This is a genomic window from Streptomyces flavofungini (assembly GCF_030388665.1).
Classification (GTDB): Bacteria; Actinomycetota; Actinomycetes; order Streptomycetales; family Streptomycetaceae; genus Streptomyces; species Streptomyces flavofungini_A.
Window position 1 is genome coordinate 2,577,672 of sequence record NZ_CP128846.1, and the last position, 57,671, is coordinate 2,635,342.

Here is a 57,671-nt window from a genome sequence, read left to right on the forward strand (position 1 = left end):
TGGCCGATCTCGATCGCCCGGTCGAGCTTCAGACCGGCGCCGCAGGCGGGGCAGGGGTCCCCGGCCTCGACCACGACGACGTCGAGGTAGTCGTCGACCTCGAAGTCGCGGCCGCAGACGACGTTGCGGGCGTGGGTGTCGGCCTTGTTGGCGCCGGTGATCCAGGAGGTGCCGGGCGCGACGCGCGGGTCGGCGATGTAGCGGACCTTCTCCAGGCCCTGGGGGCCGACGTAGCCACGGACGAGGTCGTCGCGGCCCACGAAGTCCTCGGCGGTGACCAGCTCGACCTCGGCGGGCGCGAGGTGCTCGCCGAGCTTGCCGAGGTCGACCTCGCGGTCACCGGGCACGCCGACGGCGACGATCTCACCGTCGACCTTGACGAGGAGGTTCTTGAGGGTGGCGGAGGCCGGGACGCCCAGGTGCTCGGCGAGGGTCTCGATGGTGGGGGTGTCGGGGGTGTCCAGCTCCTCCACGGCCGGGTGGCCGTCGACGGACACCGGCTTCAGGGGGAAGGTCACGGCCTCCGTGTTGGCGGCGTAGTCGCACTCGGGGCAGTCCACGAACGTGTCCTCACCGGCGGGCGCGGGCGCCAGGAACTCCTCGGACGCCGAGCCGCCCATGGCGCCGGACACGGCGGACACGATGCGGTAGTCCAGGCCGAGGCGCTCGAAGATGCGCTGGTAGGCGGCGCGGTGCAGGGCGTACGCCTCGGCGAGGCCCTCGTCGGAGGTGTCGAAGGAGTACGAGTCCTTCATCTGGAACTCGCGGCCGCGCAGCACGCCCGCGCGCGGACGGGCCTCGTCGCGGTACTTCGTCTGGATCTGGTAGAGGATCACCGGCAGGTCCTTGTAGGACGAGCACTGGTCCTTGACGACCTGGGTGAAGATCTCCTCGTGGGTGGGGCCGAGGAGGTAGTCGGAGCCCTTGCGGTCCTTGAGCCGGAACAGCAGGTCGCCGTACTCCTCGTAGCGCCCGCTGGCCTCGTAGGGCTCCTTGGGCAGCAGGGCGGGGAGCAGGACCTCCTGGCCGCCGATGGCGTCCATCTCCTCGCGGACGACGCGGGCGACGTTCTCGTAGACCTTCTTGCCGAGCGGCAGCCAGGTCCAGATGCCCGCGGCGGTCCGGCGGACGTAGCCGGCGCGGACCAGCAGCTTGTGGTTGAGGGTCTCCGCGTCCGCCGGGTCGTCGCGCAGTGTCTTGACCATCAAACGGGACATGCGCTGGACCTGGGCCATGGTGATCTCCTGCTACGAAAGGGTGATGGGCGCAGGTTAGCCGGGGGACGCGGGCACGTGGAAATCCGATTCAGGCGACGGGGCGCCGCAGGGGCAGCGGGGCGCCCATGACCACGTAGGGCTTGGGCGCGCTCGGGAACAGGACGTTGGTGGCCAGGTCGGTGTAGCCGAGGGAGCGGTACAGGGCGCGGGCGGGGCTCTCGGTGTCGATGGCGGAGAGGATGGAGCGGGGTTCGGCGGCGGTGTCGGTGATGCTGGTGATGAGGGCGCGGCCGAGGCCTCGGTTCTGGTAGCCGGGGCGTACGTGCAGCTCGGTGATCACGAAGGAGTCGTCGAGCCAGCCCTCGAGGCCCCAGCCGCGCAGATAGGGCTCGACGACGGTGGACCACCAGTGCGCGCGGTCGTTGGGCATGCCGTAGACGAAGCCGACGAGGCGTCCGTCGCGGGTGGTCGCGCCGAGCGCCCGCGCGCCGGGGTAGGTCAGGTGCCGCAGGACGATCTGGCGGCGCACCGTGATCTCGTCGTCGCTGAGTCCGAAGGCGACGGCTTGGACGCGCAGCGCGTCGTCCACGCGCGCGGCCAGGTCGACGGGCCCGATCACGACGTCGTCAGTCATGCGCGAACCCTACTTCGCGGCAGGTCGCCGACGGGCGGCGCCATGGCCTCGCCTCGGCCGGAAACGGCCCCCGTCAGGGGCGCGGGGAGCCGCGCGACCAGCCCGAGAAGGGTCGCGGACGCGTCTGCGTGGTCCCTCGGCAGACGCGTCGGCGGCATGTCGCGCGCCGAGCGCGCGACTCCCCGCGCCCCTGACGGGGCTCTCAGAACAGGACGCTCATGAAAGCACCGACCTCGCGAAAACCGACCCGGCGATACGTGGCACGCGCCGCCGTGTTGAAGTCGTTGACGTAGAGGCTGACGACCGGCGCGACGTCCGCGAGGGCGTACTTCAGGACGGCCGCCATGCCGGGGGCGGCGAGCCCCTGCCCCCGGTACTCGGGGGCGACCCAGACGCCCTGCACCTGGCAGGCGCGGTCCGTCGCGGCGCCGATCTCGGCCTTGAAGACCACGCGTCCTTCGGCGTCGATGCGGGCGAAGGAGCGTCCCGAGCCGACGAGTTCGGCGACCCGGGCCTGGTAGAGCAGGCCGCCGTCGCCGGCCAGCGGGGAGATCCCGACCTCCTCGGTGAACATCGCCACGCACGCCGGCATGATCGTCTCCATCTCGTCCTTGCGGACGCGGCGGACGTAAGGATCGGGTGCGATGTCGTCGGGCATCCGGTCGGTGATCATCAGGGGCTGCTGGGAGCGGACCTCCCGGGCGGGGCCCCAGGACGGTTCGAGCAGGCGCCACAGGAGGGCCGTGGGCTCGGCGGGGCCGACGATGGAGGAGCAGCGGCGTCCGGCCCTGCGGGCGCGGTCGGCGAAGCCGCGGACGGCGCGCGGGGTCGCGCAGATCGGGACGAGGTTGGCGCCCGCGTAGCACAGGGACTCCAGCATGCCGTCCTCGTACCAGCCCCACATCTCGCCGCCGAGGCGCCACGGGTCGAGGCCCGCGACGCGCACCCGGGCCGTGACGAAGGCGTTCGCGACCGGCTCGCGGTCGAGCACGGCGAGCGCGGCGTCCAGGTCGCTCGGATCGAGGACCCTGGTGGTGGTCTGGGTCAACACGTGCGGGGGCCTCACCATACGGTCTGCTGATCTCCGCACTGTACCTGGCGAGGTTCCGCGACGCCGCCCGGTCGCCGAGCGGCGGCCGGGCTGCGACCTGCGCGGTCAGCGGCTGTGCACGTGGCCGTGGCCGACCCGGATCTCGTCGATCTTGAGCTGGCGGTGGAAGTTGGGGGCGGTGGCGGCGGCCCAGGTGGTGCTGACGTCGAGCTTGAGCAGGCGGGTCCTGACGCCGTCGCCGAGGTCGATGAAGCGGATGCCCCGGGCGCTCTCCAGGACGCCCGCCTTGATCTGTCGCCACCGTCTGCCGTCGTCGCTGACGGACACGGTGTAGTCCTTGATGCGGGCGGAGTCCTCCGGCCTGCCGAAGGTCGAGCGGTTGTGGGTGGGTGACCACTCGCGCTGGTTGATGCCGAGGAACGCGGCCTTCTTGCGCTTGCCGAGGTCGAGGGTGACGGAGACGGGCAGCGTGCCCTTGTTGTCCGAGTACGTACTGAAGTCGCCGTCGGTCAGGGCGGGGTCGTCAGCCTTGACGGAGCCGGTCGGGTAGTAGCCCTCGCGGCCGCGTTCGGTCTCGACCTTGAAGACGGTGTCGTAGGCGTCCCAGTCCCTGATCGACCGGATGGTGAGGCTGCCGTCGCTCTGGGCGAAGGGCAGCTTCGCGCCGGTGCGCAGGTCGGTGACGCGTGTGACGCGGTGGCCGTTGTCACGCAGGCGGATCCGGTCGCCGGTGCTGGGGCGGGTGGTGACGTGGACGTACTGCGTGGTGGGCCGGGCTCGGCTGACGGTGACGTAGCCGTACGCGCCGTCGTTCCAGGCGCCGGGCTGCATGCCGCCGTAACGGTAGCCGCCGCCGTCGACGCCGCGGAGGGACTCCCGGATGGGCGGCAGGTAGTCCTTCATGAAGTCGGTGAACTTCTGCTGCTGGGGCGGGAACCTGCCGTCGACCATGGCCTGGAGGTCCATGAGGGACTTGATGGACGTGCCCGAATTGGCCACGTAGCAGCCGACGTTGAGGCCGGTGTCGACGGGGCGGTCCTGGCCGTCGTACCACCAGGCGCCGGTGCTCGGCACCTTGTAGCAGGACTCGGTCAGGCGCGGCATGGGCGTCCAGATCGCCGAGGGCTGGTCGTAGGCCGGGGTCATGCCGGTCTTCTGCTCGTGGGACACCATGTCCATGGCCGGAGTGTCCTCGTTGTTGTTGCTCAGCGTCATGTCGGGGCGCTTCGCGCGGATCTGCTCGTAGAGCTCGTGCTGCTCCCAGTACTCGTTGTCGTTGTCGATCCAGAAGCCGGACAGCTCGGGGTAGTCGGCCATGACCTCGAAGAAGTTGTCGTAGCTGAACTCGCCGAAGCCGGGCCTCGTGGTGAGGTCGACGTCGCGGCCCTTGTGGGCGGAGTACGCGGCCGAGTCGAGGGTCTCGATGCCCTGCTCGTCGTGCCACTTGGGGTCGTCGGTCATGTAGAGGATCGTCTTGACGCCCTTGGCCTCGCCCGCCTTGATCAGCTCGCCGAGGAAGTCGCGCCGGGTGGCGCAGGTGCCGGGGATCTTCGAGGGCCAGGGGCGGGCGTAGCCGAGGCGGGAGTGGAAGGTGGCGAGGACGATGTAGCTCGCGTCGAGCTTCTTGGCCTCGTCGACCCAGTAGTCGGGCGTCCAGCCGCCGTCGGTGACGGCCTTCTCCCAGGCCCGGCAGTCGTAGTGCTTGGGGCTGGTGAACATGCCCCAGTGCAGGAAGAGCCCGGCGGTGGCGTTCCTGAGCGTGGACTGGCGCGGCGGGTCGGGCACGGCCGGCTGCGACCGTGCGGCCGAGGTGCCCGACCCGGCGAGGAGGAGTCCGCCGAGGAGGGCGAGGACGGCGGCCCACAGGGGCAGGGATCCGGTGCGGTGCTTCGTGGCGGGTGTCATGGGTGGTGGACCTCGGTTCCGTTGACGAAGACCTTGCGGAGCGTGAGCTGGGGGGCGCCTTCGATGACGTTGGGCAGTTCGATGTCCGTGAAGTCGCAGTGGGCGATGTGCACGGGTCCGAAGGGGTGGGCGTCGAGCCCTTCGAGGTTGAGGGCGTGCCGGGCGCCGTCGTGCCGCACGTTCTCGACGCGTACGTTGCGGATGACGGCCCGGTGGGGGCCGCTCTGTCCGGCGTAGCGGGCGGTGAGGTAGACGCAGTCCCGGTCGATCCGACGCCCCGTGAAGTTCCGTACGTACACGCCGTCGATGGCGCCACCGCGCTTGGTGTTGGTCTTGAGGAAGACGGGGTGGCGGGGGTTGAAGCGGCCGGGGAAGTCGACGGGGTTGATCCGGCAGTTCTCCGCGAAGATGTCGTAGGCGCCGCCGGACATCTCGCTGCCGACGGCGATGCCGCCCCAGCGCCCCGAGAACACGCAGTCGCGCACGACGATGTTCCGGCTGGGCACTCCGACGCGGTGTCCGTCCTCGTCCCGCCCCGACTTCACGGCGATCGAGTCGTCCTCCGTGTGGAACCGGCAACCGGTGATGAGTACGTCCGTACAGCACTCGGGGTCGACACCGTCGCTGTTGTTGATGCGGCCGATGACGTCGACGTCCTTGATGAGGACGTTGGTGCACAGGACCGGGTGCAGGGTCCACATGGCGGGTTCGAGGACGGTGACGTCCTGGATGAGGACATTGCGGCAGCGGTAGAACTGGACCATGTTCGGCCGCAGTTGGTGTCCCGGCCCGAAGATCCGCTGCTCGACGGGGACCCCCTCCTCCCCCATGCGCCGCAGCTCGGCCTGGTCGGCGGGCTGCCCGCCCCCGGGGTCGCGCCAGCTCTTCCAGGGCCCGTCCATGCCCTGCCCGTCGAGGGTGCCGTGGCCGGTGACGGCGATGTCGTGCTGGCCGTGGGCGTAGACGAACGACGAGTAGTTCCAGCACTCGGTGCCCTCCCAGCGCGTGTACACCATCGGGAGGTAGTCGGCCGGGTCCGTGGAGAACAGGACGGTGCCGTCGACGCGCAGGTTCACCCGGCTGCGGAGTCGGATCGCGCCGGTCAGGAAGCGGCCGCCCTCGGGTACGACGACGTGGCCGCCGCCGGCCTCGTGGCAGGCGGTGACGGCGCGCCGGAACGCGGCGGTGTTCTTCGTGAGGCCGTCCCCCACCGCCCCGAAATCCCGTATGTCGAAGCGCCGTCGGGGGAAGCGAGGCGGCTTGATCCGGGCGAGGATCGCGGGGACGCGGGACCAGGGGTCGGCGGTGGTGTCACGCACGGCGTGCGCAGCGTGCGCGGGCAGCAGGGGGGTCGCCGCCGCGAGGGCGCCTGCGGTCAGAGCCGTACGACGGGTGGGACCGGTGGGACGTGCACGCACGGGGCATCACGCTCCAGGGACGGGGAGGTCGAGTGCGACGACTTTGCGGGGCGGAGCGGGTCGGGGGGGGCGGAGCGGCTGAGTGGGGCGGTTGCTGGGCGGGGCGGCCTTGCTGGGTCAGGGGCACGCGCCCCGCGACCCGTTGTCATCGGATGAATCACTGCCACGCCGAGCATGACGAGGGCATCAATGACGCGAGATAGCGCTTTCTGACCTCAAGCTCCCGAACAAGGTCCTGCGATACATCGGAGCTGTCAAGATGGTGCGCTGGTGGAACCGCGAACGTGCAGCTCGACGGGGAGGGCTTCGGAGGCGGCTTCGCCCTGGTCACAGCCGGTCCCGCCGCCCGCCTCGCCGTCCACGTCGCCGTCGTCGCCGTCCGTGTCTCCGCTCATCAGCCGGACGAGCGCGAGGGCGGCCGCCCGGCCGAGCCCGCTTCGGGGTACCGCTACCGTCGTGAGCGGCGGCGAGGAGAACCGGGCCAGGTCGATCTCGTCGAAGCCGGTGAGGGAGATGTCGTCGGGGACGCGTACGCCCAGTTCGGCGAGGCGGGACAGCAGGCCGAGGGCGACGAAGTCGTTGTACGCGACCAGGGCGGTGCCCTCGGCCGCCAGTGCCCGCTCGGCGACCGCGTAGCCGTCGTCCGTGGTGGAGCCGCAGGCCAGCACGGTCGCGCGCAGGCCGAAGGCCTCGGCCCCGGCCAGGGCGCGCAGCCGCTCCCGGTTGGCCCAGGAGCCCTCGGGTCCGGCGAGGTAGACGACGCGGCGGTGGCCGAGCTGGGCGAGGTGTCCGCAGACGGCGAGCACGCCCTGGTGGAAGTCGACGCCGACGGTGTGCAGGGCGAGTCCGGGGACGCGACGGTTGGCGACGAGGAGCGGGGCGCCGCGGCCCGCGAGGGCGGCGAGGTCCGTGCGGGGCATGCGGGGTGCGCACAGGAGGAGGCCGTCGGCGTACCTGAGCAGGTCCTCCGCGAGGTCGCGTTCGACGGCCGGGGCCTCGTCGGAGTCCATCACGAGGACGCGGGCGCCGCTGGCGCGCACCGTCGCGGTGAAAGCCTTCACCAGGTCGCTGAAGTGCGGGTTCGCCAGGTCCGGTACGAGGACGCCGAGGGTGCCGGAGTGGCCGCGGGCCAGGCCTTGGGCGGTGGCGCTCGGGCGGTAGCCGAGGTCGGCGATGGCCCGGCGGACGCGGTGGGCGAGGGCGGGGTCGACGGTGGTGACGTCGTTGAGCACGCGGGAGACGGTGGTCACGGAGGCGTCGGCCTCCCGCGCCACGTCCCCGATGGTGACGCGCCCGCGCCGCCTCCCCGCCATCGGCCGCCTCCCCGCCCCCGGGGAACCGCTTCCCCGGCCTCGGGAAGGTCTTTCCCCGCGGCGGCCCGCGTACTCGGGCGTACTCGGCCCTGCACAGCAACGCGCCCCGCTGCTGCGCGGCGGTTCCCTCCCACCCGCGCAGGGGGGAGGGAACCGGGGAAACCGGACAAGGCCCGGGGGCCGGGACTAGCTGATCGTGACCGACGGTTCGCCCGACGTCACGCCGTCCTTCTCCATCTGCTCGGCGATCTTCATCGCCTCTTCGATCAGGGTCTCCACGATCTTCGACTCCGGCACCGTCTTGATGACCTCACCCTTGACGAAGATCTGGCCCTTGCCGTTACCGGACGCGACACCCAGATCGGCCTCACGCGCCTCACCCGGCCCGTTCACCACACACCCCATGACAGCGACGCGCAGCGGCACCTCCATGCCGTCCAGACCCGCCGTCACCTCGTCCGCCAGCTTGTACACATCCACCTGCGCACGCCCGCACGAGGGGCAGGAGACGATCTCCAGGCGGCGCTGGCGCAGGTTCAAGGACTCCAGGATCTGGATGCCGACCTTGACCTCCTCCGCCGGCGGGGCCGAGAGGGAGACGCGGATCGTGTCGCCGATGCCCTCGGAGAGCAGCGCGCCGAAGGCGACCGCCGACTTGATCGTGCCCTGGAACGCGGGACCCGCCTCCGTCACACCCAGGTGCAACGGATAGTCACACTGCGCGGCCAACTGCCGGTAGGCGTTGACCATGACCACCGGGTCGTTGTGCTTCACCGAGATCTTGATGTCCCGGAAGCCGTGCTCCTCGAACAGCGACGCCTCCCACAGCGCCGACTCCACCAACGCCTCCGGCGTCGCCTTGCCGTACTTCTTCAGGAGACGGGCGTCCAGCGACCCGGCGTTGACCCCGATCCGGATCGGCGTCCCCGCGTCGTTCGCCGCCCGCGCGATCTCCTTGACCTTGTCGTCGAACTGCTTGATGTTGCCCGGGTTCACCCGCACCGCCGCACACCCGGCATCGATCGCCGCGAACACGTACTTCGGCTGGAAGTGAATGTCCGCGATCACCGGAATCTGCGACTTCCGCGCGATCGTCGCCAGCGCGTCCGCGTCGTCCTGCGTCGGACACGCCACCCGCACGATCTGACACCCCGACGCCGTCAGCTCCGCGATCTGCTGCAACGTCGCCCCGATGTCCGACGTACGCGTCGTCGTCATCGACTGCACCGACACCGGCGCGTCCCCGCCGACGGCCACCGTACCGACCTGGATCTTGCGGCTGACCCGGCGGTCGGCAAGCTTGGTCGGTACGGACGGGATTCCGAGAGAAACGGCAGTCATCTGGCGTGCATCCCCAAGGTGTGGATCAAGGTCCCGAGTTCGGCGGGCACCGGGCTTCGCGGCTCCGCCACGCATGGGCGGATTCGCTACTACATCGCTCATTCGCGGGTTCGAGGTTACGGCACCCCGCAGGGCTCAGGCACATCCCGCCCCGATGTCCACCCATGAGCGGGCGGCATCGCACACACTGCGGCGGCCGACCACACATGGTGCCCGACCGCCGCAAACATCGCGTGTCTAGGAAATTCTCACCGGGTTAACCACATCCGCGACGAGCACCAGAATGGTGAAGCAGATGAAGATGCCGGCGACGACGTAGGCGACGGGCATCAGCTTCGCCACGTCGAAGGGGCCGGGGTCCGGCCGCCGGAACACCTTCGCCACGTTGCGGCGCAGCGACTCCCACAGTGCGCCCGCGATGTGCCCGCCGTCCAGCGGCAACAGCGGCAACATGTTGAACAGGAACAGGGAGAGGTTGAAGCCCGCGAGCAGGAACAGCATCATCGCGATCTGGTTCTCCGGCGGGATGTCCAGGGTGAACACCTCACCGCCGACGCGGGCCGCGCCGACCACGCCCATGGGCGAGTCCTGCTTGCGGTCGCCGTCGCCGAAGGCCGCGTCCCACAGGTCGGGGATCTTCGAGGGCAGCGCCACGATGGACTCGACGCCGTTCTCCATCATGTTGCCCATGCGGTCCACGGACTGGCCGAAGGACTGCTGGACGATGCCGGAGGCGGGCGTGAAGCCGAGGAACCCGGCGTACACGTACTTGCCCTCGACGTAGCCGCCGTCGCCGTCGGTCTTGCTGACCTGGTTCTTGATCAGGTTGGCGTGCAGGTCGAGGCGCTTGCCGTCGCGCTCGACGGTGAGCGTCGCGGGGCCGACGGTGTCGCGGATCTTCGACTGGAGCGCGGACCAGTCGCCCACGTCCTTGCCCTGGAAGGCGACGATCTTGTCGCCCGCCTTGAGGCCGGCGGCCTTGGCGGGGGCGGGCTTGTCGCCCTTCTCGCAGGTGTTGCGGTTCTGGCTGGCCTCGATGACGCAGTCGGAGACCTTGCCGACCGACGTCGTCTGCGTACTGATGCCGAAGGTCATCATCACGCCGAGGAAGATCACGACGGCCAGGACCAGGTTCATGAAAGGACCGGCGAACATCACGATCACGCGCTTCCAGGGCTTGCGCGTGTAGAACAGACGGCTCTCGTCGCCCGGCTTGAGCTCCTCGAACGCCGCGGAGCGGGCGTCCTCGATCATGCCGCGCCAGGGCGAGGTGGAACGTGCCTCTATCTTCCCGTCCGGACCCGGCGGGAACATGCCGATCATGCGGATGTAGCCGCCGAGCGGGATGGCCTTGATGCCGTACTCGGTGTCGCCCTTCTTGCGCGAGAACAGCGTCGGGCCGAAGCCGACCATGTACTGGGGCACCCGGATGCCGAACATCTTCGCGGTCGACAGGTGGCCCAGCTCGTGCCAGGCGATCGAGAACAGCAGCCCGATCACGAAGACGACTATGCCGAGGATCATCATCAAGGTCGTCATGCACGAGCCTCCGCGGTCGTCTGGTGCCCCGCCTTCGCCGGCGAGGGGGTCGTGGCCGTCAGTTCACGGGCCCGGGCGCGCGCCCAGGTCTCCGCTTCGAGGACGTCCGCCACGGTAAGCGAGGTTCCCGCGCGCGGTGTGCCGTGTTCGGCGACGACCCGGGTCACGGTCTCCATGATGCCGGTGAAGGGCAGCGCGCCCGCCAGGAAGGCGTCCACGCACTCCTCGTTGGCGGCATTGAACACCGCCGGGGCCGTGCCCGCGAGCTCCCCGACGTGCCGGGCGAGCCCGACCGAGGGGAACGCCTCGGTGTCGAGCGGGAAGAACTCCCAGGTCGAGGCCTTCGACCAGTCGAACGCGGGGGCCGCGTCCGGGACCCGCTCGGGCCAGCCGAGCCCGATGGCGATGGGGCCGCGCATGTCGGGCGGGGTGGCCTGGGCGATGGTGGAGCCGTCGGCGTACTCGACCATGGAGTGCACGTACGACTGGGGGTGCACGACGACCTCGATGCGGTCGAAGGGGATGTCGTACAGGAGATGGGCCTCGATGACCTCCAGGCCCTTGTTGACGAGCGTGGCGGAGTTCACCGTGATGACCGGGCCCATGGCCCAGGTCGGGTGCGCGAGCGCGTCCGCGGGCGTGACGTTCGCGAGGTCGGCCTTCGTACGGCCGCGGAAGGGGCCGCCGGACGCCGTCACGACGAGCTTGCGGACGTCGGCGCGGGTGCCCGCGGCGAGCGCCTGGAAGAGCGCGGCGTGCTCGGAGTCGACCGGGATGATCTGGCCCGGCTTGGCGAGCGCCTTGACCAGCGGGCCGCCGACGATCAGCGACTCCTTGTTGGCGAGCGCGAGCGTGTGGCCCGCCTCCAGGGCGGCGAGGGTGGGGGCGAGGCCGATGGAGCCGGTGATGCCGTTGAGGACCGTGTGGCAGTGGGCCGCGTCGGTGGCGGCGAGCTGCGTGGCCGCGTCCGGGCCCGCGACGATCTCGGGCAGCGGCTCCCCTGCGCCGTACTGCGCGCGCAGGGCCTCGCGCAGGGCCGGTACGACGTCCTCGCGGGCGACCGCGACGGTCCGCACCCGCAGCCGCCTGGCCTGCTCGGCGAGGAGCGCGACGCGGCCGCCCGCGGCGGACAGGGCCGTGACGCGGAAGCGGTCGGGGTTGCGCAGCACCAGGTCGATGGCCTGGGTGCCGATCGAACCCGTGGAGCCGAGGATGACGATGTCCCTCGGTCCTTCGGTCCCTACGGGGTCGAAGACGAGGTGCGGGTCGGCGAGGGGGGCAGGGCTTTCGCTCATGCCCCCCATTGTGGCCGCACCCGGCCCGGGATCCGACAGCACCTCTCGGCTCGCGCCGGGGCGGACGGGCCCGTGCGTCAGCGGATGGGACGGTGGACGTTCTCCCGCGTGCTCGCGCCCGGCGTCGCGTCCGCGATCCAGGGACCGTCACCGCTGGGGTCGATGACGCCCTGCTCCAACCAGGTGTACGTGCCCGAGAGCACCCCCTTGACCACCCGCCGGTCGAGGTCGTCGGTGTTGGTCCACAGACGTCCGAAGAGCTCGTCGACGCGGATGCGGGACTGCCGGCAGAAGGTGTCGGCGAGCTGGTAGGCCTCGCGGCCGTACCCCTCGGTGGTGCGCAGGAGCTCGGCACGCACACAGGCCGCGCTCATCGCGAACAGCTCCGCGCCGATGTCGACGATCCGCCCGAGGAAGGCCTGCTTGGTCTCCATCCGCCCCTGCCAGCGGGACATGGCGTAGAACGTGGAGCGGGCCAGCTTGCGGGCCGAGCGCTCGACGTAGCGCAGATGGGCCGCGAGGTCCGGGTGCCCCACCGGATGGAATTCGGCGTACGTACGCGGGAGTTGGCCCGGACCGGCGACGAGCTTGGGCAGCCAGCGAGCGTAGAAGGCGCCCGCGGCGGCGCCCGCGCGGGCCTTGTCGGAGAGGGTCTTGTCCGGGTCAATCAGATCCCCGGCGACCTTCAGATGGGCGTCGACGGCCTCGCGGGCGATCAGCAGGTGCATGATCTCCGTGGAGCCCTCGAAGATGCGGTTGATGCGCAGGTCGCGCAGGATCTGCTCGGCGGGCACGGCCCGTTCGCCGCGCGCGGCGAGGGACTCGGCGGTCTCGAAGCCGCGGCCGCCGCGGATCTGCACCAGCTCGTCGGCCATCAGACAGGCCATCTCGGAGCCGTACAGCTTGGCGAGGGCGGCCTCGATGCGGATGTCGTTGCGGTCCTCGTCGGCCATCTGCGAGGACAGGTCGAGGACGGCCTCCAGGGCGAAGGTGGTCGCGGCGATGAAGGAGATCTTCGAGCCGACGGCCTCGTGGTACGCGACGGGCTTGCCCCACTGCTCGCGCGCGGCCGACCACTCGCGGGCGATCTTCAGGCACCACTTGCCCGCGCCGACGCACATCGCGGGCAGCGAGAGGCGGCCGGTGTTGAGGGTGGTGAGGGCGATCTTCAGGCCCGCGCCCTCGGGGCCGATGCGGTTGGCGGCGGGGACGCGCACCTGGTGGAAGCGGGTGACGCCGTTCTCCAGGCCGCGCAGGCCCATGAAGGCGTTGCGGTTCTCGACGGTGACGCCTTCGGACGCGGCCTCGACGACGAAGGCCGTGATCCCGCCCTTGTGCCCCTCGGACTCGGGCACCCGCGCCATCACCACGAGGAGATCGGCGACCACGCCGTTGGTGGTCCACAGCTTCACGCCGTCCAGGACGTAGGTGTCCCCGTCGGGGACGGCGGAGGTGGCGAGGCGGGCCGGGTCGGAGCCCACGTCCGGCTCGGTGAGCAGGAACGCGGAGATGTCCGTGCGGGCGCAGCGCGGCAGGAACGCGTCCCGCTGCTCCTGGGTGCCGAACAGCTTCAGGGGCTGCGGTACGCCGATCGACTGATGGGCGGAGAGCAGCGCGCCGATCGCGGGGTTGGCGGAGCCGACGAGCGCGAGCGCCTTGTTGTAGTAGACCTGCGTGAGGCCGAGCCCGCCGTACTTGGTGTCGATCTTCATGCCGAGCGCGCCGAGTTCCTTGAGGCCGTTGACGACCTCGTCGGGGATCTGCGCCTCGCGCTCGATGCGGGCCGAGTCGATCTTCGTCTCACAGAAGTCGCGCAGCTTGGCCAGGAACTCCTCGCCGCGCTTGGTCGCCTCGTCGGTGGGCAGCGGGTGCGGGTGGATCAGGTCGAGCCGGAAGCGGCCGAGGAACAGCTCCTTGGCGAAGCTCGGCTTGCGCCAGTCCTGCTCGCGGGCGGCCTCGGCGACCTGCCTGGCCTCCCGTTCGGAAACCTTGGGCTCTGTGGAGTGTGGTGCGGACAAGAGGCTCACCTCGCCGCGAGTCGGGGTCGGGACCGATCTTGGGCCGGACAGAACCGGATCATGGTTACTCACCAGTGCTACTCGATCGTTCGTACCCGATTCCCGGCATTCCCACCAGTCCTCGCGCAGCGAACGCGCAAGAACGGCCGGAGCCCCCGCACAGCGGGCTCCGGCCGTTCTTCGGGTGGGGCGGGTGGGACGGTGGCTACAGCTCGATGCCCGTCAGGACCATCACGCGCTCGTACGTGTAGTCGTCCATGGCGAAGCGGACGCCCTCACGGCCGACACCGGACTGCTTCACGCCGCCGTAGGGCATCTGGTCGGCGCGGTAGGAGGGGGCGTCGCCGATGACGACGCCGCCGACCTCCAGGGCGCGGTGGGCGCGGAAGGCGGCCTGCAGGTCGTGGGTGAACACGCCCGCCTGGAGGCCGTACTTGGAGTCGTTGACGGCGTCGTACGCGGCCTGCTCGCCGTCGACCTTCGTCACCGTCATGACGGGGCCGAAGACCTCCTCGCAGGCGATCGTGACGTCGGCGGGCACCTCGGCGAGGACGGTCGGCGCGTACGTGGCGCCGTCGCGCTTGCCGCCGGTCAGGAGCTTGGCTCCGGCGCCCACGGCCTCGTCGACCCAGGACTCCACCCGCTTGGCCGCGTCCTCGTTGACGAGCGGGCCGACGTCGGTCCTCGGGTCGGACGGGTCGCCGGTGACCTGGGCCTCGACCGCCTCGACGATCTTCGGGAGCAGCCGGTCGTACACGGACGCGTCCGCGATCACCCGCTGCACGGAGATGCAGGACTGGCCGCCCTGGTAGTTGGAGAAGGTCGCGACGCGCGCGGCGACCCAGTCGAGGTCGGCCTCGGAAGAGAAGTCGCCGAGGACGACCGCGGCGCCGTTGCCGCCGAGCTCCAGGGTGCAGTGCTTGCGCGGCACCGAGTCCATGATCGCGTAACCGACCTTCTCGGAGCCGGTGAAGGAGACCACGGGCAGGCGCTCGTCCTGCACGAGCGCGGGCATCTTGTCGTTGGCGACCGGAAGCACCGACCAGGAGCCCGCGGGCAGCTCGGTCTCGGCGAGCAGCTCGCCGATCAGGAGGCCCGACAGCGGGGTCGCCGGGGCGGGCTTCAGGATGATCGGCGTGCCGACGGCGATCGCCGGGGCGACCTTGTGGGCGCACAGGTTCAGCGGGAAGTTGAACGGCGCGATGCCGAGCACGACGCCCTTGGCGAAGCGGCGCGTGAAGGCGAGACGGCCCTGGCCGCCGGCGTCCGTGTCCAGGCGCTGGGCCTCGCCGCCGTTGAAGCGGCGGGCCTCCTCGGCGGCGAAGCGGAACACGGAGACGGCGCGGCCGACCTCGCCGCGCGCCCACTTGATCGGCTTGCCGTTCTCGGCGGAGATCAGCTGCGCGATCTCCTCGGTGCGCTCGACGAGGCGGCGGCTCACGTGGTCCAGGGCGGCGGCGCGGACGTGCGCCGGGGTCGCGGCGAACTCGTCGCGCACGGCGTAGGCGGCCGCGACGGCCTCCTCCACCTGCGCGTCGGTGGGCACGGCCGCCTTGCCGACGAGGCGCCCGTCCCAGGGCGAGGTGACGTCGAGCGTGGTCTCACCGGTGGTCTGGCGACCGGCGAGCCAGAAGGCGTGGATGGAAGTCATGAGAATCCCGGCCCTTCCGCGGAGGTTCGTTCGTCTTCGGGGGTACGGGTCCCACGGTAGGGGCGCGGCTTTCCTGCGGGGCTTGTCCGACTCGGCGTAGTGGGGCGGCTCGGCGCACCGGAATGTCAGGGGCGAGGTCGTCTCGCTCCCCCCGCATCGGCGCCGGCCTGTCCCACCCGCCCGGGACACCCACCCAAGTCACAGCCCGTCCGGCGGTTGAGGACGAGGCGCGGAGCGCCGACGAGCGGGGTCCAGGGGGCGCGGCCCCCGGGTTCGGAGAAGGGGTGGGACCGGGGCGCCCCGCGAGGGAGCGGCCTATTCGCCGGCCGCCGAAGTCGCCTTCAGCGACAGCCACAGCTCCATCCGGACGTCCGGGTCGTCGAGGGAGCGTCCGAGGATCTCCTCGACGCGCCGCATCCGGTACCGGAGGGTGTGCCGATGCACCCCGAGGTCAGCGGCAGCGGCATCCCACTGCCCGTGCCGGGACAACCACGCCCGCAGCGAGGCGACAAGATCCCCCCGCCCGGTGGCGTCGTGCTCCCGCAGGGCCCGCAGCAACCCGTCCGCGAACGCCCGCACCGCGTCATCCGCGAGCAACGGCAGCACCGACCCGGCGGCCAGCTCCTCGTGCTCGACGAGGCTCCGCCCGCGCCGCCGGGCGACGGACAGCGCCTGCTCGGCCTGCTTGTAGGCGGGCGCGGCGGCGATGGGCCCGGCGGGCGCCGAGAGCCCCATGAGCGGCCCGGGCTCCTCCGCGGGCTCCCGTCCCTCGGCCCGCCCGGCGTCGAGGAGCGCCGCGTACTCGACGGTGGCGAGATGCGCGGCCCCGCCGTCGGCGACGAGGAGCACGAGCCGCTCCCCGTACGGCACGACGAGCAGCGCCTCCCCGAAGCGCGCCGCGGCCGACTCGACGGCGTCGACCAGCTCGGCCGACCAGGCCCCCTCGGCCGCCCCCGCCGCCTCGCCCGCCGCCTCCGCCGCGGGCCCGGCCACCTCGGCGACGACCAGCCGGAACGGCGCGTCGAGGAGACCGCCGTAGAGATCGCCGGCGACCGCGCGGGCGTGGTCCGGCTCCCCGGCGAGCAGCATCCGCAGCACGGCGGAGCCGATCCTGGCCTCCGCGGCCTGGAGGGCGCGGGAGCGTTCGGTGGTGAGGGTGAGGAGGGCGATCGCGGAGTGCACGGCGTACCGCTCGGCGGTGCCGAGGGTGGAGGCCGTGCCGACGGCGAGCGCCGCCCGCGGCCGCCGCCCGGTGCCGAGGGTGTGCAGTTCGACCCGGTCGTCGGCTCCGGCCACGACGAGGCTCGCGGGCGCGGGCCGCTCCCGCAGCCGCTCGACGTCGGGGATGAGCCGGGTGGCGCGCCGGGCGGCCCACTCGGGCGCGGTGGCGACGACGGCGCCCGACGCGTCGTACAGCGCGGCCCAGCCGTCGACCTGTCCGGCGAGCGCGCCGAGCAGCCCCTGCGCGCCGTCGCCGAGTGCCTGCTTGGTCAGCTCGCGCTGGGCGGCGAAGCCGGCGGTGACGGCGCGGTACTGGTCGGCGGCGATGGCGGCCGACACGGCCTTGCTGATGGCGAGGAAGGGGGTGCGGCGCGGCACCTCGATGAGCGGCAGCTCCTCCGCCCGTGCGGCCTCCACGAGCGCGTCGGGGATGTCGGGGTAGTTCACGCCGACGGCGAAGCCGAGGCCGACGACGCCGGCGCCGACGAGCCGCTTCACGTAGCGCCGCATCGTGTCGGGGTCCTCCGCGTCCAGCTTCAGCGCGGTGATCAGGAGCAGCTCGCCGCCCTCCATGTACGGCACGGGGTCGGCGAGCTCGCTGACGTGGGCCCAGCGCACGGGGGTGTCCAGGCGGTCCTCGCCCGCGCGCACGGTGAGCTTGAGCGCGGAGTGGTGGACGAGCGAGGCGAGCGTGGGCGGCATGGGACCTTCAGGTCGTACGGCGGCGGAGTCCGGTCGGCGGGACCGCGGGTGGGTGCGGTGCGGGTGCGGTGCGGGTATGCGGCGGTGCGCTACGAGTGTGACGCGGGTGTGTGCGGGCGGCTGCCGGTGAGCCGTACGCCGGTCCGGTACGTGCCGGGCCGCCGAGGGCTCACCAGTTGATCTTTTGGCCGTCACGTATGACGGCTGCTGTCGATTCTGCCTCACCGTATGGTCGCCCTGGGCGGCTTGCGGGGTATAGACGGCGCCCTTTACCGCGCGCCGTGGGCACACCCGCACCACCGCGCGCCCCCGCCTCGCGCCGAGGCGGGCGGGCCTGCCGGTCGACCGGAGTGACGCCCCGACCCCACTCACCTCACCCCACCCCACCTCACCTCACCAGCGCAGCCGCGCGCCCCTCACCCCCGCAGATCCACCAGCAACGGCGGCGCGTGCTCCCCCCGGACATCCGTCAGCGAAAGGACCGCGTGCCCCGGCGGCACCGCGTGCGCCAGCTCGGAGGCCGACCAGCGCTCCCGCTCGACCTGCCGGACGGTGACCGCGCGTGCGGTGGGTGCCTGGCCGGTGATGACGCGGCGCAGGACGTGGACGGCCTTGCCCGCGGGGGTCTCGGCGATGATCTGGCGGTCGGTGACGTCCCGCGCCTCCGTCCACTCCTTGCCCCAGACCTCCGCGAAGTCCTGCCCGTCCCAGGGGGTGAGCCCGGACAGGGCCATGCGGCAGCCGACGGCGCCGAGCAGGGGCGTGCGCAGCGGCCGCGGGGCGTCGTCCAGCGTACGGAGCGTCATGACGACCCCCGCGTTCGCGGACCGCAGCCGCTGGATGCGGCGCACCGCCTCCGGCGTGACCGTGCCGGTGGCGTCGTCGAGGACGAGGCAGGCGAACAGGGAGCGGTCGTCGCGTACGGCGGCGGACGCGGTGAACTGCGCGAGCACGAGCCGCGCCAGGATCCGCGAGGCGTCCGCGTGGCCGCGCTCGGGCAGGTCGATGCGGACCCGCACCGGGTGGTCGAGGGCGCGCAGCGAGAAGGGCGTGGTCTGCCCCGAGGTGTCGAAGAACGCGGCGAACGCGGGCCGGTCGAGCAGCGCGATGCGGTCGGCGAGGATCGCGCCGGGGTCGCCGGGGTGCCCCAGCTGCCGCTCGCGGGCGTCGAGTTCGCGCAGCATGACCTCCTGCCCGGCGTCCTGGAGGGACTTGCGGAGGGCGCCGAGGGGGCCGGGCACGCCGTCGAGCAGGGCCCGCAGCTCCGGTACGGCGGGAAAGCGGCCGTGGACCGCGTGGAACGGGCCGAGGAGCTGGGCGAGGACGGTGGTGGAGCGGCGGCTGTCGGCCCCGGGGTGCGGGTCGACGAGGTCGCCGACCAGCGCCTCGGCGAGCACGGCCGCGGCCTCGTCGGGGTCGGTCGTACCGCCGTAGAGGTCGAGGTCGTACACGGAGTCCGGGTGGCCGATCCGCACCACCACGTCGTAGTCGTCGCCGGGCCCGAGGCCCGCGCCCGCCGCGCCCACGACGACGACGGCGGCCCGCCCGGCGAGGGCCTGCAGGCACAGCGCCTCGGCGATCGGCCACACGACGGTGCCGGTCTTGCCGGACCCGGCGGGCCCGACGGCGAGCAGGGAGGTGCCGATCAGGTCGGGGCCGAGCGCGAGGCCGGTGCCCCGGTAGGCGTACGGGTTGCGGGGGTCGTCCACCGTCGTGCCGATGCGGACCTGCGCCGTGGCGAGGTCGTGGCGGGCGGCCCGGGCGGGCAGGTCGCGGTCGCCGGAGGGGTGCGGGCAGGCGGCGGCGCCGTCGCGGACGACGGCGGCGGTGAAGGTCTCGAGCGGGCTGTTGCCGGAGCGCACGGAGCGCCAGGCGCGGGCGATGCGGGCGACGTCGATGTCCCGCATCCGGCCCGCGCGGGCCTCGGCGGCGAGCCGGTCGGCGGCGGCTCCGGCACCGCCCGCGCGGAGCTTCGGCCACTCGGCGGGGTCCTCCCCGGGCGGGGGCGGCGGGGCGGGGGGCGCGGGGCGCTTGAGGCGGGGCGCGACGAAGCGCCGCCAGACCTCGCCCCAGCGGCCGACGCGGCCGACGGCGATCATGATGCCGAGGGCGATGACGGTGTAGTACGCGTTCCAGACGATGGCGTTGCCGACGCTGTCGCCGGTGTAGATCCAGGCGTCGGGCAGGAACAGCTCGAGCGGGACGACCCACCAGCCGCCCAGGTAGCCGTTCCAGAGCAGCGACCAGACGAGCCAGCCCACCAGGAACGCGATCACCGCGCCGCTGAGGAGCTGCCGGGTCGGGACGACCTCCGGCTCCTGCTCCGGCCGGGGCCGGTGCCCGAACCGCCAGACCCCGGGGACCGCCGCGGGCCGGGGCGTGCGCAGCCAGACGAGGAACTCCTCGCCCTCGGTGAGGGCCGCCGCGCCGGGTGCGCGGGTGGGCCGGGGCGGAAGGGCGGGCGCGCCGCCTCCGCTGTCGGCGGGCGCGGGACCGGACCCGGCGTGCCCGCCGCCCGGCCGGGTGTGCCCAGCACCGTTCGCGCCGTGCGCGCCGTTCGCGCCGTGCGCACCACCGCTGCCGCCGTGCGCACCGCCGTTCGCGGCTCGCCCGCCCCTCTCCCCCGCGCGCGGCGCCACCCCGCGCCCGGCGGGCCCGGGGTCGCCAGGGGCGCGCCCGGGCTCGGCCGCGGGACGCCCTGCCTCGCTCATGGCGCGCTCGACATCGCTCCCGCCGCCTTGCGGCGACACGGGTCGCGGCGCCGGACGCGGCACCGGCGTGGCGTGCGTACCGCGAGCGTCGTGCGTGCCGTCGGAAGTCATGGCCCTTGCCCCCTGACCTGCCCTGTCCAGTGGTTCACGGTGGTTCGCGGCTCAATCTAGTGCCCACGCACCGCAGTTAGGCGGCGTGCGCGCCGAACGCGCCATCGGGTCCGTGTGTCCGCGGGAGACACGCGAGGGACATACGGGAGAGACGCGAGGGACATATCGGTGCCACCGGCCGCGACACGCCCCTGTTCACCGGTATGTCCACCACGGACAACCGCCACGCCCAACATCTCCCCCGTGGAGCATGCCCGACGCCCTTGCGCGCCCCTAACCTGCGGAGAAAAGCCAGAAGCGTCCGAAAGACGAGCGTCGCCAGAAGGCGCGCGTCGCACGCGTCCGTACGAGCCACCCCCAGGAGCCCTCATGACCGACCTTCCCCAGGAGCGCCGCGTCGTCACCGCCATCCCCGGGCCGAAGTCCCAGGAGCTGCAGGCCCGCCGTACCGCCGCGGTCGCGGGCGGCGTGGGCTCCGTGCTGCCCGTCTTCGCGGCGCGCGCCGGCGGCGGCATCATCGAGGACGTCGACGGCAACCGTCTGATCGACTTCGGTTCCGGCATCGCCGTGACGAGCGTCGGCGCCTCCGCCGAGGCCGTGGTGCGCCGCGCCTCGGCCCAGCTGCAGGACTTCACCCACACCTGTTTCATGGTCACGCCGTACGAGGGCTACGTGGCCGTGGCCGAGGCCCTGGCCGAGCTGACGCCGGGTGACCACGCCAAGAAGTCGGCCCTCTTCAACAGCGGCGCCGAGGCCGTGGAGAACGCCGTCAAGATCGCCCGCGCGTACACCAAGCGCCAGGCCGTCGTCGTCTTCGACCACGGCTACCACGGCCGCACCAACCTCACGATGGCCCTGACGGCGAAGAACATGCCGTACAAGAACGGCTTCGGCCCGTTCGCGCCCGAGGTCTACCGCGTCCCGGTGGCGTACGGCTACCGCTGGCCGACCGGCGCCGAGAACGCCGGGCCCGAGGCCGCCGCCCAGGCCATCGACCAGATCTCCAAGCAGGTCGGCGCGGAGAACGTCGCCGCGATCATCATCGAGCCGGTGCTCGGCGAGGGCGGCTTCATCGAGCCGGCGACCGGCTTCCTGCCCGCGATCAGCAAGTTCGCCACGGACAACGGCATCGTGTTCGTCGCGGACGAGATCCAGTCGGGCTTCTGCCGCACCGGCCAGTGGTTCGCGTGCGAGCACGAGGGCGTCGTCCCGGACCTGATCACGACGGCCAAGGGCATCGCGGGCGGTCTGCCGCTCGCCGCCGTCACCGGCCGCGCCGAGATCATGGACGCCGCGCACGCGGGCGGCCTCGGCGGTACCTACGGCGGCAACCCGGTGGCCTGCGCCGCCGCGCTCGGCGCCATCGAGACGATGAAGGAGCTCGACCTCAACGCCAAGGCGAAGAAGATCGAGTCCGCCATGAAGGCCCGCCTGACGGCGATGGCGGAGAAGTACGACATCGTCGGCGACATCCGCGGCCGCGGCGCCATGATCGCGATCGAGCTGGTCAAGGACCGCGCGACCAAGGAGCCGAACCCCGAGGCGGCCGGCGCGCTCGCCAAGGCCTGCCACGCCCAGGGCCTGCTCGTCCTGACCTGCGGCACCTACGGCAACGTGCTGCGCTTCCTGCCGCCGCTGGTGATCGGCGACGAGCTCCTGAACGAGGGCATGGACATCATCGAGGCCGCGTTCGCCGAGATCTGATCCGTTTCGGCCGGGTACGTCGGTGACGTACCCGGCACCGGATCCCGTGCCGGAGCCCGCTCCGGTGGCGCGGAACCACCCCTGACATGTGCCGACCTCACGCCGTGTGGAGGCTGTGACCAGGGGTGACGGTCAGGGCCTGTGAAGAACGTGTGGGAGCCCCATGTCGGGATACCGTTCCGCCTGTCGGCCCCCCTTCCTCCTGACGTACGGTTTCCGCAGATGAGAGAAACACCCCGCCCACGGGAGACCGCGGGCGACACCGGGTCGGAGCCTCCCCAGCCCCGTCCTGGGCGTGCCTTCGCGCGCACACCTGGAGCCTCTGGCTCCGGAACTCCTCACCGATCGGATGGCCGCCCGCCCCAAACCCCCCGGGGCGTGCGGCAGCCCGGTCAGCTCGGCCGCCTCGGAACCGTCCCGTGGCCCCTCCGCCAGGAGGGCACGTGGACAGCCGGGTCGGCGGGGTCCCAGTGAAGGGCCAGTGCATACCCCCCCTTGCGCTGGCCCTTCAGTGATTGCGAACAGGCCTGTTCCGCGCGGCACGCGAAGGCCCGTTCTTCACCCGGCCCCCTCACCAACCTTCACGGCTTCCACGACCTCCACCACTCGACCGCCACCCTGCTGCTGGAGCAAAGCGTCGATCTCGTCGTCATCAAGGAACTCCTCGGCCACGCCCACATCGGCGTCACCGCCGACGTCTACGCCCACGTCCGACTCCGCCTCCAACGCCAGGCCATCGACACCCTCGGCACCGCCCTCAGCCCCACCGGCGACGACCCCGACAACCCACCCACCGCAGCCGTCGTCCGCTGACGTTGCCGTCACCGTTGCCGTCAAACGACTCAAGTGCCCCCACCGATGTGAATCAGTGGGAGCACTTGTTGTCGACTTCAGCGAACTACCGAAACGCCTCTTGCTCGTGCTGGCGAATACAAATCAGATTCACCACGAATCACCCATCGAGAGATTTTGACGAGTCATCAACATCCTGACTCCAAGACCTCTCCAGACTCGCCTTCGCCACTCTCGCTGCAGCCCGAAGCTCTCGCCATTCGACCGCTTCTTCGAGCGCAACCTCAGTCCAAATGGGCTCGGACCCCGCACTTACAGAATCCGCGCGTCCATCGACCGACTGAAGCATGAGATATTCCTCATGACTCAGCGAACGATCGCCCACTCTGGCGCGAGCCACATGCAGCACGTCGTCGAACTGAAGCAAGATCTCATCTGCTCCCACACCTGACGCCTGCAAATACGCAGCTTGACGATCGGGTTCTGCGCTGAGCAGGTCCAACACGGCGAGAGTCCATCGCCGAAAGTCGGCCAGCTTTCGCTCCCCGGTCATCGAATGATCCCTCCCAGATCTCCTTCAGGGCCCACGACTCTCCAGTAGGCACCATCGCCATGATGGCCACCACCAGGATTCCACCTGAGCATCCGACCGGTCGGATCTCCTCGACCAGTGTATTCGCGAATCACCCATCCACCTCCAGCATTCTTGCCGCGCCCCAAACCTTCTTCACGCCATCCCGACTTACCCGCAAAGAACGGCTTGACCTGATCGGGTGTTACGCCACCCCTGAGGGCCGACGGCGTATCGAAGATGTCATTCGCTGAGCGAATACCCGGAAGTTGACCAGCCTCCTCCGCGAGCTGCCTACGAAGTTTCTCTCTATTCGCAGCACTCGTAGAGCAATCACTGTTGTGAACGAGAACCGGAGTGTCCCCCGCCAACACATAGTACGTGTGCAAGCCCTCGACGGTGAGGTTGTACGTACGCTGATGGTCCAGGTACTGGCGGGCGGCGGTCACGGTGACGGTGCGACCGTCGTCCGTGCGCAGGGTCGCGCCGGGCTTGAGGTCTCCGGCCTCGATCCAGTCCTCCTGGTCGACCGACCAGAAGGGGTGTTCGTAGGTGGCGGTCAGCTTTTCGGGGCCGTCGGGGGTGTTGATGGTGAGTTCGGTGAACTGCTTGTCATCGTCGGTGACGATGGTCGCGGTGACTTCGCGTTCGCTGGTCTCCCCGGTTTCCGGGTCGGTGGCCAGGACCTTGTCGCCTAGTTCGACGTCCTCGATATTCTTGGTCGAACCGTCAGCCATGAGGATGCCGGTACCGGCCAGGAAGCACTTGCAGTTAGAGGGCACGCCTCTCCCTGCCTTACCGGCGGCTTCCTCCCCCTTCTCTGTTTTCTTGAGCCCCTTGAATACGCCCTTCAGCGGCTTGAGGATTTTGCCCCACGGGAGTAGATCCGCGCCTGTTTCGGCGCACTCCACAGTGACTCCGGGGTGGGTGCCACAGGTCTTCCACGAGTTGACGTCGGGAAGCAGCATTTTCGGCACATCTTTTGTGCCACCACTGGAGAAGAAGTTCCTCAGACCAGGGAAAATTCCACCATTCATGCGGCCGAATGGGTTCCCGGGAAGACTCAGTCCGATCTGGGTTACCCGGCCGCCACCACCACCACCGGTGTACAGCGCATGCCTGGTGGATCCGCCACCGCCGCTGTAGCCGCCGCCGATACTCCGGCCACCGCCACCGCCACCGCCACCGCCAAAGCTGGGGCTGGCGTTGCTGTCCCTGTAGTAGGAGGTGACTCGGTTGTACAGCTTTATGGCGTTATGGACCACTCCGACGAGGCCGAGGGCGTCGGAGATCGAGAACTTGCCCGATGGGTCGGAATACACCAGCGGGCTGTTGTTGCCGTAGGCGTACCCGTGCATCTGCTGTGGGTCCGTCAGGTCCATGATCGGGTCGACGGAGGTGAAGCGGCCGGTGGCGGGGTCGTATTCGCGGGCGCCGAGGTGGATCAGGCCGGTGGAGGCCGTGTCGTCGGTGCCGCCGACGAACGTCTTCGTGCCGGGCCAGGTCTTGGGCTTCTCGCCGCGTGGGCCGCCGAAGGGCAGGGTGCGGCGCTGGTTCAGCTTCAGGTCGGCTGCCGCGATGGAGAGCTGGCCGGTGCCCTGATGGTCGGCGGTGGTGAAGGTGACCGTGCCGTCGTCCGCGATGACGGCCTCGTGGCCGCCGCCCAAGGGGGTGTAGCGGGTGGCCTTGGCCTTGGAGGCGCCCTTGGCGAGGGTGACTTCGGTGTGGCCGAGGTAGAGGGTGGTCTCCGTCGGAGTGCGGGCGATCAGGCGGTTGCCGTCGGTGTCGTAGAGGTACTCCGTGGTCTTGGTCTTCGCCTTGCCGTTCCCGCTGGTGTCCGGTTCGGTGACCTTGGCCAGGTGGCCCTCGGCGTCCCAGGTCAGCTTCTGGGTGTCGCCGCGCAGGGTGCGGGTGGTGGTGTTGCCGGTCGGGTCGTAGCCGTAGGAGTCCTTGGTGGCACTTCCGCCGGGCTGCTGGGTGGTGACCGAGGTCAGGGTGTGCGGCTGCGGGGTGCCCGGCTTGGGGTAGGCGTAGGTGCGCTTGGTGTCCTTGGCCTGGGTGCCGGTCGCCCCGGTGGTGTCGTGGAGGGTTTCGGTGAGACGGTTGCCCGCCTTGTCGTAGGTGTAGGAGTGCCAGTACGGGGCCGGGCCGCCGATCTTGTCACCGGCCGGGGCGGTGCCGCAGGTCTTGTCGCCCTGGGTCCACGCCTCGGTGAGGCGGCGCAGGTAGTCGTAGTCGAAGCACTGGGTGTCGGTGCCGGTGCGCGAGACGTCCGAGACGGACAGGACGTTGCCCGCGTCGTCGTAGCCGTAGGTCTTGTGCTCGTCGACGCCCGGCTGGTCCTCGCGGTCGACGCGGGAGGTGGCCAGGCGCTGGGTGCCCCACTCGTAGGTGTTGGTGGCCCAGACCTTCTTGCCATCGCCGCCCAAGGTGTACTGGAGCGGCTTGCCGGTGAGCGAGTAGCTGGTCTCCGTCTTGAAGCCGAGAGCCAGGGTGGAGAGGGGCCGCAGGGTCTCCTTGTCGTACGAGATGGAGTAGCCGTCGCCCCCGAGCGACCCGGCCGCGGAGTAGCTCACGCCTCCGACAAGGCCTGCGGTGGTGTAGCGGGTGCCGGTCTTGTAGGTGCCCGCCAGGGCACCCTCCTTCTCGGGGATCTCCACCTGGGTCTTCATCGGACGGTAGAGGCGGTCGACCATCGTCACCTTGGACGTGTACGCCGCCCCGTCCACGTAGCGCGTGGACTCGGTCAGCTGGCCCTTGGCCCCGGCCAGGGTGTCGTAGACCCACTTGGCGCGCAGTTCGCCGGTGGGGCCACCCTCGCGCAGCTCGGTCTTGCGGCCGAGGTTGTCGTAGACGTGGGCCAGGACGGTGTCGCGGGCGTCCTTGGTCGCGGTGACCTGGCCGCGGTCGTCGTACGTGGTGGTCGTCCTGCCCTTGTCCGGGTCGTCGGCGCTTGTCTGGCGGCCCATCTGGTCGTAGCCGTACGACCAGGAGTTGCCCGCCGGGTCGGTGACCTTGGCCAGCTCGCCGCGCGGTGTGTACGCGTACGTCGTCGTGTCGTAGGGAGCGGCAGCCGCGCGCTTGTGGTGCTGGCGCAGTTCCGTGGTGCGGTCGCGGGCGTCGGTGAGGGTGGTGGTGGCGGTGGCGCCTTCGGGCGGGATGACGGTGGTGCGGTCGCCGCCGTAGATGGTCTTGGTGGTGGCCAGGACCTTGCCGCCGTCGCCGTTGCCCGCGATCTGCTGCGCCTGGACCGGGCGACCCAGGCCGTCGTAGGTGGTGCGGGTCTGGGACTCGACGCTCAGCGCGTTGTCGGGCTTGAACAGGTCGCGGTTCGGTTTGCCCTCGGTGTAGTAGGGGGCGAACGTCTTGGTGGCCAGGCCGCGTTCGTCGTAGAAGGTGTCGGAGAGGATGCGGCCGCCGTCCGGGCCGACCGCCTGACTCTGGCGCTCGCGCAGGAACCCGTCGTAGAGGGCGTACGAGGGGATCTGGCCGCCGTTGTTGTTCAGGGTCTGGGTGCGGACCGCGACCGGCTTGCCCTCGTCCACGAAGTACGTGAACTCGTAGCTGGGGGTGTTGCTGGTGCGGCGGTCGGGCAGCCACACCTTGGCCGAGCGGCCGAGCGCGTCGTAGGTCAGCTCGGTGCGCTTGCCGTTGGTGTCCACCGTGGCCGCCGGCTGGCCGCGCAGCGGCTCCAGTTCGGTGACCGACGTCTGCGCCGAGTCGGGGTCGGCTGCCTTCGCCGGGGGCGTCGTCTCCGTCATCTTGGCCGGGAAGCCGGTGGCGGGGGTGTATGCCGTGGTGGTGGTACGGCCGTCCTTGCGCACGCTGACCACGGGGGCGCCGCTGCCGGTGACCGTGACGTCAGCCGTCAGGTCCGTGGCCGTCAGCTGACGGCCGTAGCCGTCGAAGGTGGCGCCGGACTCCAGGTAGGTGGCCTTGGAGCCGTCGTGCTTCTTCAGCGTGGCGGTCGCCGTGGCGTCACCCTTGGTGGGGGCATCGCCGTAGCCGCCGCCGTCGTAGGCCGTGCGCACATCGGAGACCACGTCCTTGGCGCGGTCCGGCTTGTCGGCGCACGCGCCGGTCACCGTCTCCACGCGTGACGGCAGCATCAGGATGTTCTTGTCGGTGTTGGTGGCGTAGGTGGTGCGGGTGCACTGGTTGTCGGAGGCCGTGGTGCTGTCGCCCCGGTCGTCGACCTGCACGGGGCGTCCCGCGACGGTGTCGTACGTCGTCGAGGCGGAGGTGGTGCGCCAGTCCTTGCCCGCGCCGTCGTCCAGCGAGGTCCAGGTCTTGGTGTGGGAGGCGCCGGTGAGGTTGGCGGTCACCGTGCCCCAGTCACGTACCTTCTTCGCCGTCTGGTGGTGCCAGGGACGGTTGACGGTCTTGGACAGCACCTTGCCGCCCGGACCGGAGTAGGCGACCGTCTTGTACTCCAGACCGGCCGCGGACTCGTGATCGGTGATCGGGTCACCCTCGCCGTCGCCGAGCGCGACGTCGACGGACTTGGTGCCGCCGGAGAGCTCCTTGCGGTCGCCGTCCATGCCGCGCAGGAAGTAGGAGTCGTTCTGCGACTTCAGCGCGTCGCCGCCGCCCTGGCCGCCCGTCTTCACGCGGACGTGGCCGTAGCCACGCCACTGCGACCAGGTCTTGAACTTCTTCTTCGTCAGACCGTCGTCATCGTCGTAGTGCCAGGCCGCGCCGCCCAGGTAGTCGTACGTCGTGACGGCGTCGGGTGCGCCGCCGGTGCGGTCGGTAGTGGTCGTGGAGGTGACCACGTACTTGTTGAACCACTGCTTGTCGGGGTCATCCCCCGAGTCGCCGCCGATGTACTGGGGGAAGCAGCGCGTGGTGTTGGACTGCGGGGTGGGCAGCGCGTCCCACTTGCATGCCGGGGCCGAGTAGTTGACGTCGACCTGGCCGCCGGACTCGTCGGCGATCGTGGACAGGCGGGACTTGATGAACGGGGCGTAGCCGTCGCCGATCTTGTCCAGCCGGTTTTCGAGCTGGGTGTAGGAGAAGGTGGTCCGCGGCAGCGTCACCGCGGGCTCGGCGGTGTGGCCGGTGCGCTCGACGGAGCTGAGGAGGAGCTGGTAGTCGACGTCCGCCTTGCCCCAGCGGTGGCGCAGCCGCCAGGAGTCGACCTTGCTGTAGGTGTCGCCCTTGAGGACCTGGGTGGTCACACCCGTCAGGCGCTTACGGGTGAAGAAGGACGGGGACAGGCGGCCCTTGTCGCACTTGGTGCCCGCCTTGCAGTTCAGGTCCCACGGCGTGTCGTACCAGTAGAAGGCGTCCTTCTCGATGTCCTTGCAGTCGGTCTTGCTGCCGGCGAAGCATCGCTCGCCGGTGGTGAAGTCGACCTTGGCCAGCGGCTTGCCGCCGTACATGGAGGAGGACTTCAGGCCGTACTCGATGCGCTTGAGGGAGCCGCCGCGCGTGTAGGGGGTGTCGTCCTCGGCCTTGAGGTTGCGGCCGTAGGAGTTCTTCTCCTGGTCGTAGTAGTACGCCATCGCGTTGCCGCGTGGGTCCACGACGTAGTCGAGGTTCCAGCGCCAGGCCTGCTGGCACCAGGAGCTGGCGAAGGAGTCCTTGTGGCAGGGCTCCCCGCTGTTGTTGCCGAAGACCGGCACCGTCCACGTCGAGCCGGTGGTGGCCTTGCCGCTCTTCCAGCCCGGCAGGCGGTTGTAGCCGAAGTAGTAGCGCACACCGTCGGGGTTGGTCAGGCGCCAGTACTCGCCGTCGTTGTCGCCGTTGCCCCGCTTGCTGGAGGTCAGCCTCTTGATCCGGCTGCCGTCGTCCTGCTGGAACTTGAACTCGCCGTCACCGGCCGGGACGAGTTCGCCGCCCTTGCCGTTGAAGGTGATGAACGCGTTGTCGTAGCCCCAGCACTGGTCGCCCGGCTTGTTGCCGTCCTTGCCCTTCTCGCCGTCGTCGGCGCACGCCTTGTAGCGGCGCTCGATGTAGCCGGGCCACAGGTCGAATCCGTCACCGGCCCAGGAGGACTGGTTGTTCGTGGTGCCGGTGCGGCCGTCGATGGAGCCCGAGGAGTAGGACAGGCCCACCTTCGGCTGCAGTTCGCCCGGCACTTCCGGGACCGGCATGTCGTACGACCAGGAGAAGTCACCGGTGCGCAGGTCCGTGTCCCACTTCGCGGACGGGGACAGCGAGGTCGCCTTGTAGTCGCCGTTCTCGCTCTTCTCCTCCGCGACGGCCGCGAGCACGGTCGGGGCGGCGGAGCGCAGGGTGACCGCGTTCGCGGTCAGGGTCTGCTTCTCGGTGTCGTTGACGGTGCGGAGGGGCTTCGGCGTGCGGCACGCCGCCTTGGCGGGGCTGTCCAGCGCGCAGTCCGGCAGCTGGACCAGGGTGAGGCGGGAGGCGTAGCCGCCACCGAATGCCTCCGCGAAGCCGGAGTAGTCGACCTTGGCCTTGACCACGCCGGGCTTGTCGCCCTTGCCGTCCCTCGGTTCGAGGGTGAACAGCAGGCCCTTCACGCCCGCTCGATCGGCCGCCTTCCGGCTCAGCACGCGGGTCTCGACGCCACCTCGCGCGGCGGGTGTGGGGGCCTTGGCGCTGCGGCGGGCGGTGGTGAGGGCTGAAGCCTTCGGGGCACCGACGGCCAGTGGCAGGCCCTTGGCCCGCTTCGGCTCACCGGCGGCCTTCGGCGCGGCGTCCGGCACGGTCACCACGGCCGAACCGGGGCGCGGCCAGGAGGCCTTGGGCTTCCCCGGGGGCGTCGTCGGCCCCGGGTCGATCCGGCGCGGCTCGACGCGTACGCCGTCACGGCCCTTCACCGGCTTCTCCGCCGAGGGGAGACCGGGGCGTCCGCCGTCGTCGGCGGTCGCCACCGGGGTGGCGGCGGCCTGGAGCAGCGTGCCCACCATCACGGCGGACACGGCCAGGGCCACTCTTCGCCGCAGCGCTTTCGAGCCACGGCGTGGTCTGGATATGCCGTTCATTATGTGAATCAGATCCCTCATGTGCCGCCGGTACAGCGGCGTGCCTGACTGCCCGCCGTGGAGATCAAGGGGGCAGGGTCGATACCTATGAAAAGAAGGAAGAGAAGGAGACGGAAAAGGGGTGGGGACGGTGGGCCCCGGCGTGCGGGACCCACCGCGTAAGCGATCAGCTGTTCCTGGGGACCTCGGTCGGTACGCTGTCCCATTGGCCGGCTAGCCACTCGATCTGGTCGTCGGACAGTGCGCCCTGGAAGGCCCACACGTCGTCCACGGCGCCGGGGAAGTAGCCGCCCCAGGCCCCGCCGGTCTTCTCCCGGCCCACCTGAAGCGCCTTGGTCGCCTTGAACGCCAGCGTGTTGTCCGACCAGGAGATCAGGTCCTGGCAGCCGGACTCGTCGGCATCACCGTCGCCGTCCGCGTCACCGCAGGCGACCTCCTGCAAGCTGCCGTTCACGTACAGGCGGGCCTGCTTGGCGAAGCCGTCGTAGACCACCGCGAGGTGGTTCCACTCGCGGGCATCGTTGAAGTCGCTGTTGCTCACCCGCGTGACCGTGGCGTCCGAGCCGTCCTTGTCCGGCACCGTCAGCTCCCAGCGACCAAGCCCCTCAGGGTCCTTGGCGTCCGGTACGAAGCGGACGCTGAAGGCACTCTCCTTCTCGCCCTGCCCGCTGACCAGCGACACGCCCCGCTTGGGCAGCGCGGCCGCCTGCGCCCACGCCGTGACCGTGAAGCTCCCGCTGGTGTCCACGGGCACCGGGTACATGGACGCGTAACCGCTGGTGCCGTTCAGCTGAAGGCCCTTGGCGTCGACCATGCCAGGGCCGAGCTTCGCCCCGCCGTACAGGCGCATCTCCTGCTCCTCCCCCGACAGATCCGGCGTGCCGGCCGGGCTCGATCCACTGGTCTCCTCGAAGTTCCAGCGGCCCTTGACCAGCGGGCGCTGCTGGAACATCTGCCGCACCTCGTCGGCCGAGACCGGCCGGTCCAGCAGGCGCACGTCGTCGATGCGGCCGGGGAAGTGGTTCGTGACCTGGCCGCTGTAGCTGCCCGCGCCGAGATACAGGGACTGGTCCGCGTAGAAGGCCCCGCCCAGCTTGGCCGAGCCCGCCTTGGAACCGTTCACATACAGCGTCAGAGTGTCGGCCACCGTGTCGTGCACGCCGACCAAGTGCACCCACTGCCGCGTGTACGCCTTGGTGCCCTCGGGCTGCATCGCCCGGATCGGCTTGGCGTCGGCAGAGTCGGCCGAGTACTGGTTGAACGCCCAGCGGTCGTAGGCGGACGAGTAGTACAGCTCGAAGCCGGGCCGGTCCTTGCCCGCCTGCGCGGTGATGATCGCCGCCCCGTCCGGCTTCGTGTCCAGCCGCGCCCACGCGGAGACGGTGAAGCTGCGGGAGGTGTTCACGTGCGGGCCGCTGCTCCGGCCGATCCTGGCGTAGCCGCTGCTGCCGTCGAACCGGGCGGCCTTGCCCGCCACGCCCGTCACACCGGTGGTCACGCCGCCGGAGTACGTGGCCGGCAGAACGCCGCCGTGTCCCGAGACCTCCTTGGCGTCCGCCGCCTCGTCCAGGCCGAAGACGGCGACGGCCGGGCGGCCCGGGTCGCCGACACTCTCGTGCGCACGCAGCTTGTCGACCTCGTCCTGGGCCAGCGGCTTGTCGAACAGCTGCACCTCGTCGACGGCACCGGGGAAGAACGCCGACGGCTTGCCGCTGTAGGAAGCGGCCCCCAGTTGCAGCCCGCGGCGGGCCTCCCACGGCTTGCTGTAAGCGGTCTCACCGACCTTCTTGCCACCCACGTACAGCTCCAGCACGTCACGCACCGAGTCGTACGAGCCCACCAGATGCGTCCACTTCCCCACGCTCACCCCGCCGGGCTTGTCCGCCATGACCCGGGCGATACCCGCATCCGCACTGTCGGACTTGTACTGATTGAACGCCCACCGGTCGTACGCCTTGGAGTAATACAGCTCGAACCCGGGACTGTGGTTGCCCGGCTGCGTGGCGATCACAGCCGCCCCCTCCGGCATCCTCGACAGCTTCGCCCAGGCGGACACCGCGAAGCCGCGGCTGGTGTCCACCACCGGAATGTCCGTGGCCGCGTAGCCGTCGCTACCGTTGAAGGACACCGCCGAACCGCGCACACCGGAGACGCCCGGAGTGGCACCGCCGTGCAGCTGCAGGGCGCGCGCGGGCGTCGAACCCTTCGCCTGTGCAGCCCCCTTCGGCTCGTCCAGCTGCCAGGTGGCCCGCTCGGGCTGACCGGCCCTGACCCGAAACTGGTAGGTGCGGATCTCGCTGCCGTTCCCCGCAGCGTCGAAGGCCTGAGCGGTGACGAAGTTCAGCCCCGGCCTGGCAGGCAGCACCTGCACGCTCTTCGCGCCACCACTGGATGTGCTCACCTCGTTCTTGGAACTGGGGTCGCCGTTGATCCCGTACCGGTAGGACGTCACGTCCTTGTCCGCGGCCTTCAGCTCGAACGCCCCGTATTTACCCACCCCGTCATTCCACGGGTCGCCCGGGTCCTCCGGATCCGAGACCGGATACTCGCCCGAGGAAACCGAAGGAGCCTTGGGGACCTTGGTGTCGTACACGAAATAGCAGCCCGTCGGGTCCCCGGCATACGACCAGGGCGAATACTGTGCCCCGTCATACGAGCGCACGTACCAGTGGATGCTCTTGTTCGTCGGGATGCTCTTCGGCAGGCTGATCGAGAAGTCCGATCCGGACTTCTTCGCCGACGTCCGCCCCGGCTTCCAGCGAGCGATGGTCCCCTTTCCGTCACCAGCGTCCCACTTCGCCTGGAACTGCACCGACACGCTGTCCTTGTCGGGGTCGGTCACGTCCTTGGCGTAGATCTTCCCCAGCGTGCGCACGCGCGCCGCCTTGTCCGGCCTCTTGCACACACCGCCGTACTCCATGCTCAGCTGGGACATCTTCAGCTGGGAGGGCGGACGGTTGTACTTCACCCGCAGAAACGCCCGGTCCGAGAACCGCTTCCACCCGTACGCATCCGACTCGCTGCCCGCCCGCAGCCCGAACGTCATCGTCGACGCCTTGCCGTTGGCGGCGGACTGCACGGCCGACTTCACCGAGAACTCCGCGTCCTTGGCCGCACAGCCGGAGTAGCCGTAGGCGAAGGACTTCGAGCTCAGCTTCTTCTTCCAGAACCCGGAAGCGTTCTGCGAGTTCCAGGTCGTCGAGGACGAGATGCCCTTGGTCTCCCACAACTCCACCGTGCGGTCCGAACAGGACGCCGACCACTTGTTGCGCACCACGAACTCGGCCGACAGGATCGACTTGCCCGCGAACCTCGACACCGGAATGCGATAGAAGAGCCGCTTGGTGTCATGCGGCTTGCAGTAGTACCAGTTGCAGTAGCCCAGGCCCGCGTCACGGTCGCCGTTGAACTTCCACTGCGGCGAGGACGCCCAGTACTTCGACGCCATCGTCCACGCCGAAGCACGCGGCGAGTACCACTGCGGGTCGATGAACACCGGATACTGCGTGTCCTCGCCCTTCAGTACATCCTGGTCAGGAGTGAGCACCAGCTCCTTGCCGCCGTCCGGGACCTCCAGGCCGACGGGGGCCAGCTTTCCCGACTCGCCCGAGGCGCGCTCCTGCTCCTGGCCGGCCTGCGGTGACTCGTCGCCCGCCGCGCTCTCGGGTGCGGCGCGGCGCATCCGCGCGGACGGCCCGGCGGGCGCGCTGTCGGCGCCCGTGCTGGAGTCCCACATCATCGGCGCGGGCGCCTCGAACACCGCGCCATCGGCCCCCTGGTCGGTCGCCTCGACACCCCCTTCGGCGGTCTCCTTCACGTCCATGCCGTCGGCGGCGAGCTTCAGCCGCAGCTCGGCCAGCCCCGAACTCGCGGCCGCCTTCGCCGACTTGACCACCAGGAGCTGCGTGAAGCCATCCGCCTGGGCACCCATGCGCAGGTCCACGTCCGGCAGCACGTCCTGGTACGTGGCCGTGTCCCCGTCGAGCGTCGGCTCGGGCAGCTTCCCCGGCCAGGAGAGCGCGAGCTTGCGACCCGCCTTCTCCATCCGGACCAGCGGCACGTCCCCGCCGCCGGAGAACTCCAGACCCACCGTGGCCACCTTCGGCGCCACCGCGCCGTCCGCGGCCTTCACCAGGTCGGTGTCGACGGGCTTCCACCCCTCGCCCACCCGGGCCCGTACAGGGCGCAGATACTCACGGGCCTCCAGAGCCCCGTCCGCCGTCGCGTGGACATCGCTCGTTTCCCCCCGCAGGGACGTCACTTCGACGGGCTTGCCGGTGCGCCGGGCCTCGGCCTGCGCGGCCTCCGTGGTGCCCACTCCGTCAGCCGCCTCCACCTCCCTGCCGCTCTCCACCGCTCCGGCCCGCGCCACCGGCGCCGCCCGCGCGTCCGGTGCGACACCGGTCAGCAGCGCCCCGGTCACCAGCCCCGCCAGCACCCCTGCAACTCCGCGCGACCGCGCGCGTCTCCACATACCCAACCCGTTTCAGACACGAAGATGAAGATTCCCTTAATGGGTAATCGGACGACGACCGTATGCAGTGGCCACGTAAAGATCGACAGGATCAATGGGGCGTAGCGCACCAATCACACCCTCGAAATGTGACCCTCGCCACGGTTGCCCTCGAACCGGCCCCGACGTCATAACGTTCGCGAAACGCAAGAAAGTTGAGTATGACGTCGCACACGACACATCGCCCCCGGCACGTGCGGCCCCGCCCCTGACAAGCTGTCAACCATGCCCACCACCCCGGACGCGACCACCCGACGTGAGCCTGTGCCGTCGCACGGAAGACCCCGCACCCCGGGGCGGCCGACTGTCCTCCTCGCCCTCTGCGCCTCCCTCTTCACGCTCCTCACCTGGCAGGTCATCACGGACGGCCCCGTACGCCGTCTCGACGAGAGCGTCGGCCGTGATCTGCGGAGCAGCCTCCTGCCGCGCCCCGTCGCCGAACTCTTCGCCGACCTGGGGAACATGACGGTCGCGCTGCCGGTGCTCGGCGCGGTCATCGCGTGCACAGCGTGGTGCGGGCACCGGGCCGCCATGCCCCGCTGGTGGCTGCCCCCGCTGTCCGCGGTCCTCGCCATGGCCGCCGTGCCCGCCCTCGTCGTACCCCTGAAGGCGATCGTCGACCGCGCGGCGCCGCCCGGCATGGACGGCACCGGCTACTACCCCTCCGGGCACACGGCCACCGCCACCGTCGCCTATGGCGCGGCCACTCTGCTGCTCCTCCCCCGACTCCGCACACCCCGCACACGTCGCACGCTGGCCGTCGCGTGTGCCCTGCTGAACCTCGGCGTCGGGCTCGGGCTCGTCTCACGCGGCTACCACTGGCCCGCGGACGCCGTGGCGAGCTGGCTGCTCGGCGGGCTGGTGCTGTCGGCCATGACCGTGGTGTGTACGCGCTGCGAACGGCCATCGGCCGAGGAGTGACCGGCCGCTCGTACGGCTACCGCCCTCGGGCCACGGCCGGTGCGGAGGCCACCCGAAGTAGAGGTCACCCGAAGTACTGGTCGAAGTTCTTCGAGAACTCCCACCCGTTGAACCGATCCCAGTTGATGGACCAGGTCATCAGGCCGCGCAGGGCGGGCCACTTGCCGTGGGGCCGGTAGGAGCCGCAGTTGGTGTTCTTGGTCAGGCAGTCCAAGGCCTTGTTGACCTCGGTGGTGGAGACATGGCCGTTGCCCGCGTGCACCGAGGCGGGCATGCCGATGGCTACCTTCTCCGGGGGCAGGGGCGGGAAGACGTTGGCGGTGTTGCCCTTGACCGGGAAGCCGGTGAGGAGCATGTCCGTCATGGCGATGTGGAAGTCCGCGCCGCCCATCTGGTGGTACTGGTTGTCGAGGCCCATGATCGGGCCCGAGTTGTAGTCCTGGACGTGCAGCAGCGTGAGGTCGTCGCGCAGGGCGTGGATGACCGGGAGGTAGGCGCCCGCGCGCGGGTCCGCGCCCCATTGGCCGGGGCCGTAGTGCTGGTAGCCCAGCTGCACGAAGAACGTCTCCGGAGCCATGGTGAGCGTGAAGTCCGGGCCGTACTTGGCCTTCAGCGTCTTCACCGCCGAGATCAGGTTCACGATCACCGGGGTCGTGGGGTTCTTGAAGTCCGTGTCGTTGGCGTTGAGCGAGAGCGAGTGGCCCTCGAAGTCGATGTCCAGGCCGTCGAGGCCGTACTCGTCGATGATCGCGGAGACGGACGAGACGAACTTGTCCCTGGCCTGGGTGGTGGTCAGCTGCACCTGGCCGTTCTGGCCGCCGATGGAGATCTGGACCTTCTTGCCCTGGGCCTGCTTGGCCTTGATGGCCGCCTTGAACTCGTCCTTCGTCTCGACGTTCGGGCACTCCGTCTTCGGGCAGAGGTCGAAGCGGATGTCGCCGGACGTGGCCGAGGTGGGCTCGCCGAAGGCCAGGTCGATGATGTCCCAGCTGGCGGGGGTGTCCGCGAGGCGCGTGTAGCCGGAGCCGTTGGCGAAGCTGGTGTGCAGATAGCCGACCAGGGCGTGGGCGGGGAGGGCCTTCGTGCCGGTGGCGTCGGCGCGCGCCGACGCCGTCGGGGGCGCCGAGTCCGCCGCGCTCGGCGCGGCGAGCAGGCCGGACGCCGCGAGCGCGAGTGCTGCCGCCGCGGCGAGGATTCCGGGTCTGCGCAGGGGTGAGCGGGAGCGGTCCACAACTGCCTCCGGAGGTGGGGGGGTTGGAGAGCAGGACGCGCTCAAGATGGTCCAGACCAATGCTGTTGTCAAGGCTGTTGTCAGGACTTCGCGCAGCACCGCCCTTGCCGTGGGCAAGGGGTGTCCCGCGGTGCTGACGGTGTCGAAGGAGCTCAGGCCGGAGCCGGAGCCGAGCGGGGGTCGCTCACTCCTCGCGCTCTCCGGCGCCCTTGTCGTGCACCTCTCCGGCGCCCTCGTCGTGCACCTCTCCGGCGCCCACGCCGTCCACAGCGCCCCCGACGCCCTCACCACCCCCCGCCCGCTCGGCCTGCTCCGCCCGCGCCAGCGAAGCCGCCGCCTCGTGCATCGCCAGTTCCAGCAGCGCCGGATCGACCAGCGTGCCGGAGCCGTCCGGTGGGATCAGCCAGCGCACTCCGCCGGTGGACCTGCCTGGGTAGGGGACGACGATCCAGGTGCCGCGACCCGCGCCCCGCACCCCCGTGCCCAGCCAGCGCGCGACCGTGCCCGCGGGGACGAAGAAGCCCATCCGGGAGTCGCCGAAGTCGGCGAGGACCGGCCCCGGCTGGTCCACGACCCGCGCGAGCACGTCGAGCGTGGGGTAGCCCAGATCGCCGGGCAGGATGAGCACGTCCCAGAGCCGGCCCGCCGGGAGCAGGACGACTCCCAGGGGGTTGCGTTCCCACTCCCAGCGGCAGGCGTCCGGATCCGGTGCCACCGACACCAGCCACTCGACCGCCGACTTACTCCCCGTGCCCGTCATGGCGAACCTTCCTCTCGTCGGTCACGCATACGCGTGTCACGAGGGAGAGCGGCCCGGGGGGCGATCATTACGCGGCTTCCGCTACTGAGTGGTAGTGAAGCGCGTCACGGAGGGGAGCGGCGTACGCCGGTGGATGTTCGGGTCAGCTGTCGAAGCCGAGTCCCATCTTGTCCATCGCGCGCAGCCACGCATTGCGGCGCCCGCCGTTCTCGTCGGCCCGCGCGAGCGACCACTTGGTCAGCGCCACCCCGGTCCAGGCGAAGGGCTCCGGCGGGAACGGCAGCGGCTTGGAGCGGACCATCTCCAGGCGCGTGCGCTCCGTGCGCTCCCCCGCGAGCAGGTCGAGCATCACCTCGGCGCCGAACCGCGTGGCCCCCACCCCGAGGCCGGTGTACCCGGCGGCGTACGCGACCCGCTCCCCGTACGCCGTGCCGAAGAACGCCGAGAAGCGCGAGCACGTGTCGATCGCGCCGCCCCACGCGTGCGTGAAGCGCACCCCCTCCAGCTGCGGGAAGCAGGTGAAGAAGTGCCCGGCGAGCTTCGCGTACGTCTCGGGCCTGTGGTCATACTCGGCGCGGACCTTGCCGCCGTAGGGGTAGATGGCGTCGTACCCGCCCCACAGGACGCGGTTGTCGGCGGAGAGCCGGAAGTAGTGGAACTGGTTGGCGGCGTCGCCGAGGCCCTGGCGGCCCTGCCAGCCGATCGCGGCGAGCTGGTCGGCGGTCAGGGGCTCGGTCATGAGGGCGTAGTCGTACACCGGGACCGTGTACGGGCGCACGCGCTTGACCAGGGACGGGAAGACGTTCGTGCCGAGCGCGACCTGGCGGGCGTGGACGCGGCCGTAGGGCGTGCGGATCGCCATGCCCGCGCCCGGCGAGGCGAGTTCGAGGGCCGGGGTGTGCTCGAAGATCCGCACGCCGAGGTCGGCGCAGGCGCGCTTGAGGCCCCAGGCGAGCTTCGCCGGGTGCAGCATGGCGACGCCGTCGCGGTCCCAGAGGCCGCCGAGGAACGTGGGCGAGTCCACCTGCGCGCGCAGCGCCTCAGCGTCGAGCATCTCGACGCTCCCGGCGAGGCCGAGCCCGGCCATCTCCTCGTACACCTCGTGCAGCTCGGCGAGCTGGTGCGGCTGGGTCGCCACGTCGATCTCGCCGGTGCGCTCGAAGTCGCAGTCGATGCCGTAGCGGGCGACGGCGGCCTCGATCGCGTCGAGGTTGCGGGCGCCCAGCTCCTCCAACTGCCCGATCTCGTCCGGCCAGCGGGCCAGGCCGTTGGGGAGGCCGTGGGTGAGGGAGGCGGCGCAGAAGCCGCCGTTGCGACCGGAGGCGGCCCAGCCGATCTCGCGGCCCTCGACGAGGACGACGTCACGGCCGGGGTCGCGCTCCTTGGCGATCAGGGCCGTCCACAGGCCGCTGTAGCCGCCGCCGACGACGAGCAGGTCGCAGCGCTCGTCGCCGACCAGGGCGGGCTCGGGGTCGGGCTTCTTGGGGTCGTCCAGCCAGAACGAGACCGGCTTGGCCTCGGCGAGGGACGCAGTCCAGCGGCGGGTCATGGCGCCAGGGGCCATGATTTCCAACTCCTTCAGGGCTCTTACGGCTCTTACGGCTCTTACGCTCTTACGCTCTTACAGGGATTTCTTGGCGCGGCGCTTTCCGACGACCATTCCTGCCACCACGAGAAGAACGGCAATCAGGAACATCGCCGTGCCGATCACATTGATCTGAACGGGCGTACCCCGCTGCGCGGATCCCCAGACGAACATGGGGAACGTCACAGTCGATCCGGCGTTGAAGTTCGTGATGATGAAGTCGTCGAAGGAGAGCGCGAAGGCGAGCAGCGCGCCCGCGGCGATGCCGGGGGCGGCGATGGGCAGAGTCACCCGCAGGAACGTCTGCACGGGCCCGGCGTAGAGGTCCTGCGCGGCCTGTTCCAGACGCGGGTCCATGGACATCACGCGCGCCTTCACCGCCGTCACGACGAAGCTGAGGCAGAACATGATGTGTGCGATGAGGACGGTCCAGAAGCCCAGCTGAGCGCCCATGTTGAGGAACAGCGTGAGCAGCGAGGCGGCCATGACGACCTCGGGCATCGCCATCGGCAGGAAGATCAGCGAGCTCACGGCGCCGCGCGCGCGGAAGCGGTAGCGCACGAGCGCGAAGGCGATCATCGTGCCGAGCACGGTCGCGCCGAGCGTCGCCCAGAACGCGATCTGCAGGCTCAGCGACAGCGAGCCGCACATGTCGGCGACGCCGCAGGGGTCCTTCCAGGCGTCCGTGGAGAATTCCTGCCAGGAGTAATTGAAGCGGCCCTTGGGTTTGTTGAAGGAGAAGACCGTGACGACGACATTGGGAAGCAGCAGATAACCGAGCGTGAGGAGTCCCGCGATGACGACGAGATTCCGGCGCAGCCAGCGGAAGAATGTCGAGAACGGGGCGAGAGCAGCCATCAGACGAGATCCTCCGTCCCCGACTTGCGGATGTAGAACGTCACCATGAGAAGGATCGCGGCCATCAGGATGAAGGAGAGTGCCGCGGCCGTCGGGTAGTCCAGGATGCGCAGGAACTGCGTCTGGATGACGTTGCCGACCATGCGGGTGTCGGTGGACCCGAGCAGGTCGGCGTTCACGTAGTCGCCCGCCGCCGGAATGAAGGTGAGCAGGGTGCCGGAGACGACGCCCGGCATGGACAGCGGGAAGGTCACCTTGCGGAAGGTGGTGAACGGCCGGGCGTAGAGGTCGCCCGCGGCCTCGTGCAGCCTGCCGTCGATGCGCTCCAGGGAGGTGTAGAGCGGCAGGATCATGAACGGCAGGAAGTTGTACGTCAGGCCGCAGACCACCGCGAGCGGGGTGGCGAGGACGCGGTCGCCGTCGGTGGCGCCGAGCCAGTTGGTGACGTCGAGGAGGTGCAGGCTGTTGAGGGCGCCGACGACCGGGCCGCCGTCGGCGAGGATCGTCTTCCACGCCAGCGTGCGGATGAGGAAGCTGGTGAAGAACGGCGCTATCACCAGGACGAGGATCAGATTGCGCCAGCGGCCCGCGCGGAACGCGATGAGGTACGCCAGCGGGTAGCCGAGCAGCAGGCACAGGACCGTCGCCGCGCCCGCGTAGATCACCGAGCGCAGGAACTGCGGCCAGTAGTCGCCGAGCGCGTCCCAGTAGGTGGCGAAGTGCCAGGTGACCTTGTAGCCCTCTTCGAGGGAGCCGGTCTGCACCGACGTCGACGCCTGGTAGATCAGCGGCAGCGCGAAGAAGACCAGCAGCCAGAGGATGCCGGGGAGCAGCAGCCAGTAGGGGACGAGGCGGCCGCGCCTGCGGGGCGGGCGCGCCGGGGGCTCGTCGGCCTCGGGGGGCGCGGCCTTGGTGAGGGTGGTCACGCGTCCTCCTCGACCTTCTCCACGCCCGCTTCGGCGTCCTGACCGGCGTCGAGCCCGAAGGTGTGGGCGGGGTTCCAGTGCAGGACGACCTCGGCGCCGGGGACGAGCCGGGTGTCGCGCTCGATGTTCTGCGCGTACACCTCGAAGGCGTCGCAGACGGGGCTGTCGACGACGTACTGCGTGGAGACGCCGATGAAGCTGGAGGCGGCGATGCGGCCGGTGATGCGGTTGCGGTCGGCGGGGATCGCGCCCGCGTCGTCGGCGTGCGCGATCGAGATCTTCTCCGGGCGTACGCCCACCAGGACCGTGTCGCCGGTGCCCGCGGTCGCCGTGCATCGCGCCGTGGGCAGCGTCAGCTTGCCGCCGCCCGCCTTGAGGAACACGTCGTCGCCGCTGACCTCGGCCACCTCGGCCTCGATGAAGTTGGACGTGCCGAGGAAGTTGGCGACGAAGGTGGTGCGCGGGTTCTCGTACAGGTCGGCGGGGGCGCCCTGCTGCTCGACGCGGCCGCCGTTCATCACGGCGACGGTGTCGGCCATCGTCATGGCCTCCTCCTGGTCGTGCGTGACGTGCACGAAGGTGATGCCGACCTCGGTCTGGATGCGCTTGAGTTCGAGCTGCATCTGGCGGCGCAGCTTCAGGTCGAGGGCGCCGAGGGGCTCGTCGAGGAGCAGCACCTTGGGGTGGTTGATGAGGGCGCGGGCGACGGCGACGCGCTGCTGCTGGCCGCCCGAGAGCTGGTGCGGCTTCTTGCGGGCCTGCTCGCCCAGCTGGACCAGGTCGAGCATCTCACCGACCTGCTTCTTCACCGACTTGATGCCGCGCCGGCGCAGGCCGAAGGCGACGTTCTCGAAGATGTCGAGGTGCGGGAAGAGGGCGTACGACTGGAAGACCGTGTTCACGGGCCGCTTGTAGGGCGGCAGCGCGGTGACGTCCTGCTCGCCGAGGCGGACGGTACCGGTGCTCGGCTCCTCCAAGCCCGCGATCATGCGCAGGGTGGTGGTCTTGCCGCAGCCGGAGGCGCCGAGCAGCGCGAAGAAGGAGCCCTGGGGCACGGTGAGGTCGAGCGGGTGCACGGCCGTGAAGGAGCCGTAGGTCTTGCTGATGCCGCTGAGGCGTACGTCGCCGCCGTGTTCCGCGGCTTCGTGGGCAGTCGTCATGTTGGCGTCCCGAGGAATTCGATGAGGTGTACGTCAGGAACCGGTGAGCTTCGCGAACTTCCCCTCGTACGCGGCCTCTTCCTTGGGGCTGAGCGAACGGAAGGCGTGCGACTTGGCGGCCATGGCCTTGTCGGGGATGATCAGCGGGTTCGCCGCGGCCTTGGGGTCGATCTTCGCGAGCTCCTCGCGGACGCCGTCCACGGGGCACACGTAGTTGATGTAGGCGGCGAGGCGGGCGGCGGGTCCTGGCTCGTAGTAGTAGTCGATGAGCCGTTCGGCGTTGCGCTTGTGGCGCGCCTTGTTGGGGACCAGGAGGTTGTCCGTCGAGGTCAGGTAGCCGCTGTCCGGGACGGCGAACTCGATGTCGGGGTTGGAGAGCTTGAGCTGGACGACGTCACCGGCCCAGGCCACGCACGCGGCGAGGTCGCCCTTGTCGAGGTCGGCGGTGTAGTCGTTGCCGGTGAAGCGGCGGATCTGCTTCTTGTCGACGGCCTTCTGGAGCCGAGCGGCGGCCGCGTCGAAGTCGTCGTCGGTGAACTTCGCGGGGTCCTTGCCGAGGTCGAGGAGGACCATGCCCATGGAGTCCCGCATCTCGGAGAGGAACCCCACGCGCCCCTTGAGCTTGGGGTCGTCAAGGAGCTGCGACACCGACGTGATCTTCTCTCCGTCGGTCGCCTTCTTGTTGTACGCGATGACCGTGGAGATGCCGGTCCAGGGGTACGAGTAGGCGCGCCCGGGGTCCCAGTCGGGCGAGCGGAACTGGGCGGACAGGTTGGCGTAGGCGTGCGGCAGCTGGGCCGGGTCGAGCTTCTGCACCCAGCCGAAGCGGATCAGGCGGGCGGCGAGCCAGTCCGTGACGCAGATCAGGTCGCGGCCGGTGTCCTGCCCGGCGGCGAGCTGCGGCTTGACCTTGCCGAAGAACTCGTTGTTGTCGTTGATGTCCTCGGTGTACTTGACCTTGATGCCGGTGCGTTTCGTGAACGCGTCGAGGGTGGGGCGCCGCTCGTCCTTGTCGACGTCCATGTACTCGGTCCAGTTGGAGAAGTGGACGCGCTTGTCCTTGTCCGAGCGGTCGTCCGCGGCGATGCCGCCCTCGCCCTTGCCGGCCGCGGGGATGCCGCAGGCGCTCAGGGCGCCGAGCCCGCCCGCGGCGAGCAGGCCGCCGGCGGAGGCGCGCAGCACCGAACGGCGGCCGATCGCGGCGGAGCCGCCGCGCAGGGCGCGCCGTGCGGCGGCGAACTGGGCCGGGGACAGGGAGTCGGGCTCGTAGTGCTCCATGCGCTTGCTGCCCTTTCGGGAGGTGAGCGGGCGGGCGCCGTCCGGTCGCGCGGCGCCCGTCCCCGCGTGCGGCTATCGGTCCCCGAAGATCGTGCGGTGCCAGTCCTTCCTGGCCACCGCGGTGTTGTCGTACATGACGTGCTTGATCTGGGTGTACTCCTCGAAGGAGTAGGCGGACATGTCCTTGCCGTAGCCGGACGCCTTGTAGCCGCCGTGCGGCATCTCGCTGAGGATCGGGATGTGGTCGTTGACCCACACGCAGCCCGCCTTGATCTCGCGGGTCGCGCGGCCCGCGCGGAAGACGTCCCGGGTCCAGGCGGAGGCGGCGAGCCCGTAGGGGGTGTCGTTGGCGAGGCGGATGCCGTCGGCGTCGGAGTCGAAGGGCAGCACGACGAGCACCGGGCCGAAGATCTCCGCCTGCACGGCCTCGCTGTCCTGCGCGGCGTCGGCGATGAGGGTGGGCTTGTAGTACGCCCCGGGGTGGTCGGGTGCCTCGCCTCCCGTCACCACGCGGGCGTAGGAGCGGGCCCGGTCGACGAAGCCGGCGACGCGGTCGCGGTGCGCGTGCGAGATGAGCGGGCCGAGGTCGGTGGCCGGGTCGAAGGGGTCGCCGAGCCGCACGGTCGCCATCAGGTCGGCGACGCCTGCGACGAAGGCGTCGTACAGGGGCCGCTGCACGTACGCGCGCGTGGCGGCGGTGCAGTCCTGGCCGCTGTTGATGAGGGCGCCCGCGACGGCCCCGTGCACGGCGGCCTCCAGGTCGGCGTCGTCGAAGACCACGAAGGGCGCCTTGCCGCCGAGCTCCAGGTGCAGCCGCTTGACGGTGGCGGTGGCGACCTCCGCGACGCGCTTGCCGACGCCGGTCGAGCCCGTGAAGGACGTCATGACGACGTCACGGTGGCCGACCAGGTGCTCACCGGCCTCCTGCCCGGCCCCGCTCACGATGTTGACGACGCCGTCGGGGATCCCGGCGGCGGTCGCGGCCTCGGCGAAGAGCAGGGACGTGAAGGGGGTGAGCTCGGACGGCTTCAGGACGATGGTGTTGCCCGCGGCGATGGCGGGGAGGACCTTCCAGGCGGCCATCTGGAGCGGATAGTTCCAGGGCGCGATGGAGCCGACGACGCCGATCGGTTCGCGGCGGACGTACGAGGTGTGGTCGCCGCCGTCGTACTCCCCCGCCGACTGGCCCGCCAGGTGCCGGGCGGCGCCCGCGAAGAAGGCGGTGTTGTCGATGGTGCCCGGCACGTCGAACTCGCGGCTCAGCTTGATCGGCTTGCCGCACTGCAGGGACTCGGCCTGCGCGAGCTCCTCGGCGCGCGCGGACAGCTCCGCGGCGAAGCGGTGCATGGCGTCGGAGCGCTCACCGGGGCTTGCGGCCGCCCAGCCGTCGTAGGCGCCCGCGGCCGCGGCGACGGCCGTGTCCACGTCCTTGGGGCCCGCGAGCTCGTAGCTGAGGACCTCCTCGCCCGTGGCCGGATCGACGACCGCGTGGGTACGTCCTGAGGTGCCCTGGGTGAGGCGTCCCGCGATGTACTGGGCGCCGTCCGCGAAACGGTCCCGCGCCTGGAATGTGTGCATGACGCTCTCCTCCGCCGGCCGCCCCGTCCCGAGAGGGTCGGCGTAGTTCCAGATCGATTTGAGTGCCGATCCTGACAGGGGGTCGTGGGTCCAGCAAGCGATTCCGTTGTTGCCTTTTGGTTACGCGACGGAATCTGTCGACCAGATGTCGAGTCGGCCTGGAAATTGTGGGACGGAATGTCAGTGGTGCCTGCCAGAGTGGCGTGCATGAGCGATGTCACGGGGGAGGACACGGGCAGGGGCAGGGTCGAGTACCTGCGCTTCTGGGGGCACGCCCCACGTCGGGACGGCACGCTGGGGGCCGGCTGTCTCAGCCAGTGGTGGCCCTCGCCGTTCACGGCCGACGGCGTGGAGTACGCGACGGCGGAGCACTGGATGATGGCCGCGAAGGCCCGCCTCTTCGACGACGCCGACGCCGAGCGGGCGGCGCTGTCCGCCCGGACGCCCGCCGAGGCCAAGCGGGCCGGGCGCCTTGTGCGGGGGTTCGACGACGAGGTCTGGGAGCGGGAGCGCTTCGGGATCGTGGTCGAGGGGTCGGTGCGCAAGTTCTCCTCGGACGACGCGCTGCGGGCGTATCTCGTCGGCACCGGGGAGCGGGTCCTCGTCGAGGCGAGCCCGGTGGACCGGGTGTGGGGCGTCGGGCTCGCCGCCGACGATCCGCGGATCGAGGATCCCGCGCGGTGGCGGGGGCTGAATCTCCTGGGGCTCGCGCTGATGGAGGCGCGGGAGCGCCTGCGGTGAGAGCGCTGCCCCGCCCGGGAGCCGCGCCCGCTGTGGGCGGCCGGGCGGCCGGGGCGATGGGTGCAGGGCGCCCCGGAAGCCCTCCGGGACCGCGTCCTACGATGATCCCCGACCCCCGCGGGGGTCATCCGATCAGCCGATCACACCGTGTTCCCGGGGAGGAACCCATGCCCGACCAGCACAACCCCGCCGCGCAGGCGCAGACGCAGGCGTTCATCGCCGGACTGCCCAAGGCGGAACTCCACGTCCACCACGTCGGCTCCGCCTCCCCCCGGATCGTCTCGGCCCTCGCCGCCCGGCACCCCGACTCGAAGGTGCCGACCGACATCGAGGCCCTCGCGGACTACTTCACGTTCACGGACTTCGCCCACTTCATCCAGGTGTACCTGTCCGTCGTCGACCTCATCCGCACCCCCGACGACGTCCACCTCCTCACCTTCGAGGTGGCCCGCGAGCTGTCCCGGCAGAACGTGCGGTACGCCGAGCTGACCATCACCCCCTTCTCCTCCACCCGCCGCGGCATCGACGAGCGCGCCTTCATGGCCGCCATCGAGGACGCCCGCAAGACCGCCGAGGCCGACCTCGGCGTGGTCCTGCGCTGGTGCTTCGACATCCCGGGCGAGGCGGGCCTTGAGTCGGCGGAGGAGACGGCGCGGCTCGCCACCACCGACGGCATCCGCCCCGAGGGCCTGGTCTCCTTCGGCCTCGGCGGCCCCGAGATCGGCGTACCGCGCCCGCAGTTCAAGCCGTACTTCGACCGCGCCATCGCCGCCGGCCTGCACTCGGTGCCGCACGCGGGCGAGACCACGGGCCCCGAGACCGTCTGGGACGCGCTCACGCACCTGCGCGCCGAGCGCATCGGGCACGGCACCAGCTCCGCCAGGGACCCGAAGCTCCTCGCGCACCTGGCCGAGCACCGCGTCCCGCTGGAGGTCTGCCCGACCTCGAACATCGCCACGCGCGCCGTCACCACCCTCGACGAGCACCCGCTCAAGCAGTTCGTGGACGCGGGCGTCATCGTCACGATCAACTCCGACGACCCGCCGATGTTCGGCACCGACCTCAACAACGAGTACGCGGTCGCCGCCCGCCTCCTCGGCCTCGACGAGCGCGGCATCGCCGACCTGGCGAAGAACGGCGTCGAGGCGTCGTTCCTGGACCGGGCGGGCAAGGACAGGATCACCGCGGAGATCGACGCGTACACGGAGAACTGGCTGGCCTCCTGACGCACGACCGGCCTTCTGCCGCCCGCCTGGGCGCGCCGCGGACGGGCCCCGGGGCCGACACGTCCCGGGGCCCGTCCCCCGCCACAATGGGACCCATGCGCACCGTGACTGCCGTGGCCCACCGGGGCGACCCCTACCGCGTCCGCGAGAACACCCTCCCCTCCCTGCGCTCCGCGCTCGAACGGGGCGCGGACGCCGTGGAGATCGACGTCCGCCTGACCCGCGACGGCGTGCCCGTCCTGCTGCACGACACGAGCCTCACACGCCTCTGGGACCACGACCGGCCGCTGGCCGCGCTGTCCGCCGACGAGGTGCGCGGGCTGACCGGAGGCGGCGTGCCCACCCTCGCGGAGGCTCTGAAGGAGACGGACGGCCACCGCGTCCTCCTCGACCTGCCCGACGCGACCCCCGAGGTGGCGCGCGCCGTCGTCGGCGTCGTCGGCGACTGCGGCGCGGCCGACCGGGCGTACTACTGCGCCGGCCCCGGCGCGATGCTCGCGGTGCGGGCCGCGGACCCGGCCGCGGAGATCGCCCTCACCTGGAAGTCGCTCGCCCCGCCCCGGCCCGCCCTGCTCGCCGCGATCACCCCGCGCTGGCTCAACTACCGCTTCGGCCTGGTGAGTCGGGACCTGGTGGACCGGGTGCACGCGAGTGGTCTGCTGGTGTCCGCGTGGACTCCCGACACCCGGCGCTCCATGCGTAAGCTCATCTCCCACGGGGTGGACTCCCTCACCACCAACCGCGTGGACGCACTCGCCGCCGAGCTGTCCCGAGGACCCCGGCGGCATCGCCTGGAGACAGGGAAGGAACCGCACGAGTGAGCGCAGAGCACGCAGCGGACTTGTCGAACGCGCAGAGCCAGGACGGCACCGGCCGCATCCGCACCGACGTGGCGCACAACGCCCGCGTCTGGAACTACTGGCTGGGCGGCAAGGACAACTACGCGGTGGACCGCGCGGTCGGCGAGCAGGTCGTCGAGATGTTCCCGGGCATCGGCGAAGTGGCCCGCGCGGACCGGGCGTTCCTGGGCCGGGCGGTGGCGCATCTGGTTGGCGACGCGGGCATCCGCCAGTTGCTGGACATCGGCACGGGCCTGCCCACGGGCGACAACACCCACGAGGTCGCGCAGCGCCTCGCACCGGACGCCCGCGTCGTGTACGTGGACAACGACCCGATCGTCCTGACCCACGCGAGCGCCCTGCTGACCAGCTCCCCCGAGGGCACGACCGCGTACATCGACGCGGACGCCCGGGACACCGAGCGCATCCTGCGGATCGCCGCCGAGACCCTCGACTTCGAGCAGCCGGTGGCCGTGATGCTGCTCGGCATCCTCAACTTCATCCCCGACACGGACGTGGCCCGCGGGATCGTTCGGACCCTCATGGACGCGGTGCCGTCCGGCAGTTACCTGGTCCTGACCCACCCCACCCTGGACGCCGACGTCGGCGGCGCGGACAACCAGCCGGCCATGGACTTCTGGAACGCGAACGCGACCCCGCCGATCACGGGCCGCACCCGCGCCGAGTTCCTGTCGTTCATGGAGGGCCTCGACCTCCTCGCCCCGGGCGTCGACTCGTGCGCGCGCTGGCGGTTCCCGGGGGCGGAGCCGGTGCCGCAGCTCGGCGCGGTGGGCCGCAAGCCCTAGCACCACCCCCAAGCCCTAGCGCAGCCCCGCACGGGCCGCCTGGTCCGGCTCCCCCGCGACCACGCCGACGGGCGGCACGATGGCCTGCGCGTCCACGCCCTCGCCGACCCAGAGGCCGATCAGGAGCGCGGCGGTCGCCTCCACGAGCCCGGCCCGGCCGAGGCCGCCCGCGGTGTAGGGCACGCAGCCGATGTCCCGTACCAGCGCGCGGACGACGTCCAGCGCGTCCTCGTCGTCACCGCACACCGGCACCGCGAGGCGCCGCCCGTCGAACACGGGCGGCGCGAGCCGCCACACGCTGTCGTGGCACAGGTTGAACGCCTTCACCACGCGGGCGCCGGGCGCGGCGGCCGCCAGCCGCTCGGCGGCCGACGGAGCACCCCCGGTGAGCAGCGCGAAGCCCTCGCCCACGGGGTTGGAGCAGTCGATCAGGACCCGGCCGCGCAAGGCGTCGGCGAGCCCCGCGGCGACGTCGGCCCCGGCCGCGTACGGCAGCGCGTGCAGCACGGCACCGTCCCCGCACTCGACGGCGGTCCGCAGCGAGCCGTGGCCCGCCGCGCCGATCCGCCCCGCGAGGGCGGCCGCCCGGCCCTCGTCACGCCCGCCGACGAACACCTCGTGTCCGGCGCGCACCCACTGGCCGCCCAGCGCTTCGGCCATCTTCCCGGCTCCAAGAATCCCTATCCGCATGCGCGCAGCTCTCCCTCGTCCATCCCCTGCGCCGGCCCGCTGACCGGCAGTACGAGAACGACACTAGAAAGCCGCTCGGGCACCGATCGGTAAGTCTCGGCCCGCCTACGCCGCCGCACCGCGCCTGGGGCACCATGCGAAGGGTGACGCCCCACGAACCGACCGACTTCCTCGCCGACTGCCGGGCCCGCCTCGCCTTCGACCTGCTCGCCAACACCTGGAACGCGGTGGCCCTCTGGGCCCTGCGGCACGGCCCGCTGCGCCCCCGCGAACTGCGCGACCGCATCGGCGGCATCAGCCCCAAGATCCTCACCGAGACCCTCCGCCGCCTGGAGTACAACGGCCTGCTGACCCGCCACGCCTACGCCGAGTCCCCGCCCCGCGTCGAATACGCGCTCACCGACCTCGGCCGCACCCTCCTCACCCCGATCGAGGCGTTCGGCGCCTGGGCCTACGAACACGGCGACGAGGTCCTCGCGGCCCAGGACAGAGCCGAGCCCCCCTGAGGGGACACCCCTACAACTACCCCTAGAAACACATCAGTTGTCCCGGACTCGCCTCAGGGTCCCCTCCCCTCCCCGGCGACGATCCGCCCCCACCCGTCCGCCGCACAGGATGAGAGAGAACCCGCAGTCACTCACCCTGGAGCAGCCCATGCGTGTACGTGCCGGCCTGTCCGCCACGATCGCCGCCGCCGTCTCTCTCGGCCTCACGGCCACCGCGGCACCCGCCCTCGCGAGCAGCGCCGGACCGGCGTCCGCCGTCGCCGCGGACACCCGCTCGGAGCCCGACGCCGAGGCGCTGCGCGCAGCCATCGCGGGGCTGCCCGATGCCGACGCGACCGCCGCGCTGGTGCGGGTGCGGGGGAAGAAGGCGTCGTGGCACGGGAGTTCGGGGGTGCGGGACCTGAAGTCGGGGCGGGCCGCCGTCCCCGAGGGGCGGTTCCGGGCCGGGTCCACGACGAAAGTGGTGACGGCGGCCGTCGTGCTGCAGCTCGCCGCCGAGGGCAGGGTCGACCTGGACGCGCCCGTGCAGCGCTATCTGCCCGACCTCTTCGCCCGGAACGCCGACGCCTTCCGCAAGCCCATCTCCGTACGCCAACTCCTCAACCACACCAGCGGGTTGAGGCCGGGGCGGTCGCTGGGCAAGACCTTCGAGGAGCTGTACGCGAACCGCTTCGAGACGCTCACGCCGCAGGAGGTCGCCGTCACGTCGATCGCGAAGGGGCCCGCACACGACCCGGGGGTCGAGCAGGAGTACCTGGGCATCAACTACACCCTGCTCGGGCTGCTCGTCGAGAAGGTCACGGGACACTCCTACGAGCGGGAGGCCACCCGGCGCGTCCTCAAGCGCGCGGGCATGCGGCACTCCTCCTTCCCCGGCACCGACCCGCGTATCCACGGCCCGCACAACCGCGGCTACCAGGCCGTGCCGGAGCCCGGCGGCGGGACGCGGCTCGTCGACGTCACCGAGTGGAACCAGCGGGACCGGATGGCGGGCGGCGACATGATCTCCACGACGGCCGACCTGGAGCGGCTGACCGTCGCGCTGTTCCGCGGCAGGATCGTGCCGAAGCCGCAGCTGGAGGAGATGTTCACGGTGCCTGAGGGCATCGAGGGCGCCACGATGAGCGCGGGCTTGACGCGGTACGAGGCGCCGGACGGGCGGGTCGTGTGGCTGAAGACCGGGGGGCGGCACGGCTACAACTCGATCCTCGCCGCCACCCGGAACCTGGACACCGTCCTCGTCTACTCGGTCAACTCCACCGACGCCAAGGGCCAGGACATGAATCCGGTCGCCGAGCGCATCATCAAGGCGGCGCTCAAGCCCGCCCGCGACTGACCCTTCCGCCCGCCCGCGCCGCCCCCGCCCGACCCCCCGCCCGCGCGCCGGACCTACGCGTTCGTCCCGCTGTCCACCGTCAACTCCGCGCCCGTGACGGTGCGCCCGCCCGGACCCACCAGGTGGGCCACCGTCGCCGCGATGTCGTCGGCTTCCGAGTAGTGGCCGAGGGCGGTCATGCCGCGCTGGAAGTCGGCGCTGTCCCCGTCGGTCGGGTTCATGTCGGTGTCCGTCGAGCCGGGATGGACGGCGTTGACCGTGATGCCGCGGGGGCCGAGTTCACGGGCGAGGGCCTTGGTGAAGCCGCTGAGGGCGGACTTGCTCATGGAGTACAGGACGATGCCGCCGAACGGCACCCGGTGCACGAGGTTGCTGCCGATGCTCACGATGCGCCCGCCCCGCGGCAGATGCGCGACGGCGGCCTGCCCGGCGACGAAGGCGGCGCGGGCGTGGATCGCGAGGGTGCGGTCGAGCTCCTCCAGGGTGACGTCCTCGAACGGCCCGTACGGGTACACGCCCGCGTTGTTGACCAGGATGTCCAGGCGGCCCAGCTCCCGCGCGGCCCGCGCGACGGCCTCCCGCACCGCGTCCGCGTCCGCCGCGTCGGCCTGGATGGCGACGGCCCGCCGTCCCGCGGCCTCCACGTCGGCGACGACGGCCTCGGCCTTCGCCTTCCCGGCCGGGCTCACATAGGTGAACGCCACATCGGCCCCGTCCCGCGCGAGACGCCGCACGATCGCCGCCCCGATCCCCCGGCTGCCACCCGTCACCAGCGCGGCCTTGCCCACCAGCTCAGTCATCCCCGACCCCACGTCTCGTTCTCGTCCGTGTCCCTGTATGCGCGCCGACCCCGGACACTATTTCTGTGCCGATCGACACAGAAAACTTTCACACGGGCGCATCGGCACGTCAAGCACGTCAGGCCCTATATTTGTCAGTCACTACAGAATTTCGGCGGGCACAGGGACGAGGGAGGCGACAGCCGTGGCGGGACGCGGACGGCCCCGGGCCTTCGACCGGGACACGGCGCTGCGCCGGGCCATGGAGGTGTTCTGGAGGCAGGGGTACGAGGCCACGTCGATGACGGACCTCACCTCCGCGATGGGCATCGCCTCGCCCAGCCTGTACGCGGCCTTCGGCTCCAAGGAGGCGCTGTTCCGCGAGGCGGTCACGCTGTACAACGCCACCGAGGGCTCCGCGATGGCACGGATGGACGAAGTCCCGTCGGCCCGGGCGGCGGTGGAGGGCGTGCTGCGCGAGAACGCGCGCGCGTACGCCGACAGGAACAGCCCCAGCGGCTGCATGATCGTGCTCGCCGCCACCAACTGCTCGGCCGCGAACGCCCCCGTGTGGGAGCACCTGTCGGGCTGGCGGAAGGCGGGCGCGGAGATGGTGGCCCGCCGTCTGGACCGGGGCGTCCGGGAGGGCGAACTCCCCGCCGGCACGGACACCGAGGCCATGGCCGCCTTCTACACCACGGTCATCCAGGGCATGTCGGTGCAGGCCCGCGACGGGGCGACCAGCGCCGACCTCGACAGGACGGTGGACCGGGCGATGGCCGCGTGGGACGTGGTGGCCGCTCCGGGGCCCTGACCCACGTCAGGCAGGACGTCCTCGGCTGAGGCGAGGGTCGGTACGGGGGGCCGTACGGGGGCCGGTGCGGGGGCCGGTGCCGGGTATGGGGGAGAATCCTTCGGTTCACCTCTGTACCAGGAGATTCATGCACAACCGTCTGCCCCTGCTCGCCGTCTGCCTCACACTCGCCGCTTTCGGCGCCTCGGCATGCGACTCGTCCGGGGACCGCGGGTCGAGCGCCTCGGCGACACCGCCTGCCACGTCCACCTCGTCCGCCCCGTCCGCCCCGTCAGGGAGCCCGTCGGCGTCCCCCGACGGAGCGCGCGGGCTGACGGAGGTCTCGGCCGCGTTCTACCTCAAGACGATTCGGGACAACTACCCGGACCTGGACCGCATCGGCGACGACGAGCTCGTGACCCATGGCAGCGCGCTCTGCGCCGCCCGTGGTCAGGCCCTCGTCGACCAGGTCAAGAAGACCAGGCGGGAACTGAAGCTCGACGGGAAGCAGGCTTCGCGGATCCTCGGTACCGCGCACGGCAGTTGCGGCAGGAACTCGCTCGGGTGACGCCGGAGCCCCGCTCTACAGCCCCGCCAGGGAGTTCCACCGCTTCGCGAACTCGGTGCGCTCCCGCGACGTGATGTCCCGCGCGATCACTAGCCGCTCGCGCATCGCGTCGTCCGGGAAGATCAGCGGGTCCTCGGCGAGCGCCGCGAGTTCCTTGTCCTTGGACGAGGCGAGGATGTCGCGGGCCGCGGGCACGGGGCAGACGTAGTTGACCCAGGCGGCGAGTTCGGCGGCGACCTCGGGCTCGTAGTAGTGGTCGATGAGCCGTTCCGCGTTGGCCTTGTGGCGGGCGAGGTTCGGGATCATCAGGGACTCGGCCCACAGCTCGGCGCCCTCCTCCGGGACGACGAACTCGATGTCGGGGTCGTCGGCCTGGAGCTGGATGACGTCGCCGCTGTAGGCCTGGCAGGCGAGGACGTCGCCGCCGGCGAGGTCCTTGATGTAGTCGTTGCCGGTGAAGCGGCGGATGTGGTGGCTGTCGACGAGCTTCTCGACCCGGTCGCACATGCGGTGGAAGTCGTCCGCCGTCCACCGGGTGATGTCGACGCCGTCGCCCTGCATCAGCAGCCCGAAGGCCTCGTCGAGGCCGGAAAGCAGGGTGACGCGGCCCTTGAGGTCGCCCGCCCACAGGTCCGACACGTGCCGGATCTCCCGGCCGAGCCGCTTCTTGTTGTACGCGATGCCGGTGATGCCGGACTGCCAGGGGACGGTGAACTTGCGGCCCCGGTCGAAGTGCGGCGAGCGAAGCAGCGGGTCGAGGTGCTCGGTGACGTTCGGCTGCCGGGCCCGGTCCATCTCCTGCACCCAGCCGAGGCGCACGAAGCGGGCGCACATCCAGTCGCTGATGACGATGAGGTCGCGGCCGGTCTCCTGGTGGTTCATCAGGGACGGGCTGATCTTGCCGAAGAACTCGTCGTTGTCGTTGATCTCCTCCGTGTAGCGCACGTCGATGCCGGTGCGCTTCTCGAAGGCGTCCAGGGTGGGCCGCTTCGACTTGTCCTTGTCGTCGGTGTCGATGTAGAGCGGCCAGTTGGCGAAGGCCACCTTCCGCTCCGTGCGCGAGCGGTCGGCCGCGCCGCGCTCGTCGGGCGCTATGTACGCGGCCGGAACCCCGCAGCCGGTGGCGAGCGCGGCCACCCCGGCGGCCGTGGCCCCGCCGCCGAGGGCGCGCAGCAGGGCCCGGCGGGACACACCGCCCCCGCCGACACGGTGGCAGGCGGGGCCTTCAGGGTTCGCTCGCAATGCTCTCGGGTTCGCTCGCACCTCGGCAGCATGCACGGGCGCGCGGGGGCCGGGCAATGGACGGTGCGTCGGGGCGGGGGTGGCGCGGGGCGACATGCTGTCGGCCCGCACCGGGGTGCGGCCCGGGCCCTCAGCCGCCCGGCGCCAGCCACCCCGCCAGGTCCGACGCCGTCACGCGCGTCAGCGGCGTCTCGTCGAGCACGCCGGGGAAGAGCCGGTACGCCGTGCCCGACGCGGCGCGCTCCGCCCCCGCGAGGTCCCCGTGCACGAGGGCGACCAGCGCGTGCCGGTCCGCCAACTCCGGCTCCGCGCACAGCACATCGGGCTCCCACGCGTCCCGGATGCGCACGGCGAAGTCGGCGCGCGGCTCGTCCGGCTCCCGGCGGTACCCCCACAGGACGTGCCCGCGCCCGCGCACCAGGACGTCCCCGTCGGTGCGGGCAGCCGCCGTCCAGCAGGCCAGGTCCCACAGCGTGGCCCGGCCGCCCGCCTCGAACGTGTCGACCAGGTCGTGCCCGGCCCGGGCGAGCGCCGCGCGGTGGCGCCAGACACTGTGGTTGCCGTCGCCCGTGGCCAGCGTGAGGTCGGCCCACCAGGCACGGCGCGAGCGCAGGTCCATGATCATCGGCACGCGCAGCGCCGCGTCGCCCGCGAGGTCGAACCGCTGCCGCACGGTGCGCGGGTCGTAGCGCACGCGCTCCCGCGTCGCCGGGTCCACGGCCATGAACCCGGCGAAGGCGTCGGGGAGTTCGTCGAAGGGCACGTTGTTGTACGACAGGACGGCGGGCACGACGAACCGCACCCCGGCCTTGGCCAGCCGCGGCAGGTCCAGGTCCAGGTACTCGGTGGCTCCGTGCGGCGCGGGCGCCGAGGTCAGGTCGCCGGAGTGCAGGGCGGCGCCGCCCGCGTACTCCAGCTGGGTGTAGTCGCAAAGGCCGACGAACCGCCACGCGTCGTCGAACAGGGCGACGGACAGGTCGAGGTCGACCCGCACGCCCTTGGGCTGCATCCAGTGCAGGAAGAGCCGGACACGCTCGCTCTCCCCGGGCATGGGCAGCGAGCTGCCGCGCGGCACGGAGACGAGCGAAGCGGCGGAGGCACGCTCGGCGAACGGCACGGGAAGATCGGCGAGGGAGGCGTCGAGGACGGCGATGCCGTACGGCACGCCACCGGACCGGCTGAGTATCCGCTCGTCCGGCGTTCGAGGACGAGCCGCGAAGCGGCGATCAGCGGGGTCCAGGGGCGGCAGCCCCTGGTTGCGGGAAGGGGTGCCCGCGCGCCCAGCGCGCTGATCGGGCGCAGTGGAGAGGCCCCCGGCAGGGCCCGCCCCCAGCCGCCGCACCGCCTCCGCCTCGATCAGCTCCGCGACCCGGCACGCCACCCGGGACGGTAGCGGCGGCCGGTCGTCATCGACCGCGTAGGCCTTGGTCACCCGACCGCGCGGAAAGAAAACACGCCGCCCCCCGGGCGCCCCCCGGACCTTCATCCGGCCGTACGCACCGAGCAACGGCCCCGCACCCACCCGCGGCAGCGCGTGCGCCAGCGCCTCCGCGACCACCTCGGGCAGCGCCTCCTCACCCGACCGGGCCAGCAGCACATCGAGCCGCCGCAGCAGCTCACCGGGCCGTGCCCGCAGCAGAGCGGTCGCGGCCGTGGTGTCCCAACGAGCGAGCGCGGCCTCGACGCGCCCCTGCCAGCCGATGTGGCGCAGCCGATCCCCGTCCAGACGAATGTCGTCGTGCCGGGCGGCCTCACCGAGCAGCACCTCGGTGAGCGCGGGGTCGTCGAGCCGCGTACCGCGCAGCACGGCGAAGGCGAGCGCGGCACGAGGGTGCCGCCCGGCCCGCGCGCCGCCCTCGAAGGGGTGCAGGATCTCCGCAACGCGCTTCCAGGCGCCGGGGTACCGGGCGAAGTCCTCGCAGAGACTGCCGAGTTCGAACGAGTCGAGCAGACCCAGCAGTTCGCGCCGCACGGGCCGCGACACCCGCCGAAGGCGCGGCAGTTCGAGCAGGTCGGGGTCGCCGCCGGACCGCACGACGAGCAGCCGCAGCACGTCGGTGGCCGTGTTCGCGTACCGGGCGACGAGCGGCCGCGTGGCCGGGTCGTCCAGGAGCGGTGCGAGGGCGAGGGCCTTGCTCTCGCGCAGGGGTATCTCGTCCGGCAGCCACGCGAGGCCGCCCGGCTCGCCCCGGTCGGATCCACCGGCCGCCCGGTCGTCCGCGTGGGCCCGCGCGAGCAACAGCACGAGGTCGTCGTGGTCCTGGGGGTTCAGCGGGGTGCGCCGGGCGAGCAGCGCGGCGAGTTCGGCCTCCGCGTCGTCGGGGGTGCCGAGGCGCAGGGCACGCAGGACGTCGCCGCCGTCACCGCCGTGCTCGGCCCCCGTGTCGATCCAGGGGTCGGTGGGCCCGTCCGTCTCGTAGCGCTTCTCACAGATCGGGCACGCGTACCAGATGCAGCAGTCCTCGCAGCAGCCCCAGTCCACCATCACGCCGTGGCAGTTGTCGCACACCAGGTGCGCGCAGGGCGCGAGCGCGCGCACGCGCGCCTTGGTGCCCGCGCAGTTCATGCAGGGCTGGTGCGGCTGGGCGGCGAGGTGGGCGACGACGACGGAGGTGTAGCGGTCGTACGCGTGCTGGTACGGGATCTCCTCGGGGAAGCGCGCGAACAGCGGGGCGTGGTGGCGGTCGGAGCCCAGCAGGGCGTCGACGTCCGCGAGCAGCCGCATGCCGGTCACGGCGAGTTCGGCGGTGGGCAGGTCCGTGAGCGCGCGGCGCAGCGGGGCGGTCAACAGATGGCCGCGGTCGGCGAGTTCGGCTTCGAGGACGACCACGGCCGCCTCGGTCTGCGCGGACCGTCCGGCGCCGGAGGGTACGTACACGCTCTGTCGGCGGCGCAGCAGCAGCGCAGCGAGGTCGTCGGTCGTCGTCATCAGGTCACACCCCCGTCGTACAAGCACAAGCGGGGGCGGAGAGTGTGTGCGCTACGGATCTTTTCGCAGAAGAAGGGAGAAGGAAGCACACAACGGGAGCCGCCCCCGCGTACGCAACGGTACGCGGGGGCGGCGATCAGGGCATCCGAATTAGGCGCCCCGCCGGAGCACGCGGCCTGCGGCCGACGGGTCCCGGACCACTCTCGATGGAGGGGACTAGCCCTCGATCGAGGTCATCACGTGCTTGATGCGCGTGTAG

General features: G+C 71.1%; 38 protein-coding genes and 3 pseudogenes (2 of these 41 cut by a window edge). 12 read left to right on the forward strand and 29 right to left on the reverse strand.

The features are described 5' to 3' along the window. The 13 genes from QUY26_RS10005 to QUY26_RS10065 form a co-directional block, all read right to left on the reverse strand. Window positions 1-1,235: the 5' portion of a proline--tRNA ligase gene (locus QUY26_RS10005; protein ID WP_289945162.1), read on the reverse strand. Its footprint begins 460 nt before the window's first position; 1,235 of the gene's 1,695 nt are visible here — the first part of the coding sequence; its start codon is at window positions 1,233-1,235; its stop codon lies off the left edge, out of view. 70 nt (window positions 1,236-1,305) lie between these two features. After that, complete coding sequence (locus QUY26_RS10010) at window positions 1,306-1,851, reverse strand: GNAT family N-acetyltransferase (RefSeq protein WP_289945164.1); 546 nt, start codon at window positions 1,849-1,851, stop codon at window positions 1,306-1,308. 202 nt (window positions 1,852-2,053) lie between these two features. Beyond that, complete coding sequence (locus tag QUY26_RS10015) at window positions 2,054-2,902, reverse strand: GNAT family N-acetyltransferase (RefSeq protein WP_289945165.1); 849 nt, start codon at window positions 2,900-2,902, stop codon at window positions 2,054-2,056. Window positions 2,903-3,007: 105 nt separating this feature from the next. After that, window positions 3,008-4,807 carry an alpha-L-fucosidase gene (locus QUY26_RS10020; RefSeq protein WP_289945167.1) on the reverse strand — a complete coding sequence of 600 codons (1,800 nt, stop codon included), beginning with the start codon at window positions 4,805-4,807 and terminating at the stop codon, window positions 3,008-3,010. Beyond that, the gene (locus QUY26_RS10025) at window positions 4,804-6,225 is read right to left on the reverse strand and encodes a glycoside hydrolase family 28 protein (protein ID WP_289945169.1); all 1,422 of its coding nucleotides are present in this window, start codon (window positions 6,223-6,225) and stop codon (window positions 4,804-4,806) included. Before QUY26_RS10025 ends, QUY26_RS10020 begins: the two co-directional genes overlap by 4 nt. A gap of 254 nt (window positions 6,226-6,479) precedes the next feature. Continuing rightward, the gene (locus QUY26_RS10030) at window positions 6,480-7,538 is read right to left on the reverse strand and encodes a LacI family DNA-binding transcriptional regulator (RefSeq protein WP_289945171.1); all 1,059 of its coding nucleotides are present in this window, start codon (window positions 7,536-7,538) and stop codon (window positions 6,480-6,482) included. A 186-nt stretch (window positions 7,539-7,724) separates the two neighbouring features. Further along, window positions 7,725-8,879 carry a flavodoxin-dependent (E)-4-hydroxy-3-methylbut-2-enyl-diphosphate synthase gene (gene ispG, locus QUY26_RS10035; RefSeq protein ID WP_289945173.1) on the reverse strand — a complete coding sequence of 385 codons (1,155 nt, stop codon included), beginning with the start codon at window positions 8,877-8,879 and terminating at the stop codon, window positions 7,725-7,727. Between the two features lie 237 nt (window positions 8,880-9,116). Next, a complete protein-coding gene (locus QUY26_RS10040; RefSeq protein ID WP_289945174.1) occupies window positions 9,117-10,418 on the reverse strand; it encodes a M50 family metallopeptidase in 1,302 nt (433 codons plus the stop codon). After that, the gene (dxr, locus tag QUY26_RS10045) at window positions 10,415-11,713 is read right to left on the reverse strand and encodes a 1-deoxy-D-xylulose-5-phosphate reductoisomerase (protein ID WP_289945178.1); all 1,299 of its coding nucleotides are present in this window, start codon (window positions 11,711-11,713) and stop codon (window positions 10,415-10,417) included. The genes QUY26_RS10040 and dxr overlap by 4 nt, the downstream gene beginning before the upstream one ends. 77 nt (window positions 11,714-11,790) lie before the next feature. After that, window positions 11,791-13,740, reverse strand: a complete 1,950-nt coding sequence (locus tag QUY26_RS10050) for an acyl-CoA dehydrogenase family protein (RefSeq protein ID WP_289945180.1) — start codon at window positions 13,738-13,740, stop codon at window positions 11,791-11,793. 196 nt (window positions 13,741-13,936) lie between these two features. Beyond that, window positions 13,937-15,382: an aldehyde dehydrogenase family protein gene (locus QUY26_RS10055; protein ID WP_289945182.1), complete on the reverse strand. Its 1,446-nt coding sequence runs from the start codon at window positions 15,380-15,382 to the stop codon at window positions 13,937-13,939. 315 nt (window positions 15,383-15,697) lie between these two features. Beyond that, window positions 15,698-17,305 (reverse strand): PucR family transcriptional regulator, encoded by a 1,608-nt coding sequence (locus QUY26_RS10060; RefSeq protein ID WP_289945183.1) that lies wholly within the window; start codon window positions 17,303-17,305, stop codon window positions 15,698-15,700. Window positions 17,306-17,721: 416 nt separating this feature from the next. Beyond that, the gene (locus QUY26_RS10065; RefSeq protein ID WP_289945184.1) at window positions 17,722-20,016 is read right to left on the reverse strand and encodes an ATP-binding protein; all 2,295 of its coding nucleotides are present in this window, start codon (window positions 20,014-20,016) and stop codon (window positions 17,722-17,724) included. Between the two features lie 480 nt (window positions 20,017-20,496). Here QUY26_RS10065 and gabT point away from each other — a divergent pair, with 480 nt between their 5' ends. The 3 genes and pseudogenes from gabT to QUY26_RS10080 all read left to right on the forward strand — a co-directional run. Continuing rightward, entirely contained in the window at window positions 20,497-21,831 is a 1,335-nt protein-coding gene (gene gabT, locus QUY26_RS10070; RefSeq protein ID WP_289945186.1) for a 4-aminobutyrate--2-oxoglutarate transaminase, read from the forward strand. Between the two features lie 222 nt (window positions 21,832-22,053). Then, a pseudogene (locus QUY26_RS10075) lies at window positions 22,054-22,257 on the forward strand (phosphatase PAP2 family protein); the annotation flags it as partial. 162 nt (window positions 22,258-22,419) lie between these two features. Further along, window positions 22,420-22,644 (forward strand): annotated as a pseudogene (locus tag QUY26_RS10080) (tyrosine-type recombinase/integrase); the annotation flags it as partial. 139 nt (window positions 22,645-22,783) lie between these two features. Here QUY26_RS10080 and QUY26_RS10085 read toward each other — a convergent pair. The 3 genes from QUY26_RS10085 to QUY26_RS10095 all read right to left on the reverse strand — a co-directional run bounded on the left by QUY26_RS10085 (window position 22,784) and on the right by QUY26_RS10095 (window position 34,621). After that, window positions 22,784-23,128 carry a hypothetical protein gene (locus tag QUY26_RS10085; protein ID WP_289945187.1) on the reverse strand — a complete coding sequence of 115 codons (345 nt, stop codon included), beginning with the start codon at window positions 23,126-23,128 and terminating at the stop codon, window positions 22,784-22,786. Window positions 23,129-23,172: 44 nt separating this feature from the next. After that, window positions 23,173-30,072: a polymorphic toxin-type HINT domain-containing protein gene (locus QUY26_RS10090; RefSeq protein ID WP_289955632.1), complete on the reverse strand. Its 6,900-nt coding sequence runs from the start codon at window positions 30,070-30,072 to the stop codon at window positions 23,173-23,175. A gap of 241 nt (window positions 30,073-30,313) precedes the next feature. Continuing rightward, entirely contained in the window at window positions 30,314-34,621 is a 4,308-nt protein-coding gene (locus QUY26_RS10095) for a LamG-like jellyroll fold domain-containing protein (protein ID WP_289945188.1), read from the reverse strand. Between the two features lie 264 nt (window positions 34,622-34,885). On the opposite strand from QUY26_RS10095, the gene QUY26_RS10100 reads away from it, so the two are divergent. After that, window positions 34,886-35,581 carry a phosphatase PAP2 family protein gene (locus QUY26_RS10100; protein ID WP_289945189.1) on the forward strand — a complete coding sequence of 232 codons (696 nt, stop codon included), beginning with the start codon at window positions 34,886-34,888 and terminating at the stop codon, window positions 35,579-35,581. Between the two features lie 64 nt (window positions 35,582-35,645). Here QUY26_RS10100 and QUY26_RS10105 read toward each other — a convergent pair. The 8 genes and pseudogenes from QUY26_RS10105 to QUY26_RS10140 form a co-directional block, all read right to left on the reverse strand. Further along, a pseudogene (locus QUY26_RS10105) lies at window positions 35,646-36,716 on the reverse strand (chitinase); the annotation flags it as partial. 280 nt (window positions 36,717-36,996) lie between these two features. Continuing rightward, a complete protein-coding gene (locus tag QUY26_RS10110) occupies window positions 36,997-37,572 on the reverse strand; it encodes a hypothetical protein (protein ID WP_289945190.1) in 576 nt (191 codons plus the stop codon). Window positions 37,573-37,714: 142 nt separating this feature from the next. Further along, a complete protein-coding gene (locus tag QUY26_RS10115; RefSeq protein ID WP_289945191.1) occupies window positions 37,715-39,136 on the reverse strand; it encodes an NAD(P)/FAD-dependent oxidoreductase in 1,422 nt (473 codons plus the stop codon). A gap of 57 nt (window positions 39,137-39,193) precedes the next feature. Continuing rightward, window positions 39,194-40,015, reverse strand: a complete 822-nt coding sequence (locus QUY26_RS10120; protein ID WP_289945194.1) for an ABC transporter permease — start codon at window positions 40,013-40,015, stop codon at window positions 39,194-39,196. After that, complete coding sequence (locus QUY26_RS10125; RefSeq protein ID WP_289945197.1) at window positions 40,015-40,941, reverse strand: ABC transporter permease; 927 nt, start codon at window positions 40,939-40,941, stop codon at window positions 40,015-40,017. Before QUY26_RS10125 ends, QUY26_RS10120 begins: the two co-directional genes overlap by 1 nt. Continuing rightward, window positions 40,938-42,101 carry an ABC transporter ATP-binding protein gene (locus tag QUY26_RS10130; protein WP_289945198.1) on the reverse strand — a complete coding sequence of 388 codons (1,164 nt, stop codon included), beginning with the start codon at window positions 42,099-42,101 and terminating at the stop codon, window positions 40,938-40,940. Before QUY26_RS10130 ends, QUY26_RS10125 begins: the two co-directional genes overlap by 4 nt. Before the next feature lie 33 nt (window positions 42,102-42,134). Further along, entirely contained in the window at window positions 42,135-43,379 is a 1,245-nt protein-coding gene (locus tag QUY26_RS10135; protein WP_289945199.1) for a polyamine ABC transporter substrate-binding protein, read from the reverse strand. A 72-nt stretch (window positions 43,380-43,451) separates the two neighbouring features. Next, window positions 43,452-44,957 (reverse strand): gamma-aminobutyraldehyde dehydrogenase, encoded by a 1,506-nt coding sequence (locus QUY26_RS10140; protein ID WP_289945201.1) that lies wholly within the window; start codon window positions 44,955-44,957, stop codon window positions 43,452-43,454. 207 nt (window positions 44,958-45,164) lie between these two features. On the opposite strand from QUY26_RS10140, the gene QUY26_RS10145 reads away from it, so the two are divergent. The 4 genes from QUY26_RS10145 (at window position 45,165) to QUY26_RS10160 (ending at window position 48,569) form a co-directional block, all read left to right on the forward strand. Then, window positions 45,165-45,698, forward strand: a complete 534-nt coding sequence (locus tag QUY26_RS10145) for an NADAR family protein (protein WP_289945204.1) — start codon at window positions 45,165-45,167, stop codon at window positions 45,696-45,698. A gap of 167 nt (window positions 45,699-45,865) precedes the next feature. Further along, window positions 45,866-46,924 carry an adenosine deaminase gene (locus QUY26_RS10150; protein WP_289945208.1) on the forward strand — a complete coding sequence of 353 codons (1,059 nt, stop codon included), beginning with the start codon at window positions 45,866-45,868 and terminating at the stop codon, window positions 46,922-46,924. A gap of 95 nt (window positions 46,925-47,019) precedes the next feature. Next, the gene (locus QUY26_RS10155; RefSeq protein ID WP_289945211.1) at window positions 47,020-47,745 is read left to right on the forward strand and encodes a glycerophosphodiester phosphodiesterase; all 726 of its coding nucleotides are present in this window, start codon (window positions 47,020-47,022) and stop codon (window positions 47,743-47,745) included. Then, window positions 47,742-48,569 (forward strand): SAM-dependent methyltransferase, encoded by an 828-nt coding sequence (locus QUY26_RS10160; RefSeq protein WP_436840298.1) that lies wholly within the window; start codon window positions 47,742-47,744, stop codon window positions 48,567-48,569. The genes QUY26_RS10155 and QUY26_RS10160 overlap by 4 nt, the downstream gene beginning before the upstream one ends. A 15-nt stretch (window positions 48,570-48,584) precedes the next feature. On the opposite strand, the gene QUY26_RS10165 is transcribed toward QUY26_RS10160, so the two are convergent. Continuing rightward, window positions 48,585-49,259 carry an NADPH-dependent F420 reductase gene (locus QUY26_RS10165; RefSeq protein WP_289945214.1) on the reverse strand — a complete coding sequence of 225 codons (675 nt, stop codon included), beginning with the start codon at window positions 49,257-49,259 and terminating at the stop codon, window positions 48,585-48,587. A 134-nt stretch (window positions 49,260-49,393) separates the two neighbouring features. On the opposite strand from QUY26_RS10165, the gene QUY26_RS10170 reads away from it, so the two are divergent. Then, window positions 49,394-49,765, forward strand: a complete 372-nt coding sequence (locus QUY26_RS10170) for a winged helix-turn-helix transcriptional regulator (protein WP_289945216.1) — start codon at window positions 49,394-49,396, stop codon at window positions 49,763-49,765. Window positions 49,766-49,913: 148 nt separating this feature from the next. After that, window positions 49,914-51,101 carry a serine hydrolase domain-containing protein gene (locus tag QUY26_RS10175; RefSeq protein WP_289945217.1) on the forward strand — a complete coding sequence of 396 codons (1,188 nt, stop codon included), beginning with the start codon at window positions 49,914-49,916 and terminating at the stop codon, window positions 51,099-51,101. Between the two features lie 53 nt (window positions 51,102-51,154). Here the strand turns inward: QUY26_RS10175 and QUY26_RS10180 are convergent, their stop codons facing one another. Further along, on the reverse strand, window positions 51,155-51,901 hold the full coding sequence (locus QUY26_RS10180; protein WP_289945219.1) for an SDR family NAD(P)-dependent oxidoreductase: 747 nt from the start codon (window positions 51,899-51,901) through the stop codon (window positions 51,155-51,157). Window positions 51,902-52,085: 184 nt separating this feature from the next. On the opposite strand from QUY26_RS10180, the gene QUY26_RS10185 reads away from it, so the two are divergent. Both QUY26_RS10185 and QUY26_RS10190 read left to right on the forward strand, forming a co-directional pair. Beyond that, window positions 52,086-52,694 carry a TetR/AcrR family transcriptional regulator gene (locus tag QUY26_RS10185; protein ID WP_289945220.1) on the forward strand — a complete coding sequence of 203 codons (609 nt, stop codon included), beginning with the start codon at window positions 52,086-52,088 and terminating at the stop codon, window positions 52,692-52,694. 127 nt (window positions 52,695-52,821) lie between these two features. Further along, on the forward strand, window positions 52,822-53,241 hold the full coding sequence (locus QUY26_RS10190; RefSeq protein ID WP_289945222.1) for a hypothetical protein: 420 nt from the start codon (window positions 52,822-52,824) through the stop codon (window positions 53,239-53,241). Window positions 53,242-53,256: 15 nt separating this feature from the next. Here QUY26_RS10190 and QUY26_RS10195 read toward each other — a convergent pair whose 3' ends face one another. The 3 genes from QUY26_RS10195 to QUY26_RS10205 form a co-directional block, all read right to left on the reverse strand. Next, on the reverse strand, window positions 53,257-54,432 hold the full coding sequence (locus tag QUY26_RS10195) for a polyamine ABC transporter substrate-binding protein (RefSeq protein WP_289945224.1): 1,176 nt from the start codon (window positions 54,430-54,432) through the stop codon (window positions 53,257-53,259). A 181-nt stretch (window positions 54,433-54,613) separates the two neighbouring features. After that, the gene (locus QUY26_RS10200) at window positions 54,614-57,412 is read right to left on the reverse strand and encodes a hypothetical protein (RefSeq protein WP_289945226.1); all 2,799 of its coding nucleotides are present in this window, start codon (window positions 57,410-57,412) and stop codon (window positions 54,614-54,616) included. 216 nt (window positions 57,413-57,628) lie between these two features. After that, window positions 57,629-57,671, reverse strand: the 3' portion of a protein-coding gene (locus tag QUY26_RS10205) for a gamma-aminobutyraldehyde dehydrogenase (RefSeq protein ID WP_289945228.1). Its footprint extends 1,397 nt past the window's final position; the window shows 43 of its 1,440 coding nt (coding positions 1,398-1,440); its start codon lies beyond the right edge, outside the window; it ends in the stop codon at window positions 57,629-57,631.

What these genes read in the sequence shown, in the direction of transcription:
- QUY26_RS10190 (WP_289945222.1), top strand. Translation starts at nt 52,822, where the DNA reads ATGCACAACCGTCTGCCCCTGCTCGCCGTCTGCCTCACACTCGCCGCT.
- dxr (WP_289945178.1), bottom strand. Translation starts at nt 11,713, where the DNA reads ATGAGCGAAAGCCCTGCCCCCCTCGCCGACCCGCACCTCGTCTTCGAC.
- QUY26_RS10090 (WP_289955632.1), bottom strand. Translation starts at nt 30,072, where the DNA reads ATGGTGGGCACGCTGCTCCAGGCCGCCGCCACCCCGGTGGCGACCGCC.
- QUY26_RS10165 (WP_289945214.1), bottom strand. Translation starts at nt 49,259, where the DNA reads ATGCGGATAGGGATTCTTGGAGCCGGGAAGATGGCCGAAGCGCTGGGC.
- QUY26_RS10200 (WP_289945226.1), bottom strand. Translation starts at nt 57,412, where the DNA reads ATGACGACGACCGACGACCTCGCTGCGCTGCTGCTGCGCCGCCGACAG.
- QUY26_RS10095 (WP_289945188.1), bottom strand. Translation starts at nt 34,621, where the DNA reads ATGTGGAGACGCGCGCGGTCGCGCGGAGTTGCAGGGGTGCTGGCGGGG.
- QUY26_RS10150 (WP_289945208.1), top strand. Translation starts at nt 45,866, where the DNA reads ATGCCCGACCAGCACAACCCCGCCGCGCAGGCGCAGACGCAGGCGTTC.
- QUY26_RS10120 (WP_289945194.1), bottom strand. Translation starts at nt 40,015, where the DNA reads ATGGCTGCTCTCGCCCCGTTCTCGACATTCTTCCGCTGGCTGCGCCGG.
- QUY26_RS10110 (WP_289945190.1), bottom strand. Translation starts at nt 37,572, where the DNA reads ATGACGGGCACGGGGAGTAAGTCGGCGGTCGAGTGGCTGGTGTCGGTG.
- QUY26_RS10135 (WP_289945199.1), bottom strand. Translation starts at nt 43,379, where the DNA reads ATGGAGCACTACGAGCCCGACTCCCTGTCCCCGGCCCAGTTCGCCGCC.
- QUY26_RS10155 (WP_289945211.1), top strand. Translation starts at nt 47,020, where the DNA reads ATGCGCACCGTGACTGCCGTGGCCCACCGGGGCGACCCCTACCGCGTC.
- QUY26_RS10115 (WP_289945191.1), bottom strand. Translation starts at nt 39,136, where the DNA reads ATGGCCCCTGGCGCCATGACCCGCCGCTGGACTGCGTCCCTCGCCGAG.
- QUY26_RS10140 (WP_289945201.1), bottom strand. Translation starts at nt 44,957, where the DNA reads ATGCACACATTCCAGGCGCGGGACCGTTTCGCGGACGGCGCCCAGTAC.
- QUY26_RS10100 (WP_289945189.1), top strand. Translation starts at nt 34,886, where the DNA reads ATGCCCACCACCCCGGACGCGACCACCCGACGTGAGCCTGTGCCGTCG.
- QUY26_RS10130 (WP_289945198.1), bottom strand. Translation starts at nt 42,101, where the DNA reads ATGACGACTGCCCACGAAGCCGCGGAACACGGCGGCGACGTACGCCTC.
- QUY26_RS10010 (WP_289945164.1), bottom strand. Translation starts at nt 1,851, where the DNA reads ATGACTGACGACGTCGTGATCGGGCCCGTCGACCTGGCCGCGCGCGTG.
- QUY26_RS10020 (WP_289945167.1), bottom strand. Translation starts at nt 4,807, where the DNA reads ATGACACCCGCCACGAAGCACCGCACCGGATCCCTGCCCCTGTGGGCC.
- QUY26_RS10060 (WP_289945183.1), bottom strand. Translation starts at nt 17,305, where the DNA reads ATGCCGCCCACGCTCGCCTCGCTCGTCCACCACTCCGCGCTCAAGCTC.
- QUY26_RS10055 (WP_289945182.1), bottom strand. Translation starts at nt 15,382, where the DNA reads ATGACTTCCATCCACGCCTTCTGGCTCGCCGGTCGCCAGACCACCGGT.
- QUY26_RS10180 (WP_289945219.1), bottom strand. Translation starts at nt 51,901, where the DNA reads ATGACTGAGCTGGTGGGCAAGGCCGCGCTGGTGACGGGTGGCAGCCGG.
- ispG (WP_289945173.1), bottom strand. Translation starts at nt 8,879, where the DNA reads ATGACTGCCGTTTCTCTCGGAATCCCGTCCGTACCGACCAAGCTTGCC.
- QUY26_RS10175 (WP_289945217.1), top strand. Translation starts at nt 49,914, where the DNA reads ATGCGTGTACGTGCCGGCCTGTCCGCCACGATCGCCGCCGCCGTCTCT.
- gabT (WP_289945186.1), top strand. Translation starts at nt 20,497, where the DNA reads ATGACCGACCTTCCCCAGGAGCGCCGCGTCGTCACCGCCATCCCCGGG.
- QUY26_RS10170 (WP_289945216.1), top strand. Translation starts at nt 49,394, where the DNA reads ATGCGAAGGGTGACGCCCCACGAACCGACCGACTTCCTCGCCGACTGC.
- QUY26_RS10040 (WP_289945174.1), bottom strand. Translation starts at nt 10,418, where the DNA reads ATGACGACCTTGATGATGATCCTCGGCATAGTCGTCTTCGTGATCGGG.
- QUY26_RS10030 (WP_289945171.1), bottom strand. Translation starts at nt 7,538, where the DNA reads ATGGCGGGGAGGCGGCGCGGGCGCGTCACCATCGGGGACGTGGCGCGG.
- QUY26_RS10065 (WP_289945184.1), bottom strand. Translation starts at nt 20,016, where the DNA reads ATGAGCGAGGCAGGGCGTCCCGCGGCCGAGCCCGGGCGCGCCCCTGGC.
- QUY26_RS10145 (WP_289945204.1), top strand. Translation starts at nt 45,165, where the DNA reads ATGAGCGATGTCACGGGGGAGGACACGGGCAGGGGCAGGGTCGAGTAC.